At 66.9% G+C, this 57671-nt stretch carries 54 protein-coding genes and 4 tRNA genes (2 of these 58 only partly in view); 38 read left to right on the forward strand and 20 right to left on the reverse strand.

The features are described 5' to 3' along the window. The 3 genes from resB to IU448_RS27115 form a co-directional block, all read left to right on the forward strand. Nucleotides 1–584 carry the end of a cytochrome c biogenesis protein ResB gene (resB, locus tag IU448_RS27105; RefSeq protein WP_195058535.1) on the forward strand. It extends 1033 nt beyond the left edge of the window, so only the last 584 of its 1617 coding nucleotides appear in the window; the start codon falls outside the window, past its left edge; it ends in the stop codon at nt 582–584. Nucleotides 585–675: 91 nt separating this feature from the next. Then, entirely contained in the window at nt 676–1644 is a 969-nt protein-coding gene (gene ccsB / locus IU448_RS27110; RefSeq protein WP_195058536.1) for a c-type cytochrome biogenesis protein CcsB, read from the forward strand. A 218-nt stretch (nt 1645–1862) separates the two neighbouring features. Further along, nucleotides 1863–2087, forward strand: a complete 225-nt coding sequence (locus tag IU448_RS27115; RefSeq protein WP_195058537.1) for a hypothetical protein — start codon at nt 1863–1865, stop codon at nt 2085–2087. A 56-nt stretch (nt 2088–2143) separates the two neighbouring features. On the opposite strand, the gene IU448_RS27120 is transcribed toward IU448_RS27115, so the two are convergent. Together IU448_RS27120 and IU448_RS27125 are read right to left on the reverse strand one after the other, a co-directional pair. After that, the gene (locus IU448_RS27120) at nt 2144–2344 is read right to left on the reverse strand and encodes a hypothetical protein (RefSeq protein ID WP_195058538.1); all 201 of its coding nucleotides are present in this window, start codon (nt 2342–2344) and stop codon (nt 2144–2146) included. A gap of 154 nt (nt 2345–2498) precedes the next feature. Beyond that, on the reverse strand, nt 2499–2714 hold the full coding sequence (locus IU448_RS27125; RefSeq protein ID WP_062978004.1) for a BldC family transcriptional regulator: 216 nt from the start codon (nt 2712–2714) through the stop codon (nt 2499–2501). A gap of 161 nt (nt 2715–2875) precedes the next feature. Between IU448_RS27125 and IU448_RS27130 the strand changes: the two genes are divergently transcribed. The 3 genes from IU448_RS27130 (at nt 2876) to IU448_RS29250 (ending at nt 8717) form a co-directional block, all read left to right on the forward strand. Next, on the forward strand, nt 2876–3319 hold the full coding sequence (locus IU448_RS27130) for a DUF4229 domain-containing protein (protein WP_195058539.1): 444 nt from the start codon (nt 2876–2878) through the stop codon (nt 3317–3319). Then, complete coding sequence (locus tag IU448_RS27135) at nt 3316–4401, forward strand: PLP-dependent cysteine synthase family protein (protein WP_195058540.1); 1086 nt, start codon at nt 3316–3318, stop codon at nt 4399–4401. The genes IU448_RS27130 and IU448_RS27135 overlap by 4 nt, the downstream gene beginning before the upstream one ends. A 491-nt stretch (nt 4402–4892) precedes the next feature. Next, the gene (locus IU448_RS29250) at nt 4893–8717 is read left to right on the forward strand and encodes a BTAD domain-containing putative transcriptional regulator (RefSeq protein WP_228814386.1); all 3825 of its coding nucleotides are present in this window, start codon (nt 4893–4895) and stop codon (nt 8715–8717) included. Nucleotides 8718–8735: 18 nt separating this feature from the next. Here the strand turns inward: IU448_RS29250 and IU448_RS27145 are convergent, their stop codons facing one another. Then, nucleotides 8736–9560 (reverse strand): ABC transporter permease, encoded by an 825-nt coding sequence (locus IU448_RS27145; protein ID WP_195058541.1) that lies wholly within the window; start codon nt 9558–9560, stop codon nt 8736–8738. Further along, on the reverse strand, nt 9557–10540 hold the full coding sequence (locus tag IU448_RS27150) for an ATP-binding cassette domain-containing protein (RefSeq protein WP_195058542.1): 984 nt from the start codon (nt 10538–10540) through the stop codon (nt 9557–9559). Before IU448_RS27150 ends, IU448_RS27145 begins: the two co-directional genes overlap by 4 nt. A gap of 107 nt (nt 10541–10647) precedes the next feature. On the opposite strand from IU448_RS27150, the gene IU448_RS27155 reads away from it, so the two are divergent. The 3 genes from IU448_RS27155 (at nt 10648) to IU448_RS27165 (ending at nt 11887) form a co-directional block, all read left to right on the forward strand. Further along, on the forward strand, nt 10648–10869 hold the full coding sequence (locus tag IU448_RS27155) for a helix-turn-helix domain-containing protein (protein ID WP_195058543.1): 222 nt from the start codon (nt 10648–10650) through the stop codon (nt 10867–10869). Next, complete coding sequence (locus IU448_RS27160; protein WP_195058544.1) at nt 10870–11433, forward strand: Clp protease N-terminal domain-containing protein; 564 nt, start codon at nt 10870–10872, stop codon at nt 11431–11433. A gap of 73 nt (nt 11434–11506) precedes the next feature. Continuing rightward, nucleotides 11507–11887, forward strand: coding sequence for a phage holin family protein (locus tag IU448_RS27165; RefSeq protein WP_195058545.1), 381 nt, complete (start codon nt 11507–11509; stop codon nt 11885–11887). Between the two features lie 3 nt (nt 11888–11890). Here the strand turns inward: IU448_RS27165 and IU448_RS27170 are convergent, their stop codons facing one another. Then, nucleotides 11891–12763 (reverse strand): 1,4-dihydroxy-2-naphthoate polyprenyltransferase, encoded by an 873-nt coding sequence (locus tag IU448_RS27170; RefSeq protein WP_195058546.1) that lies wholly within the window; start codon nt 12761–12763, stop codon nt 11891–11893. A gap of 162 nt (nt 12764–12925) precedes the next feature. Between IU448_RS27170 and IU448_RS27175 the strand changes: the two genes are divergently transcribed. Continuing rightward, nucleotides 12926–13213: a hypothetical protein gene (locus IU448_RS27175; protein ID WP_228814388.1), complete on the forward strand. Its 288-nt coding sequence runs from the start codon at nt 12926–12928 to the stop codon at nt 13211–13213. 312 nt (nt 13214–13525) lie between these two features. Here IU448_RS27175 and menE read toward each other — a convergent pair whose 3' ends face one another. Continuing rightward, nucleotides 13526–14689 (reverse strand): o-succinylbenzoate--CoA ligase, encoded by a 1164-nt coding sequence (gene menE / locus IU448_RS27180; protein ID WP_324188730.1) that lies wholly within the window; start codon nt 14687–14689, stop codon nt 13526–13528. A 295-nt stretch (nt 14690–14984) separates the two neighbouring features. Further along, nucleotides 14985–15368, reverse strand: a complete 384-nt coding sequence (locus IU448_RS27185) for a VOC family protein (protein WP_195058547.1) — start codon at nt 15366–15368, stop codon at nt 14985–14987. An 87-nt stretch (nt 15369–15455) separates the two neighbouring features. Between IU448_RS27185 and IU448_RS27190 the strand changes: the two genes are divergently transcribed. Beyond that, nucleotides 15456–16016, forward strand: coding sequence for a hypothetical protein (locus IU448_RS27190; RefSeq protein ID WP_195058548.1), 561 nt, complete (start codon nt 15456–15458; stop codon nt 16014–16016). Nucleotides 16017–16083: 67 nt separating this feature from the next. Here IU448_RS27190 and IU448_RS27195 read toward each other — a convergent pair whose 3' ends face one another. Next, the gene (locus tag IU448_RS27195; RefSeq protein ID WP_195058549.1) at nt 16084–16977 is read right to left on the reverse strand and encodes a 1,4-dihydroxy-2-naphthoyl-CoA synthase; all 894 of its coding nucleotides are present in this window, start codon (nt 16975–16977) and stop codon (nt 16084–16086) included. Between the two features lie 97 nt (nt 16978–17074). Between IU448_RS27195 and IU448_RS27200 the strand changes: the two genes are divergently transcribed. From IU448_RS27200 to IU448_RS27220, 5 genes are all read left to right on the forward strand, one after another. Further along, nucleotides 17075–17731 carry a PaaI family thioesterase gene (locus IU448_RS27200; protein WP_195058550.1) on the forward strand — a complete coding sequence of 219 codons (657 nt, stop codon included), beginning with the start codon at nt 17075–17077 and terminating at the stop codon, nt 17729–17731. A gap of 190 nt (nt 17732–17921) precedes the next feature. After that, entirely contained in the window at nt 17922–18368 is a 447-nt protein-coding gene (locus tag IU448_RS27205; protein WP_195058551.1) for a DUF6918 family protein, read from the forward strand. A 177-nt stretch (nt 18369–18545) separates the two neighbouring features. After that, a complete protein-coding gene (menD, locus tag IU448_RS27210; protein WP_195058552.1) occupies nt 18546–20177 on the forward strand; it encodes a 2-succinyl-5-enolpyruvyl-6-hydroxy-3-cyclohexene-1-carboxylic-acid synthase in 1632 nt (543 codons plus the stop codon). A 230-nt stretch (nt 20178–20407) separates the two neighbouring features. Continuing rightward, entirely contained in the window at nt 20408–21016 is a 609-nt protein-coding gene (locus tag IU448_RS27215) for a TIGR03086 family metal-binding protein (RefSeq protein WP_195058553.1), read from the forward strand. Nucleotides 21017–21207: 191 nt separating this feature from the next. After that, on the forward strand, nt 21208–21888 hold the full coding sequence (locus IU448_RS27220; RefSeq protein WP_195058554.1) for a GAP family protein: 681 nt from the start codon (nt 21208–21210) through the stop codon (nt 21886–21888). A 25-nt stretch (nt 21889–21913) separates the two neighbouring features. On the opposite strand, the gene IU448_RS27225 is transcribed toward IU448_RS27220, so the two are convergent. Then, nucleotides 21914–22534 carry a TetR/AcrR family transcriptional regulator gene (locus IU448_RS27225; RefSeq protein WP_195058555.1) on the reverse strand — a complete coding sequence of 207 codons (621 nt, stop codon included), beginning with the start codon at nt 22532–22534 and terminating at the stop codon, nt 21914–21916. 82 nt (nt 22535–22616) lie between these two features. Here IU448_RS27225 and IU448_RS27230 point away from each other — a divergent pair, with 82 nt between their 5' ends. Next, nucleotides 22617–23669 carry an aldo/keto reductase gene (locus IU448_RS27230; protein ID WP_195058556.1) on the forward strand — a complete coding sequence of 351 codons (1053 nt, stop codon included), beginning with the start codon at nt 22617–22619 and terminating at the stop codon, nt 23667–23669. Here the strand turns inward: IU448_RS27230 and IU448_RS27235 are convergent. The 4 genes from IU448_RS27235 to IU448_RS27250 form a co-directional block, all read right to left on the reverse strand. Continuing rightward, a complete protein-coding gene (locus IU448_RS27235) occupies nt 23663–28099 on the reverse strand; it encodes a bifunctional nitrate reductase/sulfite reductase flavoprotein subunit alpha (protein ID WP_195058557.1) in 4437 nt (1478 codons plus the stop codon). The two genes, IU448_RS27230 and IU448_RS27235, sit on opposite strands and share 7 nt — an antisense overlap. A 111-nt stretch (nt 28100–28210) precedes the next feature. Then, nucleotides 28211–28918: a demethylmenaquinone methyltransferase gene (locus IU448_RS27240; protein ID WP_195058558.1), complete on the reverse strand. Its 708-nt coding sequence runs from the start codon at nt 28916–28918 to the stop codon at nt 28211–28213. Nucleotides 28919–29234: 316 nt separating this feature from the next. Beyond that, on the reverse strand, nt 29235–30377 hold the full coding sequence (locus IU448_RS27245) for a glycosyltransferase family 1 protein (RefSeq protein WP_324188731.1): 1143 nt from the start codon (nt 30375–30377) through the stop codon (nt 29235–29237). A gap of 5 nt (nt 30378–30382) precedes the next feature. Continuing rightward, entirely contained in the window at nt 30383–30889 is a 507-nt protein-coding gene (locus IU448_RS27250; RefSeq protein ID WP_280457105.1) for a DUF3592 domain-containing protein, read from the reverse strand. Between the two features lie 567 nt (nt 30890–31456). Between IU448_RS27250 and IU448_RS27255 the strand changes: the two genes are divergently transcribed. Beyond that, on the forward strand, nt 31457–31963 hold the full coding sequence (locus IU448_RS27255; RefSeq protein ID WP_195058559.1) for a DUF2505 domain-containing protein: 507 nt from the start codon (nt 31457–31459) through the stop codon (nt 31961–31963). Nucleotides 31964–32130: 167 nt separating this feature from the next. Here the strand turns inward: IU448_RS27255 and IU448_RS27260 are convergent, their stop codons facing one another. From IU448_RS27260 to IU448_RS27270, 3 genes are read right to left on the reverse strand one after another with little or no spacing between them, the layout of a single operon-like run. After that, a complete protein-coding gene (locus tag IU448_RS27260; protein ID WP_195058664.1) occupies nt 32131–32583 on the reverse strand; it encodes a VOC family protein in 453 nt (150 codons plus the stop codon). A gap of 18 nt (nt 32584–32601) precedes the next feature. Next, on the reverse strand, nt 32602–33054 hold the full coding sequence (locus IU448_RS27265; RefSeq protein ID WP_195058560.1) for a helix-turn-helix transcriptional regulator: 453 nt from the start codon (nt 33052–33054) through the stop codon (nt 32602–32604). Between the two features lie 3 nt (nt 33055–33057). Next, complete coding sequence (locus IU448_RS27270; RefSeq protein ID WP_195058561.1) at nt 33058–34329, reverse strand: geranylgeranyl reductase family protein; 1272 nt, start codon at nt 34327–34329, stop codon at nt 33058–33060. Between the two features lie 138 nt (nt 34330–34467). Here IU448_RS27270 and IU448_RS27275 point away from each other — a divergent pair, with 138 nt between their 5' ends. Continuing rightward, a complete protein-coding gene (locus IU448_RS27275) occupies nt 34468–35490 on the forward strand; it encodes a polyprenyl synthetase family protein (RefSeq protein WP_195058562.1) in 1023 nt (340 codons plus the stop codon). A 273-nt stretch (nt 35491–35763) separates the two neighbouring features. Then, nucleotides 35764–36636 carry a zinc metalloprotease HtpX gene (htpX, locus tag IU448_RS27280; RefSeq protein WP_195058563.1) on the forward strand — a complete coding sequence of 291 codons (873 nt, stop codon included), beginning with the start codon at nt 35764–35766 and terminating at the stop codon, nt 36634–36636. Nucleotides 36637–36642: 6 nt separating this feature from the next. Here the strand turns inward: htpX and IU448_RS27285 are convergent, their stop codons facing one another. Next, nucleotides 36643–37134, reverse strand: coding sequence for a YajQ family cyclic di-GMP-binding protein (locus IU448_RS27285; protein WP_195058564.1), 492 nt, complete (start codon nt 37132–37134; stop codon nt 36643–36645). Nucleotides 37135–37431: 297 nt separating this feature from the next. Between IU448_RS27285 and IU448_RS27290 the strand changes: the two genes are divergently transcribed. From IU448_RS27290 to IU448_RS27365, 16 genes are all read left to right on the forward strand, one after another. Then, nucleotides 37432–37517: transfer RNA gene (locus IU448_RS27290), tRNA-Tyr, on the forward strand. A gap of 185 nt (nt 37518–37702) precedes the next feature. Next, a tRNA-Thr gene (locus IU448_RS27295) sits at nt 37703–37775 on the forward strand. 69 nt (nt 37776–37844) lie between these two features. Next, nucleotides 37845–37917, forward strand: a tRNA-Met gene (locus tag IU448_RS27300). 44 nt (nt 37918–37961) lie between these two features. After that, complete coding sequence (rpmG, locus tag IU448_RS27305; RefSeq protein ID WP_011211653.1) at nt 37962–38132, forward strand: 50S ribosomal protein L33; 171 nt, start codon at nt 37962–37964, stop codon at nt 38130–38132. 429 nt (nt 38133–38561) lie between these two features. Continuing rightward, nucleotides 38562–39584 carry a fused (3R)-hydroxyacyl-ACP dehydratase subunits HadA/HadB gene (locus tag IU448_RS27310; protein WP_195058665.1) on the forward strand — a complete coding sequence of 341 codons (1023 nt, stop codon included), beginning with the start codon at nt 38562–38564 and terminating at the stop codon, nt 39582–39584. 279 nt (nt 39585–39863) lie between these two features. Then, nucleotides 39864–39936: transfer RNA gene (locus IU448_RS27315), tRNA-Trp, on the forward strand. A 26-nt stretch (nt 39937–39962) separates the two neighbouring features. After that, nucleotides 39963–40334, forward strand: a complete 372-nt coding sequence (gene secE / locus IU448_RS27320) for a preprotein translocase subunit SecE (protein ID WP_195058666.1) — start codon at nt 39963–39965, stop codon at nt 40332–40334. Between the two features lie 120 nt (nt 40335–40454). Continuing rightward, nucleotides 40455–41231 (forward strand): transcription termination/antitermination protein NusG, encoded by a 777-nt coding sequence (nusG, locus tag IU448_RS27325; RefSeq protein ID WP_195058565.1) that lies wholly within the window; start codon nt 40455–40457, stop codon nt 41229–41231. Between the two features lie 86 nt (nt 41232–41317). Next, nucleotides 41318–41752 carry a 50S ribosomal protein L11 gene (gene rplK, locus IU448_RS27330; RefSeq protein WP_195058566.1) on the forward strand — a complete coding sequence of 145 codons (435 nt, stop codon included), beginning with the start codon at nt 41318–41320 and terminating at the stop codon, nt 41750–41752. Nucleotides 41753–42007: 255 nt separating this feature from the next. Then, entirely contained in the window at nt 42008–42721 is a 714-nt protein-coding gene (gene rplA, locus IU448_RS27335; protein ID WP_195058567.1) for a 50S ribosomal protein L1, read from the forward strand. Nucleotides 42722–42864: 143 nt separating this feature from the next. Continuing rightward, entirely contained in the window at nt 42865–43422 is a 558-nt protein-coding gene (locus tag IU448_RS27340) for an NADPH-dependent FMN reductase (RefSeq protein WP_324188732.1), read from the forward strand. Nucleotides 43423–43767: 345 nt separating this feature from the next. Then, nucleotides 43768–44307, forward strand: a complete 540-nt coding sequence (rplJ, locus tag IU448_RS27345; protein WP_195058569.1) for a 50S ribosomal protein L10 — start codon at nt 43768–43770, stop codon at nt 44305–44307. A 92-nt stretch (nt 44308–44399) separates the two neighbouring features. Further along, complete coding sequence (gene rplL, locus IU448_RS27350) at nt 44400–44783, forward strand: 50S ribosomal protein L7/L12 (RefSeq protein ID WP_195058570.1); 384 nt, start codon at nt 44400–44402, stop codon at nt 44781–44783. A gap of 313 nt (nt 44784–45096) precedes the next feature. After that, nucleotides 45097–46185 (forward strand): ABC transporter ATP-binding protein, encoded by a 1089-nt coding sequence (locus IU448_RS27355; protein WP_195058571.1) that lies wholly within the window; start codon nt 45097–45099, stop codon nt 46183–46185. 533 nt (nt 46186–46718) lie between these two features. After that, entirely contained in the window at nt 46719–50243 is a 3525-nt protein-coding gene (locus tag IU448_RS27360) for a DNA-directed RNA polymerase subunit beta (RefSeq protein ID WP_195058572.1), read from the forward strand. Between the two features lie 105 nt (nt 50244–50348). Then, the gene (locus IU448_RS27365) at nt 50349–54302 is read left to right on the forward strand and encodes a DNA-directed RNA polymerase subunit beta' (protein WP_195058573.1); all 3954 of its coding nucleotides are present in this window, start codon (nt 50349–50351) and stop codon (nt 54300–54302) included. 167 nt (nt 54303–54469) lie between these two features. Here IU448_RS27365 and IU448_RS27370 read toward each other — a convergent pair whose 3' ends face one another. Beyond that, nucleotides 54470–55156, reverse strand: coding sequence for a TetR/AcrR family transcriptional regulator C-terminal domain-containing protein (locus IU448_RS27370; RefSeq protein WP_195058574.1), 687 nt, complete (start codon nt 55154–55156; stop codon nt 54470–54472). A 137-nt stretch (nt 55157–55293) separates the two neighbouring features. Between IU448_RS27370 and IU448_RS27375 the strand changes: the two genes are divergently transcribed. Further along, on the forward strand, nt 55294–55812 hold the full coding sequence (locus tag IU448_RS27375; protein WP_195058575.1) for a hypothetical protein: 519 nt from the start codon (nt 55294–55296) through the stop codon (nt 55810–55812). A 52-nt stretch (nt 55813–55864) separates the two neighbouring features. On the opposite strand, the gene IU448_RS27380 is transcribed toward IU448_RS27375, so the two are convergent. Next, nucleotides 55865–56734 (reverse strand): formate/nitrite transporter family protein, encoded by an 870-nt coding sequence (locus IU448_RS27380; RefSeq protein WP_195058576.1) that lies wholly within the window; start codon nt 56732–56734, stop codon nt 55865–55867. A gap of 258 nt (nt 56735–56992) precedes the next feature. Between IU448_RS27380 and cynS the strand changes: the two genes are divergently transcribed. Then, nucleotides 56993–57442: a cyanase gene (gene cynS / locus IU448_RS27385; RefSeq protein WP_195058577.1), complete on the forward strand. Its 450-nt coding sequence runs from the start codon at nt 56993–56995 to the stop codon at nt 57440–57442. Nucleotides 57443–57487: 45 nt separating this feature from the next. Here the strand turns inward: cynS and IU448_RS27390 are convergent, their stop codons facing one another. Then, nucleotides 57488–57671: the 3' portion of an aldo/keto reductase gene (locus IU448_RS27390; protein ID WP_228814395.1), read on the reverse strand. It continues 827 nt past the right edge of the window; only the last 184 of its 1011 coding nucleotides appear in the window; its start codon lies beyond the right edge, outside the window; its stop codon occupies nt 57488–57490.

Genomic DNA, 57671 nt, shown 5'->3' on the forward strand with positions numbered 1-57671 from the left:
GTATCGATCCGCCCGGCGGGATGTATGACACCGAGGCCGAACGGCGGCAGAATCAGATCGCGATCGAGGGGCTGTTCGCGCCGACGGCGAGTTTCCACGGCTCCTTGCTGACCTCGGTTTTTCCGGCGATGACGGATCCGGCGGTCGCGGTGGATATCTATCGCGGCGATACCGGTCTGGATACCGGGCGTCCCCAGTCCATTTTCGCGCTGGATCAGGAAATGGTGCGGCAGGGCAGGCTCACCAAGGAGGCGCGGGTGAATCTGCGGCCCGGTGAATCGACCACCCTGCCGGGCGGCACCGAGGTGCGGTTCGACGGCGCCGAGGAATTCGCGAATATCCAGGTCTCGCACGATCCCGCGCAGCAGTGGGTGCTGGTGAGCGCGGTGGTGATGATGGCCGGTCTGCTGGTCTCACTGCTGATCACCCGGAGGCGGGTCTGGCTGCGGGTGACCCCGGAGGGTACCGTAGACCAACGACGCGTCGTAGTAGAGATGGGTGGGCTCGCCCGCACCGACCAGGCCGGCTGGGGTGGCGAATTCGATCGCCTGCGACACCGCCTACTGGACGCGTCCGACAGTTGAACGCGGGCCCAGCGGAAATCGGCGCGCCCCGCCACGCAGGTCAGGCGTCGGTGCCCGCCCGGCACCGCCGTACGAACACGGGAGAACAACGATGTCGATCGACGACACTCTCGCACGTTACAGCGACCTCGCCTATGAAACGGCGACCGTTGTGTACGCGCTGGTGCTGTTGCTGCTGATCGTGCAGTACGCCTCCGCCCGGGCCCGCCAGGTGTCCGAACGGGAACTGGTTCCGGCCGGTGGCGTCGCGGCGGGTAGCGATACGCCGGGCAAGATCAGCGAGGAACCGCGCACGCCGCTTTCCGAGCGTCTCGGCAATATCGCCTTCTCGGTGCTGTTCGTGGCGGTCGGATTGCAGATCGCCTCCATCGTGCTGCGCGGTTTCGCGACCGGCCGTTTCCCGCTCGGCAATATGTACGAATTCGTCTCCATGGCGACCGCTGCCGCCGCGGTGGTGGGACTCGTGTTCATGCGCGACCCGCGGTACCGCGGTATGTGGGCGTTCCTGCTGGTGCCGCTGCTGATCCTGATGTTCCTGGCGGGCACCGTCCTGTATTCCGATGCCGCGCCCGTGGTACCGGCGCTGCGGTCGTTCTGGCTGCCGTTGCACGTCACGATCGTCAGTATCGGCAGCGGGGTGTTCCTGGTTTCCGGTATCGCCAGCCTGCTGTTCCTGTACCGGCTGCGGCAGCCCGAGGGCAAGGAATCGGGCACGGTGCTCGGTGCCGTGGCACGGCGGCTACCCGATGCGCGCACCCTGGACCGGCTGGCCTACCGGACCACCATCATCGGCTTCCCGCTTTTCGGCGCGGGCGTCATTCTGGGGGCGATCTGGGCCGAGGCGGCCTGGGGCCGGTTCTGGGGCTGGGACCCGAAAGAAACATGCTCGTTCATCGCCTGGGTGCTGTATGCCGCGTATCTGCATGCCCGGGCAACTTCGGGCTGGCGGGATACGAAAGCCGCGTGGATCAATGTGGCCGGATTCGTGGCAATGCTGTTCAACCTGTTCATCATCAACCTGGTCGTCTCGGGTCTGCACAGCTACTCCGGGCTCACCTGATCCGGCTCGGTTCTTCACAACGATTCGAGCCCGCTCGGATTCGACACGGAAATTCCGTGTCAATGATCGTTACGCCACCGCAATGCTGAGTTGCTATTGTTCCGTCGGTAACAGCTGAATTGCATACAGCCCGAAAATGCTCGTGAAATCGGGATGTGAACGGTCTTTTCCCCTCCACCACGCGGATAAAGCCGCGTCGAACAGTGAGGAGAGCGGCAGTGGATTCGGAGAATGTCAGTTCGGATACGGGCATCGACACGGATTGTTGTACATCCGAGACCGCGAACTCCGCGATCATCTGCGGTCTCGAGCCGGATTCCCTCGTGCGATTGGTACAGACCGCGGTCGGGTTACCGGCCGAGGCGCTGGACCGCCTGGCCGGGGTCGCCGATAAATTACGGGCGGTGGAAGGTTTACCGCAATTGGACAGCACGGCCGATTAGTCCCGTGTCCGCGGTTGTCCGGGCCGATTCCCGGTAGCCTGTTCCGGGGCCGGGAATCAATGCTCGGTGGAATCCGAATCGCCGTCCGAATGCTTCTGCGGGCGCGAGATACGCCAGAGGAATTCGGGATCGTCATCCGGACCGACCACACGTTTACGGGCAGGTCCCGGGGTCGATGCGGGGCCCGCGGGGCCGAACGCTTTCCAGCACAGCACCGCGATCGCCACGATGGCGATGAGTGCCAACACGTACATCACGTGGCTCACCTCCTCTATCGAGGTTAGCGCCGGAACTGCCGGCGGGTGAGTTCGCCGCCCACACGAAGCGTGGGAACACCGCTACAGGTCGCGCTCGGCCGCGCCGCTGCCGGCCGGCCGAGTCACCCTGTGCCGATTGCGGTGCGGAACCGGATCAGGCGCCCTGCACGGTTGCCTCGGTGGTGAGCGATTCGAGCAATCTCATCACCTCCGATTCGCGGAACCGGCGATGGCCACCCGGAGTACGCAGGGAACCGAGCCGTCCCGCGTGTGCCCAGCGAGTGACGGTTTTGGGGTCTACGTGGAACAGGGCGGCAACCTGGCCGGGGGTCAGCAGGTTCTCCTGGGCCCCGACGGCAATCGCGGTCATGGCAAACCTTTCTGTTTCGTCACGTTTTCTCATCGGATTCCGACATAGTGGCACCGCGACCCCCGGGTGTTCGAACCACCTACTGTTGGTAAAGGGGAGGTAATGGACAAATCGGATGTGCCCGTGCGGCGGGCGCACACCGTTCGCTTACGCTGGTCAGCGTGAGTGACGCGAACCCTTCCGAGGAATCGACCGCCCCGCAACCCGGTACATCGCCCGGCCGGCGGCTCGCCCGCAACCTGGCGCTCTACACGCTGGCCCGGCTGGTCCTGGTCGCGATACTCACCGCCGTGATCATGGCCGGCGCGTGGGCGATATCGGTGCAGGTGCCGTTGATCGTGTCGATCCTGTTCGCCATCGTGATCGCCATGCCGCTCTCGCTCACCCTGTTCAAGGGGCTGCGCGGGCGGGTGAATTCCGATATCGCCGCGGTCGACGAACGCCGCCGCCGGGACAAGGCACAGCTGCGGGCCCGGCTCCGGGGCGAATCGGACCCCGCCGGACCGAGCGGCACCGAATCGGGCTCCGCCGGCCCCGGCGATTCCGGTAAACCGCCGAAGGGTCCGGCCGGGGAGGAAACCGGCGGGACCGGCGGTACGGCGTGAAATCGTGCACTCGCGGTAATCCACGGAACTGGGCCGATAACGCCGTCCGGCTCATCGACGCCGATGCGCAGCGCAGCGCCGATACCCACCTGCTGCGCTACCCGCTGCCGCCGGAGTGGGATATCCGGCTGTACCTCAAGGACGAATCGACCCATATCACCGGCAGCCTCAAACACCGGCTGGCGCGGTCGCTGTTCCTGTACGGACTGTGCAACGGGTGGATCACTGAGGGCACCACCATCGTGGAGGCGTCCTCGGGCTCGACGGCGGTGAGCGAGGCATACTTCGCCAAACTGCTCGGCCTGGATTTCGTGGCGGTGGTACCGGCGGGTACCTCGCCGCAGAAGATCGCCCTGATCGAAGCGCAGGGCGGGCGATGCCACTATGTGGACCGCCCCCCGGATATGTACACCGAGGCGGCCCGGCTCGCGGCCGAATGCGGCGGCCATTACCTCGATCAGTTCACCAATGCCGAACGTGCCACCGACTGGCGGGGCAACAACAACATCGCCGAATCGATCTTCGACCAGCTGCGGCTGGAAACCGATCCCGTCCCCGAATGGATCGTCGTCGGCGCCGGTACCGGCGGTACCAGCGCGACCATCGGCCGCTACCTGCGCTACCGCCGCTACGCGACCCGCTTGGCCGTGGTGGACCCGGACAACTCCGCGTTCTACGGCGCCTACGAAACCGGAGTCCGCGGCTACACGACCGGTATGCCTTCCCGGATCGAGGGAATCGGACGGCCGCGGATGGAACCCTCGTTCGTTCCCGAGGTCGTGGACCGGATGATCCACGTTCCCGACCCCGCCTCGATCGCCGCGGCACGTTTCGCCAGTGCCGGACTGGGCCGGAAGGTCGGTGGGTCGACCGGTACCAACTTCTGGGGCGCCTGTGCGCTGATCGCGGAGATGCGGTCGGCCGGCCGCGGAGGCAGTGTGGTCACGCTGCTGTGCGACGGCGGCGAACGGTACGCGGGCACCTACTACGACGACGATTGGGTCGCCGCTCGGGGCTGGGATCTGGCAGGTCCCACCGCCGTGCTGGAGGAGTTCGTCGCGACCGGCCGCTGGTCGGGCTGATACCGGGCTCCGCTGCGGCTCGCCGTCGGGACCTCGGCGCTGCTCGGCGTTGGGCTCAGTGCTGCTCGGCGCGTTGGTCTCAGGCGTGCCTAGGCGCGGTGGGGCTCAGGTGTGGCTCGGCGTGGGGCTCAGGCGTGGCTCGGCACCGGTCGCTGGTCCGGCTGGATACCGGGCTCCGCAGCGGCTCGCCGGCAGAATTTCGGCGCTGCTCGCCGGGGTGCCGTTGCGCGGCGCTGATCGCCCATGGTCGGTCTCGCACGTACCGAATTGTGCGGTGAACGGAAGGCGGAGGACCGGGACGTTCGTAGCGGTGCGGTGGTCTCGGGTGTTGCTCGGCGTGGTGGGCTGAAGCGTTGCCCGGCGTGGCGGGCCGAGGTGTTGCCCGGCGTGGCGGGCCGAGGTGTTGCGCGGCGTGGTGGCCTCGGGCGTGCCTGGGCGTGGTGGGCTCGAGCGTGGCTCGGCGCGGTGGCCGCGCATACGATGACAGCGGTATGGTTCTCGATCCGGACCGCTCGGGCGGCCGATATTCAGCGACGCCGGCGTCGGCGGACGGTCCGCTCGTGGTCACTCTGCTGGGCCGGATCGCGCTGCGGCGCGACTCCGGACTGGTGGCGGTACCGGGTAAGCGGGCGCGTTCACTGCTGGTCGCACTGGCCCTGCGGCCCGGCCGGACACGGAGTGCGGCCGCCCTCATCGAAGCAGTCTGGGGTGACGAGCCGCCGCGGGCGCCGGCGAATGCGCTGCACACCCAGATCTCCCGGTTGCGGTCGGTGTTACCGGAGGGGGCGCTGGAGGCCGTATCGGGCGGCTACCGGCTCGCGCTCCGGCCGGAACAAGTGGATCTCACCGCGGTGGCAGAGCTGGCGAGACGGGCGCGGGCTCAGCTGGCGGCCGGTGCGGTGGAGGCGGCGCGGCTGAGCGTCGACCGGGCACGCGCGCTGTGGTCGGACGAGCCGGGCGTGGATCTCCCGGCCGGCCCGCCGGCCGACGAACTGTCCGCTGCGGCCGCGGCACAGGCCGAGGTACTGGACGAGGTCGAGCGGGAGGCCCGGGAGGCGGCGGGTGATCTCGAGGGTGCGATAGCGGTGGCCCGGCGGCAGCTGCGCCGCCGGCCCATCGCCGAGGCGGTCGCGCATACGCTCATGCGGCTGCTTGCCACGGCCGGTCGCGACAGCGAGGCCCACGCGGTGTTCGCGGAGCTGCGGGCGGCGCTCACCATGGAATTGGGCATAGATCCGGGTCTCGCGATCACCGAGTTGAATACCGCCATCTTGCGCGGCCGGTATACCCCGCGGGAGATCTTCTCCGAGTCCGAGTCCGAGTCCGAGTCCGAGTCCGAGTCCGAGTCCGAGTCCGAGTCCGAGTCCGAGTCCGAGTCCGGGGTCGGGTCGGAGTCTGGGGTCGGGCCGGAGTCCGGGGTCCGGTCCGGGGCAGGGGCGGGCGCAGGCGGTCGTGCGCCGTCGGTTGTCGGCGTACGGGCGGCGCCCAACGCACTGATCGGCCGGGCGGACGATCTGACCGAACTGTCCCGGTTGCTACGGGGTTCGCGGGTTGTCACGGTGCTCGGGCCGGGAGGTGCCGGGAAGACCCGGGTCGCTCACGAACTGGCGGTGAGCGAGGCGTACTCCCAGCCGGTAGTGCTGGTGGAGCTGGCCTCGGTCCGGCCCGGCGATGTGACGGCCGAGGCAGCGGTGGATATCGAATCGGCCACGGCCGCGGCGATGGGACTCGGTGAGGTCCGGCGCGAACCGGGACTTCCGGCACCGGGTTCCCGGCCCGATACCCGCCGGCGTTTACGCGACGCGCTCTCGGCCCGGCCGATGCTGTTGGTGCTGGACAATTGCGAGCATCTGGTCGAGGCCGCGGCCGCAGTCGTGGCAGATCTGGTGGGTAGCTGCCCGCAGCTCACCGTGCTCACCACCAGCCGGGCGCCGCTGGCGATCACCGCCGAAACGGTGTATCCCCTGGGGCCGCTGGCCAGCGATGCCGCCGGCTCACCGGCCACCGACTTGTTCCGCGCGCGGGCGCAGGCGGTACGACCGTCTGTACGCCTCGATATGGATGTCGTGGCGCGACTGTGCCGCACGTTGGACGGACTTCCACTGGCCATCGAACTCGCCGCCGCCCGGGTGCGGACGATGAGCGTCGAGGATATCGAGCGGCGGCTGGACCGGCGTTTCGCGTTGCTGCGCAGCGGCGACCGGACATCACCGGAACGCCATCGCACCCTGCATGCCGTGATCGCCTGGAGCTGGAACCTGCTGGAACCGGAAGAGCAGGTCACACTGCGCCGGATGTGCCGGTTTCCCGGGGGATTCACCCTCGCGGCGGCCGAAACGGTCGCCGGCGGCGCAGCGGCCGCCGAACGCGCGGTAACGGTCGGTGATTCCATACCTCTGGTTGCTGATTCCGTGGTGGTGGCGGGCGGCTCCGTATCGGTGACGGGTAGTGCCGGGGCAACGGTCGGCGGCCCCCGGGCGATGGTCGATGGTTCCGCGGCGGGGGTCGGCAGCAGCTCTGTACCGGTGATGGGTGGTTCCAGGGCGACGGCCGGCGGTTCCGCGGCGGGGGGCGGCAGCTCCGTGCCGATGATGGACGGTTCCGGGGCGGCAACTGGTGATTCCGGGGCGATGGCCGGTGGTTCGGTGCCGGTGCCGGCCGATGCCGGGGTGGTGGTCGGTGATATCGCGGCGGCGGTGGAGGGGCTGGTGGGGCAGTCGCTGCTGACGGTTGTCGAGGTCGAGGGTGCGGGGGTCCGCTATCGGATGCTGGAAACCGTCCGTGAGTTCGGTGAACAAGAGCTCCTTGCCGCGGATACCGGTCCGGGATCGGAAATCGACCTGGTGGAGACGCGGATGGCAGGCTGGGCGCGGGATTTCGCGGTGCGGATGGCCGAAAGCTATGGCCGCGGCGACGAGCTGGAGCCGGCTCTGACCGTCGCGGCGGAACTGGACAATCTGGTCGCTGTACTGCGCCGCGCAGAATCGGCCGGTGACTCGGCGACCATGTACGCGGTCTTCCCGGTCGCGGCCATGCGGTGGGTGATGCACGGGGCGAATCTCGAGCTGATGGGATGGATTCCCCGGATGCTGGCGATGGCGCCACCGGCAGGCGCCCGCGGGGTGTATGCGGAACTGGAAATGGCCGGCCACGCGGTGATCGCATTGCATCTAGCCTTCATGGACGGCAGTCTCCGGCATCTGGCACCGGTGCGGATCCGGGCTCGCAGACTACTGCGTGCCGATACCGGTCTGCGCGCGCCGCTCCGGTTTATCGGACAGCTGCTGACATGCCCGCCCGATTCGTTTCGGCTCGCTCGCCTGCTGGCGCGGGCGACCCGCTCACCGGACCGGCACACCAGATCGCTGGCGCTGATGGCCCGCACCAATATCTGGGAGAACATGGGCCGTATCCACGAGTCGAGCCGGGACGCCCGGGCCGCGGTACCGAACTCGGCGGAGAAGGAGGTGTGGAGCCGGGCGATGCTGGCCCAGCATCGGGGTTCGCTGGCCGGGCAGGTCGCGCGGTACCGCGAATCGGTCGCGTTCTACGAGGAGGCTGCCGAGTTGCTGCACCGGATCCGTGCCTACGAGGAAAGCCTGGAAGTGCATTCGTATCTCGCGGCATCGCTGGCGGGCAGCGGCGAACCGGCGCGGGCCCGGCGGGAACTCGCGACCGCGCTGGGCTTCTCGGGGTCCGGTGCGGCGGGCCCGGCGGTGATCGACGATCCGGGGATCCAGCGCAATCACCGGCTGTCCACCATTGCCGCCGTATTGGCCGGGATCGAACTCGTCGAAGGTGATATCGACAGCGGACTCGGGCATTTCCGGCGGGCGCTCGAACTGATCGGCTGGCCGATCCACGAGGCCACACCGGGCCCCGGCCTGCTGCTGACCGGGGCGGCGGCGCTGGCCGCGCATGTGCTGTACGAGCGCGATGATGTGGTCGTGCGGCTGGTGCCCGAACTCGTCGAGCTGGCGCAGCAGCGGTTCGGTTATGTGCTGGATCTACCGCAGCTGGGGGGAGTGGCCTGTGCCGTCGGCTCAGGTCTGCTGCTGCTGGGTGAGCAGCGGGCAGCCGGGGTGGAACTGTTGGCGCTGGCGCCGCGGGTGGTGGCCCGGCAGGACTACCCCGTACTGCGCTGGGACCGGCATCATGATCTATGGCGCGACCGGATCGAGGCCGGCCGGCTGGATAAGGCTGTCGCCGTCGCGGGTGGGTTGCGCCGCGCCGCGGCGGCCGAACGGATTGTGGAACTGGTCCGCGCGGTGGGCGCCCACCGGCCGGGCCCGCCCAGCCGGCCCGCGGCGGGCTGAACGGGTCCGGGGCGCCGCTCAGGCGCGGCGCATATACGACCGCACGGTCAGCGGTGCGAAAACCGCGACGATCGCCGCGGCGCCCACCAGCGACCAGACCATATGGATCCCGATATGCCCGGTGTTCATCAGCTCCCGGCAGGCCCACACCAGATGCGAGACCGGGTTGACGTCAATGAACGCCTGCAACCAGCCCGGCATGGTTTCCTTGGGGACGAAGGCGGGCGAGGCGAAGGTCAGCGGGAACATCACCAGCATCGAATAGCCCTGCACCGCTGAGGCTTTGTTCGCGATTACGCCGAAGAACGCCCAGATCCAGCTGGTGGCGAACGAGCAGACGACGACCAGCAGTACGGCCGCCGCCACACCCGCGACATTCGGCCGGTAGCCCATGATCAGGCCCATCACCACGGTCAGCACCGAGGCGATACCGTAGCGGACCATATCGGCGGTGAGTGCCCCGGACAGCGCCGAGATCCGCGCTATCGGCAGGGATTTGAACCGGTCGAAGACGCCTTTCTCCATATCCTCCTTCAGCTGTACTCCGGTGACCACCGAGGTCATCACCACGGTCTGCACGAGAATGCCCGGAATGATCACCGGCAGATAGCTCTGGACGTCACCGGAGATGGCGCCGCCGAAGATATAGGTGAACATCAGCGTGAAGATCACCGGCTGGATGACCACGTCGAAGAGTTGTTCGGGATTGTGCTTGATTTTGAGCAGGCCGCGATAGGCCATGGTCAAAGTGTTGTCCACGGTCCGGCGCAGGCCGATCCGTCCGGTCGGTCCGGGTACCGGCGGCACCGGTGTGGTGACGGGTTCGAGGAGGGTGGTGGTCATGCCGCTGTCCGTTCGGTATCGGTATCGGCCGGGTGGCCGGTGAGGGTGAGGAAGACCTCGTCGAGGCTGGGTTTGGTCACGCTGATCTCGTCCACCGCGATATCGCGTTCGCGTAACCGGACCAGTAGTTCGGTGGTGTCGTTGGGATCGGGCAGGGCGGCGGTGAGCCGGCCGGCCTCCGGTGTCGGCTGCGGTTCGCTGCCCAGTACTTCGGCGATGATCCGGCGGGCGGCGTCGAGTTGGGTGCTCACCGCGAGTGTGAGGTGCAGCGAGGATCCGCCGATCGAGGATTTGAGTTCGTCGGCGGTCCCGTCGGCGATCACCCGGCCGTGATCGATCACCGCGATGCGGTCGGCGAGCTGGTCGGCCTCGTCGAGATACTGGGTGGTGAGCAGCACCGTCGTACCGTCGCGAACGAGTTTGCGGATGGTTTCCCACATCTGGGCGCGGGTGCGCGGGTCGAGTCCGGTGGTGGGTTCGTCGAGGAAAAGCAGCGGCGGGGTCGCGATGAGGCCCGCGGCCAGGTCCAGCCGGCGGCGCATACCGCCGGAGAAATTCTTCAGCGCTTTTCCGGCGGCCTCGGTGAGTGCGAATTCTTCGAGGAGTTCGGTGGTCCGGCGGCGGGCCGCGGAGCGGCTCAGCCCGAGGAGCCGGGAGAAGATCATCAGGTTCTCGGTGGCGGTCAGGTCCTCGTCCACCGATGCGTATTGGCCGGTGACTCCGATGAGCGAGCGGACGACGGACGGTTCGCGCAGAACATCGTGACCGAAGACGTGCGCGCTGCCGTCGTCGGGCCGCAGCAGCGTGGCGAGCATGCGGATGGTGGTGGTCTTACCGGCGCCGTTCGGCCCCAGGACGCCGTAGACGGAGCCTTGCGGTACCGCCAGGCTCACTCCGTCGACGGCGCGCTGGGTGCCGAACACCTTGACCAGCCCTTTCGCCTCGATGGCGAGCGGCGCGGCCGATACGTGATTCGTCATGGGGGCCATGGTTGCTGTCCCGTCTTGCATGGGCCTTGCACGGCGATTGCGGCAGCCTTTCGTCAATTTTTGTTGACATCCGGTGGATCGTCAATCAAAATTGACATATGACGGAAGCAACCACATTGGCCGCGGCGGCGGGCAGCCCGGACCCCGCGGTGGGGTTACGGGCGGTGCTGGCGCTGCGCAGACTGCTGGACCGGCTCGAGGCCATCCAGGTCGGCAACGCCCGGGATCAGGGCTGGTCCTGGCAGGCCATCGCCGACGCGCTCGAGGTCAGCAAACAAGCGGTCCATCAGAAGTACAACCGGAAAGGCAGGAGTCGGTAGATGTTCGAGAGGTTCACCAAAAGCGCCCGGTCGGCGGTCGTCGCGGCCCAGGAGCACGCCCGGGAACTACGGTCGCCCGATATCCGCGTCGAGCATCTGCTGCTCGGTGTGCTGGAAGAAGCCGAACCGGAACTGCGCAGCATGCTGGAGCGCAACGGGATCGCCCACGATACCGCGCTGAACGAACTCACCGCCGCGGCTCGCGCCGAACCGCTCGGTGCCGAGGACGCCGCGGCGTTACGTTCCATCGGGATCGATCTCGATGCGGTACGCGAAAGCCTGGAAGCCACTTTCGGCGCCGACGCGCTCGATCGTGCCATCTCGCCGGAGGAATCCCGCCGCCTGCGCTTCGGGCATATCCCGTTCAGCCGCGAAGCCAAGAAGGCCCTGGAACTCGCGCTGCGGGAAGCCGTGGCCCGCAAGGACAAAACCATCGAGTCCGGGCATATCCTGCTCGCAGTCCTGCGCACCCCCACCCCCGCCACCACCGAACTACTCGGCGGTGCCGACGCCCTCACCGGGCTACGCGAGCAAGTCCATACCCACCTGGACCGCGCAGCCTGAACCGGCCGGCCCCTCGCCGCCGCAGGCGAGGCAAAGATACCTGAAACCGGCGCGGCTGTGATTAGCATGAGGAATGCAGCTTGTGCTCCGGTTGATCGGGACCGCATTCGCCATCTGGCTGGCCGCGTTGTGGGTCGGCAAAATCGAGGTCGTTTCCCCGCCGGATCAGGGCACCGGCGCGAAAATCGTTGTTCTGCTCGCGGTGGCGGTGGTGTTCACGGTGGTGAACGCCTTCGTGAAGCCGATCGTGAAACTGTTGTCACTGCCGTTGGTGATCGTGACCCTCGGCTTGTTCCTGCTGGTGATCAACGCGTTGATGCTGTGGCTCACGGCGTGGATCACCGAGGCCACCGACTACGGTTTGCGTATCGACGGTTTCTGGGCCGCGCTGCTGGGCGCGATCATCATCACCATCGTGAACTGGGCTATCGGCATCATCCTGCCCGACGACTGAGGCTCAGGCGCCGAGGCCCAGGGCCAGGGCGCTCAGAGCCGACCAGGCCAGCATGGCCAGACCCGAATCGCGGAGGGCAGGGATCAGCTCCAGTCCGTCCTTGCCCGTCCGTACCGGGGTGTTGGCGCGGATCGCGAGGGGAGCGGCCAGCAGTCCGGCGAGCGCCCATGGAGTGCGGGCGACGAGAATCAGGGTCATCAGCAAAGGCGCCGCCAGGAGCGCCAGATGTAACGTGCGGGTTCGGGTGTCGCCTAGTTTCACGGCGAGGGTGGTTTTCCCGGTTTCCGTATCGGTCGGGATATCGCGCAGGTTGTTCGCCACCAGCACCGCGCAGGAGAAGGAGCCCACCCCGACCGCGAGCGCGAGCCCGGCCCAATCGATTCGTTCTGCCTGGACGAACTGGGTGCCGAGAACAGCCACGAGTCCGAAGAACACGAAGACGGCGATCTCGCCGAAACCGCGGTAGCCGTACGGTTTGCTGCCACCGGTGTAGAACCAGGCGCCGGCCAGGCAGACTGCGCCGATCAGGACGAGCCACCAGGCCGAGAAGGCGGCCAGGACCAGGCCCAATACCGCGCCCAGGGCCAGGCTTGCCACAGCCGCGCCGCGGACCGCGGCGGGAGAAGCCGCACCGGAGCCCACCAGGCGTAGCGGGCCGACACGTTCGTCGTCGGTGCCGCGTATCCCGTCGGAGTAGTCGTTGGCGTAGTTCACCCCGATGATCAGCGCCATCGAAACGCCCAGCGCCAGCAGCGCTTTCCACCAGACCGCACCGTCGATGGCGGCCGCGGCGCCGGTTCCGGCGATAACGGGGGCGATCGCGTTCGGCAGAGTCCGGGGCCGGGCGCCCTCGATCCATTGTGCTGCGGTAGCCATCCTCGCAGCCTAATCCGCGCGACCGGGGCAAGCGCATCCGCAGACCGTCGCAACGGTACTTGCCCGATCGGGCGTTCGGGGGCATTCTCGAGATCGTTGGACTGATCTTCCTTTCGGCGGGTAGTCGCTCGCCGAGGCCACAACGGAGGAGAGGAGCCCACCATGGCGGAGCGCAAGCTTTCCCGGACGGCCGAACCAGGCACTTTCGGGGAGATGTCGGAGGCCGACCGTGCCGAACAGGACGCACCGGCCTATCCCGACGACGCCCCGGACACCGATATCGATCCGCGTTCGGTGCCGGACGACATCCCGGTTCCGGAGGATGCGGTGCCGTCTCCGGTCAGTACCCGGGATGTGTGGCACGCCGATCCCGTCGATATCGCCGAACAGTCCATCCCGGTACCCATGGGCGACGACTACGACGATGCCTACGCCGACGAGGAGCCCTGAACGGGCACCGGAGCGGCCGAGCTGTGCCGTCCCCGTCCGCCTGAGCCGCCGATACAGGCCGACGGCGGGCCGCGTTGCATGTAACCGGGCACAGCCGGCAGCGTCCGGATGGCGACGCCGACTTCCGGGGTCGGTGCACGTTCGCGACGCGTGGAACAAGATCCCCGGGCACCCCACACTCTCGACGGGCTCGTCAGGGGTCCGCCGGATGTTCGGCCGGGCGTCGAGATATCGGCCGATGCCGCACCGCAGCACCTGGAGCCGTGTGAGCCGGCGCGCTTCAGCTCGGTGAGCGGTGCGTAAGCGGTCCGTTCAGGACACCGAACCCGCGAGCAGGTATTTGCGGAGTCGGGCGCGGTCGGGTTTCCCGGGGCCCAGTAGCGGGATGTCGTCGACGAGCGTGAGTTCGCGGGGCGCCGCGGCGGCGTCCAGTTCGGCCAGCACGTGGTTGCGCAGGTCGTCCAGCGTGGGTGCGGCACCCGGTGCCGGTACCACCACGACGGCGACCCGTTGCCCGAGGCGTTCGTCGGGCAGGCCCAGGACCACACATTCGGAGACGGCGGGGTGGGTCGCCAGGACTGCCTCCACGACCTGAGGTATCACCAGCAGTCCGCCGGTGGAGATCGCTTCGTCCAGCCGGCCCTGTACGTGCAGGACCCCGTCGGTGAACACGCCCGCGTCGTCGGTGCGGAACCAGCCGGGTTCGGCGAAGGCGGGATGGTCGGGCATGTTGCGGTAACCGGCGGCCAGCATATCGCCGCCGAGCAGGATACGGCCGCCTTCGATACGGACGCGGGCACCGCGCAGCGGGACACCGTCGTATACGCACCCGCCGCAGGTTTCGCTCATTCCGTAGGTGCGCACGATATTGATACCGGCGTCGCGGGCCCGCTCGTAGAGCGGTAGCGGGGTGGCGGCTCCGCCGATCAGCACCGCGTCCAGTTCGGCCAGTGCGGCGGTCGCGGCGGGCGCGTCGAGCACCTTGACCAGCTGGGTCGGCACCAGCGAGGTGTAGCGGCGCTCCCCGCGCATACCCGCGATCGCCCCGGCGAGGGCTTCGGGCAGGAAACCGCCGGAGACGTCCACAACGGTGGTTTCCGTATCGGCGAGCAGCGAACGCAGCAGGACCTGCAGGCCGGCGATGTGATGGGTGGGCAGCGCCAGCAGCCAGCTGCCCGGGCCACCGAGCCGTTCGTGGGTGGCATCGCCGCTGGCGCGTAAGGCGGACGCGGTGAGCATGGCGCCCTTCGGTACGCCCGTGGTCCCGGAGGTGGTGACGACCAGCGCGATATCGTCGTCGATCGGTTCGCCGGGCGCGAGCGCGTCACTCAGCCGGTGCGCTTCGCGCCGATCGCTGGCGGGCACCGGCAGCCACGCGGCCGAACCGCTTCCGTCGAGCACCTGCCGCAGGTGCGGGAGTACATCGCTGACTCCGCCGCCGGTGGGTATGGGCAGGGTACGCAGGGTTTTCGTCACGGCCACGCCTTGCCGGCGGAAAACCGGGAAACCATGGTGCGCTCGCTGTACTCGCTCACGGCTGCGATGGTGTCACGTCGGCCGGTCCGTGGACAGCGGGGGACGGTGCTGCCGGTGCAGAGCGCCGGAGCCGGGTGATCGGATGAGGCTGGGCCAGGCATGGAACTGCGATTCACTCGTCGGACGGTACGAAAGCGGTCGCACCGGGCGTCGGTGATCGGGCGGCCATCCGATCGTATCGTCGCGCGCAGGGCCCTGGGTTGGCAACCCGGTAGAACCCGGAGCCCGGTCCCGGTCAGCGGTTGTCCCGCCGCAGCGGATGCTCCTCCGGTATCTCGACCAGCACGATCGGCACGCCGTCGGGATCTTTCAGCCACATCTCGATCAGCCCCCAGGGTTCGGTCACCGGGGCTCGGTCGATCGCGACCCCGCGCAACGTCAACTCGACCGCGACGGCACCGAGGTCACGTACCTGCAACCAGATCGCTCCCGCGAACCCCCGCGGATCGGTAGCCGCGCCGCCGTGCCCCGCGACCTCGATCAGCGACTGCCCGGCAAAGAACACCGTGCCGCCCGGGTACTCCCGGAAAACGGCCAGACCCAAGGAGTCCCGGTAGAAGGCGAGGGTGGTCGCATAGTCGCGCGGGCGCAGAATGATCCGGCTGCTGAGGATATCCACCCTGACCAAGTGTAGGGGCGCCACCGCGGGTGTCGCGGGACCCGCCCGCCGATGCCGCGCCGCCGCGTTTCGGCGACAATCGGCCCCGTGACGCTCTACCTGCCCGACCTCGCGGAGATCAGGGCCGTTGCCCTGCGCGCACCGTTGCGTAACTGGCATCCGAGCGCCAGGGACTGGCTTCTCGGCAAGCTCGACCAGCCGTTGGACGATTGGGACACGCGAGCATTCCTGACGGTTCCGGGCATCGTCTGGACGGTCTCGAGTGACACCTGCGCGACCGGGCGGCTCAGCGCCCCCGAGAACGTGACATACGACCACCGCTACCGCGAATTCGTGTTCCGTCAGCCTCGTGACGAGGAGGAACTCGCGGCGATCATGAGCGCCGACTCCGAAGAGGTGTTCGGCTGCTACCGGTTCGACGGCCTGAACCGCTGGACGTCACTGAGCGTCGCCGCCTGGGCCGAGGACAAGGAGGTCATCGTGGGATACCTCCGTCATATCCTCGCCACCGGGGGCAACTCGGAGATCCTCGACTGCCTCGGGCAGTACGAGGCGTATCTGTCCAGTGCGGAGTTCGATACCTACCTCCACGATTTCGGACAGCATCTGGCCACCCGCGAGCGCGGGGGCGGTGCAGCCGGGCCGTGATGGGCTTCTCACCGGCCGGCTGCCCCGCAAGCCCGATAGCAGTCACCGAACTCCGGAACGGGCCGATTCAGAAGTACCAGGGGTAGGGCGACCAGTCGGGGGCGCGTTTCTCCAGGAAGGAGTCGCGGCCTTCGACGGCTTCGTCGGTCATATAGGCCATCCGGGTGGCTTCACCGGCGAAGAGTTGCTGGCCGACCAGTCCGTCGTCGGCGAGGTTGAAGGCGTATTTGAGCATGCGCTGCGCCTGCGGCGATTTTCCGTTGATCGCCGCAGACCATTCGAGGGCCACGTCCTCGAGTTCGGCGTGGTCGACGACGGCGTTCACCGCGCCCATGGCGTGCATTTCCTCGGCGGTGTAGGCGCGGCCGAGGAAGAAGATCTCGCGGGCGAACTTCTGGCCCACCAGTTTGGCCAGGTAGGCGCTGCCGTAGCCGCCGTCGAAACTGCCGACGTCGGCGTCGGTCTGCTTGAACCGTGCGTGTTCGCGGCTGGCCAGGGTGAGGTCGCAGACCACGTGCAGGCTGTGTCCGCCGCCGGCGGCCCAGCCGTTGACCAGGGCGATCACCACCTTGGGCATGAACCTGATGAGCCGCTGCACCTCGAGGATGTGCAACCGGCCGGCGCGGGCTTTGTCCACCGTCTCCGCCGTGTCTCCGCTGGCGTACTGGTAGCCGCTGCGGCCGCGGATCCGCTGGTCGCCGCCGGAGCAGAAGGCCCAGCCGCCGTCCTTGGGGCTCGGTCCGTTACCGGTGAGCAGGATAGCGCCGACGTCGGAGGTGGTACGGGCGTGGTCGAGTACCGCATAGAGTTCGTCGACCGTATGCGGCCGGAAGGCGTTGCGCACTTCGGGACGGTCGAACGCGATCCGGACGGTGCCCTGTTCGGTATGCCGGTGGTAGGTGATATCGGTCAGGCCCTCGAACCCGGCCACGTCGCGCCACAGCGTCGGATTGAACGTCATGGGGGTGATTACACCAGGCCCGGTGGTGCCGCGTTGACTTCACCACAGTTCGGCCGAATTGTTTGGACGCCGTAAAACCCCGGGTTACGGTGCTTGTATGACCGAGCAGACCCGACCGAGGATCGACGAAAGCGCTGTCGACGAGGATCGGTACGAGCGGCACGGGGGTTTTCCGAAGATCACCCCGGCCCAGGTCGGCCCGGAGTTCGGTGAATTCGTGGCGGGGATGCGCACCCTGCAGGACCTGACGGTTTCGGTGGACGCCCCGGACGAGGTCTATCGCGAAGCCCGCGATCGGGTGAACGCCCTGATCGAACTGCTCGAACCGTATCGGGCGCCGGAACAGCAAGGCCCCGCCGGCCGGGCCGTGGAGTTGCCCGGGCGCGGCAGCCTGCTCCTGCTGCCCTGGAAGACGGTCTCCGCCGGCCCGGACGGCATCGTGATGAAAGGCGTGTTCCGCCGCTATCACCTCGGCGGGAACTCGGCCGCGCACGGCGGCGTCCTCCCGTTGCTGTTCGACGACCTCTTCGGGATGACGGTGCACTATGCCGGGCGTCCGATCAGCCGCACGGCCTTCCTTCATGTGAACTACCGGAAAGTGACTCCGCTGGATACCCCGCTGACAGTGCGTGGCCGGGTCGAGCGGATCGAGGGCCGGAAAACCTTCATCAGCGCCGAACTGGTCGATGAGGAGGGCACCGTCCTGGCCGACAGCGAGGGTCTGATGGTGCAACTGCTGCCCTGGCAGCCCTGACCCGTCCGGCCGGCCCGGAGCCGATCGGCCGAGGTGGTCCCGGATCGCCTACCGCCGCACCTGTTTCGGTCGATTGTCCAGTACTGCTCCTGTGCTCCGTAGACAGTTACGGGCGGAAATGCATTCGTGTGGGCGATGCGTATAGTTGCGTTGCCCGTCCATACGAGTACTGATCCGGAGGATCCTTAAATTGGTTGCAGCACTGTCTGAATCCCTGCTCGACGAGGCTACGCGCCCGGCCTTTCTCGCCGACGCCGTCCAGGTCCTGGACGCCGAGGTCTCCGATAAGGGCGGTGCCTCGGGTCTGGCCGTGAAGGGTGGGTACGCGGCGGTCAAGAAGATCAGCCCGTCCATCGTTCCCGACGCCCTCGAATCGCTGGCGCCCAAGCTGCTCGAGCAGCTCGAGCCGTACTGGAACGAGTACAAGGCCGGCGCGGCGGGAAGCTTCGGCGAACTGCTCGCCGCCAAGGGCGACGAGGTGGCCGAGGCCCTGCTGACCGTCACCGATGCGCGTGCCGCGGCCTCCAGCCGGCCCGCTCTGCAGAAGGTGTACAACTCGATGCGTTCCTCGGCCAAGAAGAACGTCATCGAGGCGCTGCCCCGCGTCGGCGACCTGGTGCAGAAGCACGCCGGATAACGATCCGCGCGTAGCGTTTCGGCCGCGTGTACACGCGGCCCGTGGGGGCCTCGACGACGAGGTCCCCAACGGGGGAGTTCCAGGGGGTTCGGGGAGCCGGTCGCCGTCCGGGACCGGCCTCGCCGATGTGAGCAGGGTGACGCAGACGCGGCGATCGGGGTCTGACAGTCTGGAGTCGTGAATCCGTCAACTGCGCAAGCCCGGGTGATCGTCGACGAACTCACCCGCGGCGGGGTGCGGGAAGTGGTGCTGTGCCCCGGTTCGCGTAACGCGCCGCTGGCCTTCGCGCTACAGGCGGCCGATGCGACCGGCCGGCTGCGGTTGCATATGCGCGTCGACGAACGGACAGCCGGATTCCTGGCGGTCGGTCTCGCCATCGCCTCGGGCGCCCCGGTACCGGTGGTGATGACCTCGGGCACCGCGGTCGCCAATCTCGGACCGGCGGTCCTGGAAGCCAACTACGCACGGGTCCCGCTGATCGTGCTCAGCGCCAATCGGCCTTACGAAATGCTCGGTACGGGCGCGAATCAGACGGTCGAGCAACTCGGCTTGTTCGGCAGCCAGGTCCGGGCGACCATAAGCCTCGGGCTCGCCGAAACCGAGTCCGGCCCCGAGTATCCACGGCAGAACAGCGTGTGGCGGTCGGCGGTGTGCCGGGTACTGGCCGCCGCGCGGGGGACGCGTTCGGGCAACGCGGGTCCGGTGCATTTCGATATCCCGCTGCGGGAACCGCTGGTCCCGGAGCCGGGCGCCGCGGAGTTCACCCCCGCCGGCCGCGGCGTGGACCAGCCGTGGACGGCCACGCAGTACGCCACCCTCGACGTTCCTCTCGAGATCGACCTCACCCCGGATACCGTCGTCATCTCCGGTCACGGCGCCGGACTGCGCGAGGAGCTCGCCACCCTGCCCACGGTGGCCGAACCCACCGCACCTGTGCACGGCCCGGCCCTGCATCCATTGGCGCTGCCGTTGCTGAAACCGCGGCAGGCGATCATCACCGGCCGCCCGACCCTGCACCGGCAGGTGTCCAAGGTGCTCGCCGACCCCGAGGTGACGGTGTACGCGCTGACCACCGGCCCACGCTGGCCCGATGTCTCGGGCAATGTGGTCGGAACCGGTACGCGCGCCGTGACCAGCGGTGCGCCGACCGCGCAGTGGCTGGACCGCTGCCGGGAACTGGATCGGCGGGCCCGTGCCGTGGTGCGTGACGAACTCGCCCGCCATCCCAAACCCACCGGACTGCATGTGGCCGCGGTGGTCATGGACGCGCTCCGCGACGGCGATCAGCTGCTGCTGGGCGCATCGAATCCGGTACGTGACGCCGCGCTCGTCGCGGCGCCGAAACCGGGTGTGCGCGTGCTGTCGAACCGGGGTGTCGCGGGTATCGACGGAACGGTGTCCGCCGCTGTCGGCGCCGCGCTGCATCATCGCGGCCGGACGATCGCCCTGATCGGTGACCTCACCTTCCTGCACGACGCGTCCGGCCTGCTGATCGGTCGCGGTGAACCCCGACCCGACGATCTCACCATCGTGGTCGCCAACGACGACGGCGGCGGTATCTTCGAACTCCTCGAACAGGGTGACCCCCAGTACGCCGGTGTTTTCGAACGTGTTTTCGGCACCCCGCACGGAATGGACCTCTCCGCACTGTGCGCGGCCTACCGGATCCCGCACCGGCAGGTCGGGCCGGGCGAGCTGGCCGCCGAACTCGCGGGCAGCGGTTCCGGCTTCCGGGTGCTCGAGGTGCTCACCGATCGCTCCGGGCTGCGCGAGCTGCATACCGCGGTCCGCGCCGGAATCGATTCCTAGGCGGCCGGCCGGCTGAGTCCGGATGAGATCGGACCGCCCACCGGCCCGGCGCAGCGGTGCCGCCGGGGACGGCCGCAGGGTCGCCCGGGTGCTGGTTCCCTCACGACATTCTCGCCGCAGGGTCCAGGGAGAGTCGAAATGCTTGTCGACGGACTGTGAGTCCGGCCGGCGATGAGTTTGTGTCTGCGGTCTCGTCACAACAAGCAGCAGCCCTGGATCGAGGAGACCGTATGCACCCCGAGTTCGACCTGTCGCCCGCGGCGGACGCGCTGGCCGATATCGTCACCGCGATCGACGACACCCGGCTCGACGCGCCCACGCCCGCCGATATCCCCGTCCGCGCGCTGATCGAGCACGTGCACGGTTTGGCGGAAGCGTTCCGCGCCGCGGCCACCAACGAATCGCTCGGTGCGTCCGCCGCACCCGAATTCGGCTCCGGTGCCACACTGCCCGCCGAGTGGCGGACTGCCGTCCCGGCGCGGTTGCGTGCGCTGGCGCGGGCCTGGCAGGAGCCCGCAGCGTGGGAAGGAGATACCGAAGCGGGTGGAGTGACGATGCCGGCGCCCGTGGCCGCCCGGGTCGCGTTGGACGAGATCGTCATCCACGCCTGGGATCTGGCGCGCGCCACCGGCCAGGAACTGAAAGTCGACGATGCCGATCTGGCCGTGTTGCTGGAATTCCTGAAAGATACGCCCGTGGAGGGCACCCCCGGCCTCTTCGGCCCGACCGTGCCGATCGGCTCCGCGGCACCGGTATTGCATCGAGTACTGGGATTCACCGGGCGCGACCCATTCTGGCTTCCCCGGCACGGCGATTCGGCGAAACGCGCCGCAAGGTAAGCCGGGCCGGGCGCGCGACCGCCCGAATTCGGCCGTAATTCGCAGATACCCACAGACCGGCGGCGTCGGCGGCGAGGAACGCGTCTGTATTCCGGTCACTGCGTCCGGCGGGCGGGTCCCGCGGTGCGGTCGTGACCGGGCTGCCGGTGGCGCGCGGATACCGGGGTCCGACGGCGTAGGCTGGCGGCGCCATGGTCGCTCTACTGCTCGCCCTCGCCGGGTTCGCGTTCATTGATTCGCTAGATCTGCTGCTGGTAGGGGTTACCGCGGCGATCGTCGTGGACAGCAGACTCGCCCGGAAATCGCCGGTACCCGGCGGGGCGAGTTTCATTGCCGGGGTTTTCGCGGTCACCACCACATTCGGGCTGCTTGCGGTGCTGGGTATCGATTTCCTCACCGATCTGGTGGATTTCGAGCTCACCCCGACGATGCGCACCTGGGGTGCACTGGGTTTCGCGCTCGTATTGCTCGTGATCGCCGCCGTGCCCGCCGGTGCGCAGGCCGAACCGCCGGCGTGGACGGTGACCATCCGGCGTCGCCCCTGGCTGCTCGGTATGGCGGGGATGGTGATCGGCCTGGCGCAGGCGCCGACCGCGATTCCGTACCTGGCCGGGTTGGCGTTGATATCGGCCCGGGATCCGCTGCCGTCGGTGTGGCCGCTGATCGTCATCGCCTATTGCGCGCTGGCATTGCTGCCACCACTGGTGGTTCTCGCGCTGGCCACCCGGCGCACGACGGCTGCCCAGCGGGTCTACCGGACCGTCCTGCGCACGGTGACAACATATGGTCCGCTGTCGGTGCGAATCGTCTTCGTACTGCTGGGGCTGGGCCTCATCGTTGCCGTGGCCCTCGACTACGAGCACCTCTGGTGAATCGGGCCGGGCGGTACGCCGGCTGTCATGTTCCGGTGTGGACGAAAACTCCGGCTGCGGCAGCGGCCGTCGCGCCCTCGGCCGTGGTGCGGACGGCGTGCTCGTCGATGGCATCGCCGCTGGCCAGCAGGCGGTAGTACAGCGGGCCCGAAACGGCGGTGAGTACCGCGCGCGGATCCGTGCCGGGCGGCACCTCGCCCCGGCCGACGGCGTCGCCGATACAGGGCGACCATTCCGCGAGCCGCACATCGTAGAACTGGTGGAGAGCGGCGGCCGCGGCCTCATCGCAGGCTGCCGCGGCGATCACCGCGCGGAAGAGGCGGCCTTGCCGGGGATCGGTGAGAGTTTTCGCCACCAGGCGGGCGTTGGCTTCGAGATCGCCGCGCAAGGTGCCCGTATCGGCGCGCGGCAGCGACTGTTCGGCCATATCGACGAGCAGGTCGGCGATCAATCCGGTCGGCGTGCGCCAGCGGCGGTAGACCGTGGTCTTCCCGACTTCGGCCAGGGCGGCGACTTCGGCGAGGTCGAGTCTCGCGAAACCTTTTTCGGCGAGCAGATCGCCGGCCACTCGGAGCACCGCCGCGCGCACGCGGGCGGTGCGACCGCCGGGGCGAGCTGATCCGGGACCGGCTTCTCCTGATGTCATAACGGGACTCCAGTTTCATTTGTGGGCAGAGTGGTGTACCTTCAGGATTGTTAATGAAACTGTAGACCCTTTAGGAGTCGAAATGGAATACCGCCGCCTGGGAGCCTCCGGCCTGACCGTCCCCGCACTGAGCTTCGGCGCCGGCACCTTCGGTGGTCGCGGAGAGCTGTTCGGAGCCTGGGGGGATACCGACGTCGAACAGGCCCGCCGCCTGGTGGATATCAGCCTGGACGCCGGGGTCACGATGTTCGATACCGCCGATGTGTACTCCGACGGCGCTTCCGAGGAAGTGCTCGGCGCCGCCATCCACGGCCGGCGCGATCGCCTGCTGCTTTCCACCAAGGCGAGCCTGCCCACCGGACCCGGCCCCCTCGACGCGGGATCGGGCCGCAGCCGGTTGATCGGCGCTGTAGAAACCTCGCTGCGCCGGCTCGGAACCGACCATATCGACCTGTTCCAGTTGCACGCATTCGACGCCCGCACCCCGGTCGAGGAGGTTTTGCACGCCCTCGACGACCTGGTCCACGCGGGCAAGATCCGCTATCTGGGCGCCTCCAATTTCGCTGGTTGGCAACTGATGAAATCGCTGGCCGCCGCGGACCGCCACGGTCTCACCCGCTACATCGCCCACCAGGTGTACTACTCGCTGGCGGGACGGGACTACGAGTGGGAGCTCATGCCGCTGGGCGTCGCCGAAGGGGTGGGCGCGGTGGTCTGGAGCCCGCTCGGCTGGGGCCGGCTGACCGGCAAGATCCGCCGTGGCCGGCCGCTGCCGGAGGGCAGTCGGCTGCACCGCACCGCGGAAGCCGGGCCGCCGGTGGACCAGGAACATCTCTACAACGTCGTCGACGCCTTGGACGAGATCGCCGCCGAAACCGGCCGGACCGTCCCGCAAATAGCGCTGAACTGGCTGCTCACCCGCCCGACCGTCGGCACCGTGATCGTCGGTGCGCGTAACGAGGAGCAGTTACGGCAGAATCTCGGCGCGGTCGGCTGGAAACTCACCGCCGATCAGATCGCGCGGCTGGACGCCGCCAGCGCCCTCACCCCGCCCTACCCCTACTACCCGTATTATCGCCTGGCCGATTTCACCCGGCTGAACCCGCCCGCCGTACCGGTGGCAGCGGTTCAGTAGACGTCGCGGACGTAGCGCTTCTCGGTCATCAGCTGTTTCCTGAAGGCCAGAGCGCCGTCCTCGTCCAGATTTCCGTGGATGCGGGCGATGCGCAGCAGGGCCTCGTCGACATCCCCGGCCATCCGCGCGGCGTCACCGCACACATAGAAATGGGCGCCGTCGCGCAACCACGACCACAGCTCCGCGCCGTGTTCGATCATCCGGTGCTGGACGTAGATCCTTTCCCGCTGGTCGCGGGAGAAGGCCAGATCGAGTCGCGAGAGGTGGCCGGAGCGAAACATATCCTCGAGTTCGGTGCGGTAGTAGAAATTCTGCGTCGCGTGCTGGTCGCCGAAGAACAGCCAGTTCTTCCCCGTGGCGCCGAGGGCGCGGCGTTCGTGCAGGAAACCCCGGAACGGCGCGATACCGGTGCCCGGGCCCACCATGATCATCGGCACGCTCGGATCCAGCGGAGGCCGGAAATGCGGGGCACGCTGCAGGAAGATCGGCACGGCCGCGGCGGCGCGATCGGCCAGGAACGTCGAGCACACGCCGCCGCGCCGCGCCGCCGAGCCCGTGACCCGCGGATCGCCGTACCGGACGATCCCGACGGTCAGTTCCACCTGCCGGGGACTGACCAGCGGGCTGGAGGAGATCGAATACTGCCGCGGTTGCAGCTTTTTCAGAATGTCGAGCCACTCCACGAGGTCGGCCCGGAACGGGAAATCGCGCAGCACGTCCACCAGTTGGCGGTCCCACAGATAGCCGGCCAGCTCGTTGCGGTTGTCGCGGCGCAGCAGCTTGGCCAGCCGGTCGCTGGGATTGCGGCCGGCCACGAACTCCAGCAGATCCCGGGAGACCGCGGCGATGTCGTAGTGCGTGCACAGGGCCTGTTCCAACGGCATCTCAGCACCACCCGCGGTGACCGGACGCCGGGCGTCCAGACCGGTCGCATCGAGGAATTCGGCGACCAGCGACGGGCAGTTCACCGGCCACACCCCGAGCGCATCGCCCACCTCGTAACGCGCGTCCGACCCGCTGAGATCGAACGCGATCCGCCGCACCTCCTTGCCGGCGCCGGAGGTCGTCAGCAACTCGTTGCGGGCCAGCCGCGCCGGCACGGGTGATGCACGAGTGAAGGGTGCAGGCGCAGGACGCCGCAAAGGCGCGCTGCGGTCCGGAACGGCCGCCGCGGCACCGCCCTGCGTAGCGGCCGACGACCGACGGTGGAGCGCGCCGCCGATCGTGCCGGCAACTGGGCTGCCGGCGGGCCTGGCCTGATCGCCGGCTCGGGAACGCTCGGCCGCATCCCGCCGGGGCTTGTCGCCGGGACTCGCGCCCGCACCGGCGGTGTCTGCGGCCCGCTCACCGCCGTATCCGCCGAGTGCCGTGATCACCTCGTCCAACCAGGACGAACCGGGTTCGGCGAAATCGGGTTCGCAGTCCACGCGCGGTAGCAGCCGGGTCGCGCCGCGCTCGGCGAACGCCGTATCGAGCCGCCGGCCGTGGCCGCAGAAATCCTCGTAGGAGGAATCACCCATGGCGAACACCGCGAAACGGGTGCCGGTGAGCCGGATCGCGCTGTCCGCGAGCCGGGTCCAGAAATCGGCGCCGTTGTCCGGCGGGCCGCCGTCGCCGAACGTACTGCTGATCACCAGGACATCGCCTGCCAGCGCGGCGAGATCGCAGGAATCCATATCGATCAGCTGCGGCCGGTACCCGGATTCGGTGAGCCGCTGGGCCGCGGTGGCCGCGAACTCCTCGGCGTTTCCGGTCTGTGATGCCCACAGCACCGTTACGGCCGGATCCGTTGTGCTGCCCGGCATTTCCATCGAATCCGGGCGGCCGGCTCGCGAGTACATACCGGCGAGCAGCCCGTCCACCCACAGCCGGCTCTGCTCCGACAACGGCGCGGTTTCCGGAAGGACGGGCTGCCCCGACACCGGCAGGGACTGTAGTGCCGCCAGATATCCACCGAGGTAGATCCGCTCGGCTTCGCCGAGGGCGGGCGAGGCCGCCGTGTCCAGGCCGAGAATCGCCGCGAGCGGGTGGATTCCGGGGCTTGCCGCACGCTCTTGCCGGCTCCCCGCCGTCACCGGAGATCCGGCGGGAACCACCGGTGCGACCCGGCGCAGCGCGACGGCGCACGCCTTGAACTCCGGTTGCAGCGAATCGACGTCCACCGCATCGTTGGTGACCGCGTTGACGGTCAGGTACTCGCCGTGTTCGTCGTTCCAGTGGAACGGGGCGAAACATCCCCCGGGCAGGACCCGGTCGCTGATCCGCACGGGTAGTACGGCGCGACCCCGCCGGGAGGTGATCTCCACCAGTTCTCCCGGGGCGAGCCCCAGTTCACGGGCATCGTCGGGATGGACCTCGGCGAACGGCTCCGGATTCAGTTTGCTGAGCTTGCCGATCCGGCCGGTTTTGGTCATCGAATGCCACTGGTGTTGCAGGCGACCGGTATTGAGCAGGAACGGGTAGTCGTCATCCGGCATCTCCGCCGGCGGCATATGCGGGCGCGGCCAGAAGACGGCACGGCGCGTGGGGGTGGCAAACGCCAGGCGGGGGCGGTGCCCGCTGGCGTCGACGAAGGGTTCCCGGCCGCTCCCTTCGTTGAGGTAGCGGATGGGGTTGCGGCGCTGCGCCGGGTCCGGGCACGGCCATTGCATCGGACCCTCGCGCAGCCGCTCGTGGCTCATACCGCGCAGGTCGTAGCCGGTGTCCGGATTGGCGAAGCGGCGGATTTCGTCGAAGACCTCGGCCGCGCACGCGTACTCGAACCCGGGAAAGCCCATGGCCGTCGCCACCTGAGCGATGAGCTGCCAGTCCGGCCGTGCCGCACCGGCCGGTTCGACCGACTGCCGCTGCAATGTCACGGTGCGTTCGGAATTGACCACGGCGGCATCCGACTCGGCCCACAGCGTGGCGGGTAACAGCAGGTCGGCATAGGTATTGGTGGCGGTGTCGGTGTAGGCGTCCTGGGTGATCACCAATTCGGCGGCTTCCAGCCCCGCGATCACTGTTTTGCGATTCGCCACCGTGGCAACCGGGTTGGTGCAGATGATCCAGGCTGCTTTGATCGTGCCGGCCGCGAGCCGGCGGAACATTTCCACGGTGCCCGGCCCGGCCTCGGCGCGGATGGTTCCCGGCGGCAGGTCCCAGGCAGTTTCCACGAAGGTCCGGTCGGTGGGGGACAACACGCTGCGCTGTCCGGGCAGCCCCGGACCCATATACCCCATTTCCCGGCCGCCCATGGCATTCGGCTGGCCGGTCAGCGAGAAAGGCCCGCTACCCGGCCGGCAGATGGCGCCGGTGGCCAGATGCAGATTGCACAATGCGTTGGTGTTCCAGGTGCCGTGGGTGGATTGATTCAGGCCCATCGTCCACAGGCTCATCCATTCGCCCGCCGCGCCGATCCACCGGGCCGCGGTGCGGATATCCGCCGCGGCCAGGCCCGTGATCGCGGCGACCCGGTCCGGGGTGTAGGCGGCGAGGAAATCCGGCATCGCGGCCCAGCCCTCGGTGTGCTCGGCGATGAACTGCTCGTCGATATCACCGGCCTCGACCAGCAGTTGCAGCAGCCCGTTGAGCAGTGCGAGATCGGTTCCGGGCCGGATCTGCAGGAACAGATCCGCGCGGGCGGCGGTATCGGTTCGCCGCGGATCCACCACGATCAGTTTTGCGCCGGACTTCAGCCGTTCGGCCATGCGCAGAAAGAGGATGGGGTGGCAATCGGCCATATTCGCCCCGATGACGAAGAACAGGTCGGTGCGGTCGAAATCATCGTAGGAACCGGGCGGCCCGTCCGCGCCCAGCGACTGCTTATAGCCGGTTCCGGCGCTGGCCATGCACAGCCGGGAGTTGGCCTCCATGTGCGCGGTCCGCAGAAACCCTTTGGCGAGCTTGGTGGCCAGATACTGCGCCTCCAGCGACATCTGCCCGGAAACGTACAGGGCGATCGCGTCGGGCCCGTGCTCGTCCAGGATCGCCCGTAACCGCGCCGCGGCCTCGGTCACGGCCTCGTCCACCCCGACCGGCTCCGGCTCGGCCCCGCGCCCGGGACGGCGATACGCGGTGGCCATCCGGCCCGGCGCCTGCATCAGTTCGAGGTGGGTGGCGCCCTTCGTACACAGCCGCCCGGTATTCGCCGGATGTAGTTTGTCGCCGCTGACCTGCGCGATCACCGGAGATCCGGTGGTGCCCGGCGTGGTGGTGACCTCGATTCCACAGCCCACTCCGCGGTACGAGCACGCCGTTCTGGTCTTGCCCGGCCGCGGGTTGCTGTATCCACCGGCCGTAGCCGAGGCTCCGGCGTGATCGCGCGGCGCCGCCGCCTCCGAGCCCGATTCGCGTGGGCCGTATCCCGCGGGCGCAACCGAGGCCCCGGCGTGGCCGGATCGCCCGGCCGTATCCGGGCCGGACTGACTCGTGTCGTATCCCTCGGACATGTCCCCGATGGTGCCCGCGGGCGGTTTCCCCCGGTTTGCCCGATGTTATCGCCGCATCACATTCCACTTCACCGGCGAAAATCACAGCTGTGAGGAAAATGAACCGGTGCGTCAGCTACCGAGTTTGTATCCCCGGTGCAGCGCGACCACCCCGCCCGTGAGGTTGCGCCATTTCGCCCCGGCCCAGCCCGCCTCCGCGACCCGGCGGCCCAGTTGCCGCTGATTCGGCCAGGCGCGGATGGATTCGGCCAGGTAGACATAGGCGTCCGGATTACTGCTGACCGCCCGCGCGACCCGCGGCAGTGCCTTCATCAGGTATTCCATGTAGACCGTCTTGAACACCGGGATCACCGGGGTGGAGAACTCACAGATCACCAGCCGGCCCCCCGGTTTGGTGACGCGGAGCATCTCCCGCATCGCGAGATCGATATCGGCGACATTGCGCAGGCCGAACGAGATCGTCACCGCGTCGAAGGAATTGTCGGCGAACGGTAGCGCCATGGCATCACCGGCGACCATCGGTACCTTGCGGAACCGTCCCGCGGCGAGCATGCCCTGGGAGAAGTCGGTGGCCACGCACCAGGCTCCCGATTTGCCCAGTTCCACGGTGGAGACACCGGTCCCGGCCGCCAGATCGAGTATCCGCTCGCCGGGCCGCGGGGCGATGGCCCGCCGGGTCATCCACCGCCAATATCGGTCCTGCCCGGCCGAGATGACGGTATTTGTCAGGTCGTATCGTCGCGCCACCCCGTCGAACATCGAAGCGACCTCGTGCGGTTGCTTGTCCAACGAGGCCCGAACCGATTGCGTTTTCGCCACAGCCCGACCCTACTCGGCGCCCCCGTCGTATCCACGAGCCGACAGGGCCACATCTGGTGGGCGCCGGTAGCTCGAGAGGCGGGCCCGTCGGCCACAGTTGTGCATGTCGGTCGCGGTGGGTTGTTCGGTCGTGCCGTGGGCCGGTCGGTCACGGGCCGGGGGACGGGGCGGGCCCGGCGGCACCCGGACACCGAAGAATCCGCCGGCAATGGGGAGTCCGTCACCGGTCTGGCGCCCACGATCTGGGCCGGTTGCGTTGCCGTCGTGGAGTTCTGCCCGCACCACCGGGGCCGCACCTGTGGCGTGCGCGCACCGATCAGGCCGAACGCGACAGCTGGTACTCGATGCCGGTCACCTCGGTGTAGTGGCCCATGAGCTCGGTGCACAGGGCCGGCCAGGTGCGGTGCAGCACCGATTTCCGGGCGGCCGCACCGAACCGGGCGCGTAGCTGCGGATCGCGCAGTGCCGCCACGGCGCCCGGCAGCAGTTCGGTGAACTCCGCGACCGGCAACAGGTAGCCGTTGCGGCAGCCGGCGATGAGATCGCGAGGGCCGCCGGCGTCGGGGCCGATCACCGGTACCCCACAGGCCAGGGCCTCCTGGACGCCCTGGCAGAAGGTTTCGTGTTCGCCGGGATGCACCATCACGTCCAGACTGGCGTAGGCCTGCGCGAGTTCGTCGCCGCCGAGTTCGCCGGTGAAGACCGCGTCCGGCAGCAGTGCAGCCAGCTTCGGCCGTTCCGGTCCGTCGCCGACGATCACCAATCGAATGCTCGGATCACCGGCCAGCACCGCGAGCCGCTCCACATGTTTTTCCGGCGCCAACCGGCCGACGAAGCCCACTACGAGCCGACCTTGTCCGCCGAGCCACTCGTCGCGCAATCGCGGGTTGCGGGCGGCCGGGTCGAACCGCGCCGCGTCGACTCCGCGCGCCCACCGGTGCACGCGCGGAATACCGTGCCGGGCCAGACTCTCTGCCGCGGCGCTCGACGGCGCCAGGGTGCGGGTCGCGCCCTCGTGGATCCGCCTGGTCCACCCCCACGCCGCGCGTTCGGCCAGACCGAGCCCGTAACTCTTGGCGAAGCCCGCCACATCGGTCTGGTACACCGCGATCGCGGGCAGGTCCAGCCGCAGCGCGGCGGCCAGACCGCCGGCGCCCAGCAGGAACGGGGACGCCAGATGCACCACATCGGCATCGAAATCGTCCAGTACCCGCACCATTCCCGGTTGCGGCAGTCCCACGGGCAGCGAACTGATCTTCGGCACCATCACCGCGGGTACCCGGTGCACCGGAAACCGGCCGTGCCGCCGCGGCGCGGGAGGACGTCCGCGCAGCGTATCCGGCGCGATGACGAGTGCCTCGTGTCCGTGCCGGTCCAGATGCTCCAGCACCCGCAGGACCGAGTTCACGACGCCGTTCATATTCGGGAGGAAGGACTCGGCAACGATGGCTACGCGCACACGGGTCAGTCTGCGGGGTCGCGGGCCCCCGGGACGCGTCGCCGATATGACACCGGGTCGAAGATCCGGCGAACACTCATCGAACCGGTTTCCGCACGCAACAGCAGCCACAAGGTGGGCAGCGTCAGTGCCCAGACAGTGGCGAGGACCGACAGCGCCGGTGGTATCGCGACCCGCACATCGCGGCCGGCCACGCGTACCAGATCCGGGTCGGCGCGGTTGTATTCGACATTGATCCGTTCACCCGCGGTCAGGTTGGTCGGGTACAGCACGCCGACCTTGGGGTTGTGGGTCACGCCGTCCGGCGTGACGTACATCACCGCCGAACGCAAACGGCCGGCCGACAGCACCTCACCCGTTGTTTCGCCCTTGTCGGATTCGATCAGGTAGTCGTTGCGCCAGGCCGCGAGGACCAACAGCACCACCAGCACGCTCACCGAAACGGCGGCGATCAGCACGCCGAGGCGGATCCGCCGCAGCCGCTCGGCCCGCGCCGGAGAATCGGGCGGCACGGACTGCGCGGGCACTCTATCCGCCGGCAGGGATTCTGCCGGCACATTCTCCGCCGACACGGATTCTGCGGGCGAACTCCCCGCCGGGGCGGATTCAGCGAGTTCCGGCTCGGCCGGTTCGCCCAGCTCGTGCACGGGATCGGGCGGCTCGGCCACATCAGCCTGGTCGGGCACGCTACCTCCTTTCGGATTCGATCCCTGCCGGTGGTCCGTGACCGGTGCCGGCGGATATCCAGATCGCGACGAAAGCCATGGGCCCCGCTCGCCGCAGCAGCACCGGGGCCACGGCACCGCAACAGCCTAACGGGCGTCCCCGCGCGTGGTGTCCGGGTCCGGGTGGCGCCGGCGCCGGTCGGCCCGGGCGTCGAGTTGCCGATAGGCGCGTACGGTGTCGTCGCGCACGAGGGCGGCGTCACAGGGTTGCCGAGTCACCTCGATGGCCGGCGGGACCTCGGGGTGCGGGTCGCCCCGTGTTGCCGGGCGCTCGAAGGCGCGGTGCCGCCGGCTGAGCGCCGGGCGGAAATGAGCGGAAGGTGAGTGCGGCAGGTTCGGCTACTGTGGGCGCTCATGGCCCGCAAATTCGGCTTCACACTGACCTATCCGATCCCGGTCGCCGAACTCCACGCCGCGCTCACCGGGGAAGAACTGTGGCGCGACCGCTTCGCCGGTGCGGAGACAGCCACTCTCGATCTGACCCATCCGGGCGGACCGGGCACCATCCGGCTCGCGATGAGCGAGAAGATCCGCCCGGAGAAGATCCCCGGCATCGTTCGCAAGGTCCTCAAAAGCGATCTGGTCGTGACTCGCGTGGACAACTGGCAGCCGCTCACCGGTGATACCGCCGAGGGCACCTTCGAGGGCACCTCGTCGGCCATCTCCTCGGAGATGACCGGAACCTACCGGCTCCGGCCCGCGGGCGACGGCTCCGAACTGGAGGTCTCCGGTTCGGTGAAGGTCAAGGTCCCCCTGGTCGGCGGCGCCATCGAACCCCTGGCCGAACAGTTGCAGCGGCGAGTGGTGGAAAGCGAACGCAAATTCGTCCTGAAATGGTTCGCCGAGCGCGCTAACGCCTGATCCCCGCCACCCACCCCTGCCTGCCGCCCGTGAACATCGCGGGCGGCAAGCAGGAACCGAAACCCTGTGTGCGGCGGTGCGCCGAGATCACCGGGCCTCGGCGAGCAGGCTCGCGTCCGGATTTCCGGAATCGCCGACGCCCTCGCTCCCGGACCGGCGTCCGCACCTCAGCGCCCTTCGCCGGGCGCCTCCATCGCGGCGGACGGGTCGAACTCTTTGGGCTCGACCATGACGAGCCAGTTCCCGGAGTTGTCCCGGAAAACGGCCTCCACACCGTAGGGCCGCTCCGACGGCGGCTGCACGAAATCCACGCCTTTGGCCGTCAACTCCTTGTACGCCTGCTGGCAGTCCTTCGTCGTGAGCCCCAGTGAACCGTGGGTGCCGTTGGCCAGCGACCGCCGGATCGCCTCGGCGAGGTTGTCGTCCAGCGGCGGGCCGGGCACCATCAGGGTCACCTCGAGTTCCGGATGGTCCGGTTGGGCCACGGTCACCCAGCGGAAACCGTTGTCGCCCATCTGCACATCGGCGGTCTCCACGAAGCCGAGGGTGTCGATGTACCAGTTCTTCGCCTCGGTCTGATCGGTCACGTACACCGTGACCAGCGAAATATTGGTGATGATCGGGGTCATGAGATGAGCCTAGGCAGGTCGTGAAGGCTGTGGCTTCTCCGAAATTGCGGTGTCCGGCCGACGGTCGGACAGCCCGTGCATGAACACATAACAGCCGGCGATCCGCGGCGCGCCGTCGGCGAATTTCGCCTGGTACTCCGACGGTGAAACCCCCACCAGATCGGTGAACTTGCGCGAGAACGAGCCCAGGCTGGTGTATCCGACGAGCAGGCATACCTCGGTTACCGTCGTATTGGTGGCGCGCAAGAGATCCTGCGCTCGTTCGATCCGCCGTTCGGCCAGATACAGCGCGGGCGTGCGACCGTAGGTCGCGGCGAAACAACGCAGGAAGTGGAACTTCGAGACGCCCGCGGCCGCGGCCATCCCGTCCAGGTCCAGCGGCCGTGCGTACTCGCGGTCGATGAAGTCACGCGCCCGCCGCAGATGTGGGAGCAGATCCTCGGGAACCGGCCGCGACGCCATCGTCTACCCGAACGGTACGAGTTCGTCGAAACGCATCGACGCGCGTCCGGCGGTCCGCCACGCCCGCGCCGTCAGATCCAGATCCTCGTCGGTGACCAGATTGCCCATCACCCGGACCGCGGTGCGCTGCAGAACTTTCGAACGCATCACCGGCGGTCCGCCCATCGGCACCATCCGCGGGTGGGTCGCCAGTCCGGCGATCCGGCGCGCCACCGAGTACGTGCGCCCGTACTTACGGCGCAGCACATCCGGCCACAGCCGGGTGAGGTCGGGCTCGTCCAGTAGCCCGGCGAGCATATGCCCGCCTTCCAGCCCGTAGTCGATACCTTCGCCGTTCAACGGGTTCACACAACCGGCGGCATCACCCACCAGCGCCCAGTTGCGGCCCGCGATATTCGACACCGCCCCACCCATCGGCAGCAGGGCCGAGGACACCGCCCGCAGGGAGCCGGTCAGCTCCCATTCGTCGCGGCGCAGCGCGGTGTAGTGCTCCAGCAGTGGTTTCAACGCGATATGCGAGGGCCGCCGCTCGGTCGCCAAGGAACCGACCCCGATATTCACCTCGCCGTTGGCGAGCGGGAAAACCCAGCCGTAGCCGGGTACCAGCTCTTCCTCGGCGTTACGCAGTTCCAGATGCGAGGTGATCCACTGGTCGGCACTGCGCCCGGAGGCGATATAGGCGCGCGCGGCCACCCCGTACGCGTATTTGCGGTGCCAGGTGCGGCCGAGTTGTTTACCGACCGGGGATCGGACACCATCGGCCACGACCAAGGTCGCACAGCGGATCTCCGCCGTCCGCTCACCGGAGCGCACCACGACCCCCGTGACCCGGTCGCCGTCGCGCACCACGTCGACGACCTTGGTGCCGTCGAACATCCGGGCACCGGATTTCACGGCGGTATCACGCAGTTTGTCGTCCAGTTCGGTACGCGGAATCGCGCTGCCATAGGTCGGGAAGGAACCGGCCGGCCACGGCAGTAGAGCCTCGCGTCCGAATCCGGTCATCCGCAGACCGTGGTTGACGGTATGTGCGCGGACCCATTCACCGAGACCCAGATGTTCGAGTTCGGCGGTGGCCCGCGGGGTCAGCCCGTCCCCGCAGGTCTTGTCGCGCGGGAACTCCGCGGAATCGAGCAGTAGTACATCGCGACCCGCCCGGGCGGCCCAGGCCGCCGCCGCGGAACCCGCCGGACCGGCACCCACCACCAGCACCTGCACGTGTGCGGGCAGCGGCCCCCGGTCGCTATCGGCTGGTGTGGCTTCGGGTGCACCCATGCGGACAATAGTTACAGGCCGCGGTCTGCGCTGTCGATGGCGGTACGGTGCCAGCATGAGTGACGGTGTTCATGGGCGCTGCGGCATGGACACGCTAGGTTCATCACCGTGGGGTCGGACGCGTCCTTGGGAGAAGGTATGAGCACATCTGCTGTGAGCGAAGCCGGCACGGTGGTGGCGGGGGTGGACCTCGGAGACGCCGCCCTCGCCGCGACAGTGCGCGAAGGACTCGACCGGGTGGAGGAGTTACTGGTCGAGGAATTGTCGGCCGGCGCGTCTTTCCTGCAGGAGGCCGCGCTGCATCTGGCCAGGGCCGGAGGTAAGCGGTTCCGCCCGCTGTTCACCATTCTGACCGGCCAGCTCGGCCCCCGTCCCGATGATCCGGAGCTGATCACCGCCGGAACCGTCGTCGAACTGGTGCATCTGGCCACGCTGTACCACGACGACGTGATGGATGAGGCCACCATGCGGCGCGGCGCGCCGAGCGTGAACTCCCGCTGGGGCAACAGCGTGGCGATCCTGGCCGGCGACTACCTGTTCGCCCATGCTTCCCGGCTCACCTCCACCCTCGGGCCCGACGCGGTCCGCATCATCGCGGAAACCTTCGCCGAACTGGTCACCGGCCAGATGCGGGAAACCATGGGGGCCCGCGAGGCCGCCGATCCGGTCGCGCACTACCTGAAGGTGGTCTGGGAGAAGACGGGTTCGCTGATCGCCGCCTCCGGCCGTTTCGGCGGTACGTTCTCCGGTGCCGATCTCGACCATGTGGAACGGCTCGCCCGGCTCGGCGACGCGGTGGGCACCGCTTTCCAGATCTCCGACGACATCATCGATATCTCGTCGGTATCCGCGCAGTCGGGCAAAACCCCCGGCACCGACCTGCGGGAAGGCGTGCACACGCTCCCGGTCCTGTATGCCCTCCGGGACAACGGCCCCGACGGCGACCGCCTGCGCACCCTGCTGGACCACCCCCTCGAAACGGACTCCGAGGTCGCCGAAGCCCTCGAATTGCTCGGTCGTTCCCCGGGGATGACGCAGGCCAAGGAGAAGCTGCGGGAGTACAGCGATATCGCGCACGCGGAATTGAAAGCACTGCCCGCGGGCCCCGCGAACGATGCCCTGGTCAAACTGGTCCAGTACACGATCGAACGGGTCGGTTGACCGCTGCGCGTCCGGCGGTGCAGTCGCCGGTTCATACTCCGGCCGGTGAGCCGCGCGCGGCCACGAAGGCGCTGTGTTCTCGGCGTGCCGGTGCACGAGGGGCCTCGGCGTGCACGTGCACGAGGACCTGCTCGGGATCCTTCCGGCAGCACCGCCTCGGCCGGGTGGCAGGCCGAGGAGGCAGGAACTCCGGGAGCGGCTCGGTCGTTGACGCCGTGTAGCGGTTCTGGCCGAAATTCGCGCGTCTGAGCGCGTCACCTATACAGGAGTGCTATGCACGGGCACGGGTTTGCGAATGGGTTCAAAACGTTCGGGCTCATGGTCGGTCTTTCCGCGCTCATCGTGCTGGCGGGCGCGGCGTTCCGGAACACCACTATTCTGGTGATCGCGGTAGTGCTCGCTGTGGCGATGAACGGTTATGCGTATTTCAACAGCGATAAGCTCGCGCTGAAAGCGATGCGGGCGCAGCCGGTGAGCGAGATCGAGGCGCCGGTGATCTATCGCATCGTGCGTGAACTCGCGACCACCGCACGGCAACCGGTGCCCCGGCTGTACATAAGTCCCACGAATGCGCCGAATGCGTTCGCGACCGGGCGTAATCCGCGGCATGCGGCGGTGTGCTGCACCAGCGGTATCCTGCAGATTCTGGACGAGCGGGAATTGCGGGCGGTGCTCGGTCACGAACTGTCGCACGTCTACAACCGGGACATTCTGATCTCGTCGGTCGCCGGGGCGATGGCGGCGGTGATTTCCGGTCTGGCGAATTTCGCGTATTTCGCTGCCGCGTTCGGCGGTAATCGGGGCGGTTCCGGTCCGAATCTCATCGGGGTGCTGCTGGTATCGCTGCTGGGGCCCATTGCGGCGGGTCTGATCAAGCTGGCGGTTTCGCGTTCCCGCGAATACCAGGCCGACGAATCGGGGGCAGAGTTGACCGGTGATCCGCTGGCGCTGGCCTCGGCGCTGAGGAAATTGGAGCGCGGGGTGCAGGCGGCGCCGCTGCCGCCCGAACCCCGGCTCACCGCTCAATCGCATCTGATGATCGCCAACCCGTTCCGGGCCGGTGACCGGATGGCCCGGATGTTCTCCACGCATCCACCGATGTCCGATCGGATCGCGCGGCTGGAACAGATGGCCGGGCGGCGCTGAGCGGTTCTAGCGGTAGTTCACGAACTGCAGCGCGATTCCGAAATCTTCCCCTTTGAGCAGCGAGATCACGGCCTGCAAATCATCGCGCTTCTTGCTGGTCACGCGTAGTTCGTCACCCTGGATCTGCGCCTTGACGCCCTTGGGGCCCTCGTCGCGGATTTTCTTGGAAATCTTCTTCGCATGTTCGGTATCGATGCCCTGTACCAGCGAGCCGGTGATCTTATAGGTTTTGCCCGAGGCGACCGGCTCGCCGGCATCGAAGGCTTTGAGGGAGATATCCCGGCGGATCAGCTTCTCCTTGAAAACCTCGAGTGCGGCTTTGACCCGCTCCTCGGATTCGGCGGTGAGTACCACTTTGTCCTCGCCCGACCATTCGATGCCGGCACCCGTTCCCCGGAAGTCGTAGCGCGTGTTCAGTTCCTTCTCGGCCTGGTGCAGCGCGTTGTCGACCTCCTGCCGTTCGACCTTGCTGACGATATCGAATGATGAATCGGCCACACTGCGCTCCTGTTCACTGTTGGATCACCCTGAGTCCTTACGCAAGCTACCTGCTTCTCGAAATGGCACCGCATGAGCGGTCGGGCCCGGAGGCGGCGGCACGTCGTCACCGCGAACGGCACCCGTTCGTCCGCCCTCGGTATCGCACCCCGGTACTGCCTCGGCCCGGCCGGGCGGACGGCTGGATTTCGGTTGAACGGGTGATCTGGCCAGCCGGTTTGCATTCCGGGTGCGGGTTCGTTGTATCCTGCTCAGCGCACTCGAAAAGTGATCGCGAGATCGCCGAGTGCGGTTCCAGGCAGGTTGCCCGAGCGGCCAATGGGAGCAGACTGTAAATCTGTCGGTGAAAGCCTACGTAGGTTCGAATCCTACACCTGCCACCACGAACCCCCGCCGGTGAAATCCGGTGGGGGTTCTGTCGTCTCCAGGGCGTCGCGTATCGTTCGAGACATTCGAAAAATGCCCTCTGACCACCCGGTTTGGTGCTGCCGGTGGAGAGTGTGTACTCTCGTTCAAGTCTTCGAGGCAACGGGCAGGAGATCATCCGGTTCCGCTGCGGAGAAGTCGCGCCCCCTTAGCTCAGTCGGCAGAGCGTTTCCATGGTAAGGAAAAGGTCAACGGTTCGATTCCGTTAGGGGGCTCGCCGGATTGCCGGTGGTGTCCGACTCGGCACTCCAAGCCGCGACGTCGCCGTCGCAGATGGCGCATAAGGCGGTGTAGCTCAGGCGGTAGAGCAAACGACTCATAATCGTTGTGTCGCCGGTTCGAGTCCGGCCATCGCTACCCATACTGATTGACCCTCTGGTTGACCGGAAAGAAGGCATATCGTGGCCGCGAAGTCCACCGATGTCCGGCCAAAGATCACCTTGGCCTGCGAGCAGTGCAAGCATCGCAACTACATCACCAAGAAGAACCGGCGTAACGACCCGGATCGGCTGGAGCTGAAGAAGTTCTGCCCGAACTGCGGTACGCATCGCGCGCATCGCGAATCCCGCTGACCCTCCAAGCACGTGGCGTCGCCGCTTCGGCGGCGACGCACCATCTGCCGGGGCAGACCGGGTGACACCGACGGCTATGCCGTGCGCGCGGATCGCAAGGATGTATCCGCCGCGCCACGACGCGCATATTCGGTCAGCTACCGTTGAAGTTCTCTCATCGGCGGTTTCGCCGCCCGTTCGCGGTCGGCAATGGGCCGCGATATCGGCCGGGCGGCTGTACGGTCTCCCTCTCGACTTGGCCCGGCTATCACCTACTGGACTCACGTCCAGTCGCCGACCGGCATGGGCGGGTCAGGCCCGGAGGCGGTAGCGATGCGTCACCACGCAGGGCCCCCGCGCATGCTAAATCGACGCAGACTCCGTGCTGCGGGGTCGGATAGGTACAGTCCTCCCGTGACAACGAACACCGGAACAGACGAAGTGACCGCGATGGAAGCGGAGTTCGATCCCGCCGCCCATGCGGCCGCTATGGTCGGTCACCACTACCGCGTCGACGACTACTACGAGGTCGGCCGCGAGAAGGTCCGTGAGTACGCCCGCGCTGTACAGGACAGCCACCCGGTGCACTGGGACGAAGATATCGCGCTGGAGTACGGCTACGACGGTCTGGTCGCGCCGCTGACCTTCATCTCCCTGGTCGGCATCCTGGCTCAGCGCAAACTCTTCGAGACAGTCGTCACCGGTTACGACCTGAGCCAGATCATGCAAACCGATCAGATCCTGGAATTCCACCGCCCGATCCTGGTGGGCGACCGGTTGACCTGCGATGTCTACCTGCATTCTTTCCGTCAGGCCTTCGGCGGCGACATCATCGTCACCAAGAACATCGTCACCGATCAGCACGACGAGGTGGTGCTCACCACCTACACCACCCTGGTCGGGCGCAGCGGCGGGGATATCGACCCCAACCTCAACGAGGCCGTACGCAAGGTCCTGATGCACGGCATGGAAGCGTCCATGCCCGATCACACGCCACGTTCGCATCCCGCGCCACCGGCGCCGGCGGCGCAGAGCGCCGTGCCCACCCGGTTCGCGCGCTCGTTCGACGATGTCTCCGTCGGCGAGGAACTGCCCGTCCGGACGGTGCGGCTGACGCGCGGTGATCTCGTGAACTACGCCGGTGTCTCCGGCGATGCCAACCCCATCCACTGGAGCGACGAGGTCGTGAAGCTGGTGGATCTGGAGACCTGTGTCGGTCACGGCATGCTCTCCATGGGCCTGGGTGGCGGATTCGTCACATCCTGGCTGGGTGATCCCGGCGCGGTGAAGGAGTACAACGTCCGGTTCACCAGCCCGGTCTTCGTGAGTGCGACCGAACCGGCCGAGGTCGAATTCAGCGGCAAGATCAAATCCGTTGATCCGGAAACCCGCACCGCGGTGATCGCCATCGTTGCCAAATCCGGTGGCCGCAAGATTTTCGGCCGGGCCACAGCAACCGTCCAGTTGTCCTGACCTGGTCGAGCGCCCCGGATTGGCTTCTGCTGGTGGCCGTGCCGTACACTCGGGTTTCTGGGGTCACCAGCCGATGCGCGCTGCTCTGCAAGGCTGGTTCCAGGCGGGGTTCTCGAGTATCGGCCGCACCGGCTGAGTAGGCTCGGGGCGTACCGGTCGAACCGGTCCCGTCGACGGGGCCGGCATCTGCCGGAGCGGCGCGCGTGTTGTGTGACACCAGCGCCGATAATTGAATACCGCAGTGTGGCCGGATGGCACGCAAGTGTCGTGTTCGGCCGAAGGGGCGTAGCTCAAATGGCAGAGCAGCGGTCTCCAAAACCGCAGGTTGCAGGTTCAAGTCCTGTCGCCCCTGCCCTCGATGCCCGGCGATGAGAGAGGATCGACGTGACCGACGAGCGGGATGACACCGCCGCCGCGCAGCGGCCGAGCGGAAAGCGCTCCGCTCGGCGGGGTCGGTCCGCCACCTCGGGCGCGTCCGATACCGGTTCGATCGCCACCATCGATCGGCCCGTGCGTAAGGACGAGAAGAAGTCCGGCCGAGCCGATCGGGACCGGTCGCGAAATCCGTTCAAGCGTTTGTTCAAGTTCCTGCGTGAGGTGATCGCGGAACTGCGGAAGGTTATCTGGCCCAACCGGAAGCAGATGATCACCTATACGACCGTTGTTCTGGTGTTCGTGGTCTTCATGGTCGCGTTCATCAGCGGGTTGGATCTGGCGTTCATCAAGGGTGTCGACTGGTTGTTCGGCTAGCCAGGCGATATCGGCGCCGGTGCCCCGATCCGCGCCCGCGGGCCGGATGCCAGACCAGACCGCCGCGCCCGAACCCGGCACGCAGAGGATGCACGTGACGACACAGGAAGCGAGTGCCCAGTGAGCACCCCGGAGAACGACACCACCGACGAGTTCCCGGTCGACGATCAGACGGCCGAGCAGGCCGCTGTACACGTCGAGGAGCCGGCGTCCGACGCCGCGCCCGGGGCCGCCGACGAGGCCGCACCTGCCCCCGCCGACGAGGCCGAGCCGGATCCGGTCGAACAGATGAAAGCCGTACTGCGGCGTGCGCCCGGCGACTGGTATGTCATCCACTCCTATGCCGGCTACGAGAACAAGGTGAAGACCAATCTCGAGACCCGTGTGCAGAACCTGGACCTCGAGGACTACATCTTCCAGGTCGAGGTGCCTACCGAAGAGGTCACCGAGATCAAGAACGGCCAGCGCAAGAGCGTCAACCGTAAGGTGCTGCCGGGCTACATCCTGGTCCGGATGGATCTGAACGACGAGTCCTGGGGCGCGGTGCGTAACACCCCCGGTGTCACCGGATTCGTCGGTGCGACTTCGCGCCCGTCGCCGCTGACCATCAACGAAGTGGTGAAATTCCTGGTCCCGGCCTCCCAGCAGAAGAAGGCGCCCGCGCCCGCTGCTGCCGCGGCCACTCCCGAAACCGCCGGCGAGACCACGGCCAAACCGGCCATCGAGGTCGATTTCGAGGTCGGCGAATCGGTCACGGTGATGGACGGCCCGTTCGCGACGCTGCCCGCCACCATTTCCGAGGTCAATGCCGAACAGCAGAAGCTCAAGGTGCTGGTCTCGATCTTCGGTCGTGAGACGCCGGTCGAGCTGGAATTCACCAAGGTCGCCAAGATCTAGCGGCGGCGCCTGTGCCTCCCGGGGCGGTTGTGCCCCGGGCCGGACCTTGCAGAGCGCAAGGAACACCACACAACTAGGAAAGAAAGATGCCCCCCAAGAAGAAGAAGCTCGCCGGGATCATCAAGCTTCAGATCCAGGCCGGCCAGGCGAATCCGGCCCCGCCGGTAGGCCCGGCGCTCGGTCAGCACGGCGTCAACATCATGGAGTTCTGCAAGGCCTACAACGCCGCGACCGAATCGCAGCGCGGCAATGTGGTGCCGGTCGAGATCTCGGTGTACGAGGATCGGTCCTTCGACTTCAAGCTGAAGACCCCGCCTGCCGCCAAGCTGCTGCTCAAGGCCGCCGGTGTGCAGAAGGGTTCGGCCGAGCCGCATCGCAACAAGGTCGCCACAGTGACCATGGACCAGGTGCGCGAGATCGCCAAGACCAAGCAGGAAGATCTGAACGCCAACGATATCGATCAGGCGGCCAAGATCATCGCCGGTACCGCCCGCTCGATGGGAATCACCGTCGAAGGCTGAGCGTCAGCGCCGGAGGCGGTAGCGCAGCGTAACCGCGTAGGCGTAGCGAAGTCTTCCCTCAGGCGCCGAGGCTGAGCGTCAGCGCCGGAGGCGGTAGCGCAGCGTAGCCACGTAGGTGTAGCGAAGTCTTCCGCGAGGTGCCGAGGCTGAGCGTCAGCGGCACTGAGGCCGGGATCGTTGTCGATCCAGTATTCGGTGGGAGGGCCGGCCAGGCCCGGTAACCACGGCTGAACCACAAATAAGGACAGAGAGAACATGGCAAAACGAAGCAAGGCGTATCTCGCCGCGGCCGAGAAGGTCGATCGCAGCAAGCTGTACTCCCCGCTGGCCGCCGCGCGGCTGGCCAAGGAGACCTCCACCACCAAGACCGATGCGACCGTCGAGGTCGCCGTGCGGCTCGGTGTGGACCCCCGTAAGGCCGATCAGATGGTGCGCGGCACGGTGAACCTGCCGCACGGCACCGGTAAAACCGCCCGCGTCATCGTGTTCGCGGCCGGTGAGAAGGCCGCCGAGGCAGAGGCCGCCGGTGCCGACGCCGTCGGCGCCGAGGATCTGATCGAGCGGATCCAGGGCGGCTGGCTGGACTTCGACGCCGCGATCGCCACCCCGGATCAGATGGCCAAGGTCGGCCGGATCGCGCGTGTGCTGGGCCCGCGTGGTCTGATGCCGAACCCGAAGACCGGTACGGTCACCACCGATGTGACCAAGGCGGTCGCCGACATCAAGGGTGGCAAGATCAACTTCCGCGTCGACAAGCAGGCCAACCTGCACTTCGTCATCGGCAAGGCGTCCTTCGACGACAACAAGCTGGTGGAGAACTACGGTGCCGCGCTGGACGAGATCCTGCGTGCCAAGCCGTCGACGGCCAAGGGGCGTTACGTCAAGAAGGTGACGGTTTCGACGAACACCGGACCGGGCATCCCGGTGGACCCGAACCGCACCCGCAACCTCCTGGAAGAGGACGCGTAAGCGCTTCCGGAATATGGATCCGCGAAACGGCGGGAGCGTCATCCGACGCTCCCGCCGTTTCGTGCATCCCGGGGCCCGGAGGCGACCTCTGCTGCCGGACCGGACTATTTTTGTGCGGCCGGTGGTTGCCGCACTATGTGACAGTGGTTTTGCTGATCTCCGGGAGTACTCGCGGCGGGTCGACCAATACGGCTGCGCTACGCACAGTGCAGGCCGTGGCGCCGGAGGGAATCGAGGCGCGCTGGTACGGCGGACTGGCCGAATTACCCGCATTCATACCTGAGGCACCCGAACCCGCCCCACCCGAGGTGCTGCGGCTGCGGGAGCATTTGGCGGCAGCGGATGCGGTGCTGTTCTGCACCCCGGAATACGCGGGGACGCTACCGGGCAGCTTGAAGAACCTCTTGGACTGGACTGTGGGTACGGGCGACCTCAACGCGAAGCCGGCGGCCTGGCTCACCGTCGCCCCGCCCGGTCGTGGTGACGGAGCAGCAGCGACGCTGGCGAGCGTGCTCGGTTACGTCGGTGCCGAAGTGGACGAGGCGATCTGCACTCGCCTGCCCTTGTCCCGAACCGATATCGGGGGAGACGGTCTCGTCGTCTCGCCGGAATTCCGGGCCGGTGCGACCGAAGTGCTGCTCCGCTTGACTGCGCGCCGGCGGGACTCCGGCACCGACAGGCCGGACGCCGCTATCCACTAGGCCGAAAGGGAGCCGGCACGTCCGGGTCGAGCCGGGTACCGCAACCGTTTTGCCAGATGGGGCAATGTGCGGCTATGCTCAACCAGGCTGTCGACCAGTTCGACACCACCAATCTGTTCTACCGAAGACCGTTGGTCGCCGATTTCGTATGGAATCGGTCGAAGGTCCGGCGAGAGTGCCGGCGGCCCACGCAGGGAGAGTCGAGGCTGGAAGTGAGCACAGATTCGTTTCTGTGCCGGATTATCTTTCGCGCCCCGGAACGCTCTGCGTCCGGGGCGCTTGTTCTTTCGCCGGCCCCTGATTCGGTAGGGCAATCCCGAACCGACATCAGAGAGGAGGCGAAGTATGGCGAAACCCGAGAAGGTTACCGCGGTCGCGGAGATCACTGAGCAGTTCAAGGGCTCGACGGCAGCAGTTATCACGGAATACCGTGGCCTGTCCGTCGGTGCCCTCACCGAACTGCGCCGTGCGCTCGGTGCCGACACCACGTACTCCGTCGCCAAGAACACCCTGGTGAAGCGCGCCGCGGCCGAGGCCGGCGTGGAGGGCCTGGACGACCTGTTCGTCGGGCCCACCGCGATCGCGTTCATCTCCGGTGAGCCCGTCGAGGCGGCCAAGGCGCTCAAGACCTTCGCCAAGGATCACAAGGCGCTGGTCATCAAGGGCGGTTACATGGACGGCGCGCCGCTGTCTGTGTCCGAGGTCGAGCGGATCGCCGATCTGGAGTCCCGCGAGGTTCTGCTGGCCAAGCTGGCCGGTGCCATGAAGGGCAACCTGGCCAAGGCCGCCGGTCTGTTCAACGCTCCCGCTTCGCAGGTGGCCCGCCTGGCCGCCGCGCTGCAGGAGAAGAAGCAGGCCACCGGCGGCGAAGCCGTCGCAGAGTAATCAGCCGGCGACTCCGCTGAGATCCGCATTTCCCGCGGAACGGTCGATCCCGGCTCGCCCGCACAGACATTCACTATCGAAAGGAAACAACAATGGCCAACGTTGACGAGCTGCTCGAAACCTTCGGCAACATGACCCTGCTCGAGCTGTCGGACTTCGTGAAGAAGTTCGAGGAGAAGTTCGAGGTCACCGCCGCCGCTCCGGTCGCCGTCGCGGGCGCTGTCGCGCCGGGCGCTGCCCCGGCCGAGGCCGCCGAGGAGCAGGACGAGTTCGACGTCATCCTCGAGGGTGCCGGCGATAAGAAGATCCAGGTCATCAAGGTGGTCCGCGAGATCGTCTCCGGCCTGGGCCTGAAGGAGGCCAAGGACCTCGTCGAGGGCGCCCCGAAGCCGATCCTGGAGAAGGTGGCCAAGGAAGCCGCCGACGCCGCCAAGGAGAAGCTGGAAGGCGCCGGCGCCAAGGTTTCGGTCAAGTAATTCCGAGCCTGTGTCCACCTAGCGTGGGCCAGGGTCTGGCGTGGTGTCACTTCGCTGTCGCCTCCAGGCCCGGCTTCGCTCGGGTTGTGGCATCAGAAATGGGCGGTTCCAGCGGGAGCCGCCCATTTTTTTGTTCGCTGGTTAACCGCGATTCTGCGGTGTGGGGGCCTCCAGCGGTGGTTACTCTTCAGTCAGGTCGGGTGTGTTACCGGGGTCCTATGCGATACAGTGGCCGGATCCACTGTGACGTGACGCACCGCTACCGGGTCAGCGGTGCAAAGTGGGTAGCTCGCTGAGAAATGTGGAGGTTGGCGTGGGCGTCGAGGTCAGGACCGAGGGTGCAACCAAGTCGTTCGGTTCACAGCGGATTTGGCAGGACGTTTCACTTACCCTGCCTGCCGGTGAGGTCAGCGCGCTGCTGGGCCCGTCGGGTACCGGTAAGTCCGTATTCCTGAAATCGCTGATCGGCCTGTTACGGCCGGAGCGCGGATCCATTTTCATCGGTGATACCGATATCACCACCTGTTCGAACAAGGAGCTCTACGAGATCCGCAAACTGTTCGGCGTGCTGTTCCAGGACGGCGCGTTGTTCGGTTCGATGAATCTCTACGACAACGTCGCCTTCCCGCTGCGCGAGCACACCAGAAAGCCCGAATCCGAGATCCGCAAAATCGTGATGGAGAAGCTGGAACTGACCGGTCTTCTCGGTGCGGAGGGCAAACTGCCCGGCGAGATCTCCGGCGGTATGCGCAAACGCGCCGGTCTGGCGCGCGCGCTGGTGCTCGATCCGCAGATCATCCTGGTCGACGAGCCGGACTCGGGCCTGGATCCGGTGCGTACCTCCTATCTCAGCCAGCTGCTGATCGATATCAACGCCCAGATCGACGCGACTATCTTGATCGTGACGCACAACATCAACCTGGCCCGGACCGTGCCCGACAACATCGGCATGCTCTTCCGTCGGCAGCTGGTGATGTTCGGGCCCCGTGAAGTGCTGCTCACCAGCGAAGAGCCGGTGGTCAAGCAGTTCCTCAACGGTCGCATGATCGGCCCCATCGGTATGTCCGAGGAGAAGGACGAAGCCCAGATGGCGCGCGAACAGGCGCTGGTCGACGCGGGCCACCATCACGGCGGCGCCGAAGAGGTCGAGGGCATCATCCCGCAGATGAAGGCACAGCCGGGTATGCCGGTACGGCAGGCCGTACAACGGCGGAAGAACCGGGTGCGCGAGATCATGCACACCTTGCCCCATGCCGCGCAGGCCGCCATCCGCGAATCGCTCGAAGAGAACGACGAGACGATGGTCATGTCCTACAACTCCGGGCAGCAGCTCGGATCGGGTGATCAAGGCAACGATTTCCCGGGTTCGGACTTCGACACGATGCAGTACCCCAAGGTGTAACGAGCTCGCTGGCGAGAAGCAGCGCGTCGGGTTTCCCACCCGGCGCGCTGTTCGTTTGTGGCCGTCCGCGGGGGCCGCCGGCCCGGGTCCGGCGCCGTTGCCACTGATCTTGTACTGCGCCCGGCAATCCGGCAGACCACCAGGTCGGCACGTGCACTTGACGAGTTTCGCCGGACCAGTCACGCTATTGGAGGCAGCATCAGTTGCCTCCGTAGTGCACGACCACCCACGCCGAATCGGTTCCTCGGCGGCCCCGGCCGTGGCCCGGAACGCAGCCAGCGAAACCGGCCCGGCGCGTCAGCCGCGCAGCGGTTCGCGAGGGTGGTACTTTGACACCTCCATGTAGGTGGGTGTAGGTTTGGACGTTGCGCTGGCTGCCTCCTGTCCATACCTTGATCGCACTACGAAAGTCCCACCCTTCCGGTGTTGCTTCCGTTGTTTGCTGTTCGAGTCTCGTTCGGGTCGTGACCAGCGAGAATCCCAAAATGTAGCAGACAAGCGACGGTCGCGGACCACCACGCGACGCGCGTGAGGTGCTGGAAGGACGCATCTTGGCAGTCTCCACCCAGACAAGCGCCAATACGAAGCTGGGAGTTTCCGGAGGTATCCCCGGGGCTCCGTTGCGGGTGTCTTTCGCGAAGCTCCGGGAGCCGCTGGAGGTGCCCGGACTTCTCGATCTACAAACGGAATCTTTCGCCTGGCTGGTCGGCACGCCGGAATGGCGTGAGCGGGCCGCCGCTCGCGGCGACGGCGGGCTGGTCGGCGGGCTCGAAGAAGTTCTCGAGGAGCTCTCGCCGATCGAGGATTTCTCCGGCTCGATGTCCCTGTCCTTCTCCGACCCGCGCTTCGAAGAGGTCAAGGCCTCCATCGACGAGTGCAAAGACAAGGACATGACCTACGCGGCGCCGTTGTTCGTCACCGCGGAGTTCATCAACAACAACACCGGTGAGATCAAGAGCCAGACGGTCTTCATGGGCGATTTCCCGATGATGACCGATAAGGGCACCTTCATCATCAACGGCACCGAACGCGTCGTGGTGTCCCAGCTGGTCCGTTCGCCGGGCGTCTACTTCGACCAGTCGGTCGACAAGAGCACCGAGAAGGATCTGCACAGCGTCCGGGTCATCCCGAGTCGCGGCGCCTGGCTGGAGTTCGACGTCGACAAGCGCGATACCGTCGGTGTGCGTATCGACCGCAAGCGCCGGCAGCCGGTCACCGTTCTGCTCAAGGCCCTCGGCTGGACCAACGAGGAGATCGCCGAGCGTTTCGGCTTCTCCGAGATCATGATGTCCACCCTGGAGAAGGACAACACCGCCGGCCAGGACGAGGCACTGCTCGATATCTACCGGAAGTTGCGTCCGGGCGAGCCGCCGACCAAGGAATCCGCGCAGACCCTGCTGGAGAACCTGTTCTTCAAGGAGAAGCGTTACGACCTGGCTCGCGTCGGCCGGTACAAGGTCAACAAGAAGCTGGGCATCAATGTCGGCGAACCGGTCACCGGTTCGGTGCTGACCCGCGACGATATCGTCGCGATCATCGAGTACCTGGTTCGTCTGCACCAGGGCGATCGGGTGATGACCGTTCCCGGCGGCGTCGAGGTTCCGGTGGAGGTCGACGATATCGACCACTTCGGCAACCGTCGTATCCGTACCGTCGGCGAGCTGATCCAGAACCAGATCCGCGTGGGTCTGTCCCGGATGGAACGGGTCGTGCGTGAGCGCATGACCACCCAGGACGTCGAGGCCATCACGCCGCAGACCCTGATCAACATCCGTCCCGTCGTGGCGGCGATCAAGGAATTCTTCGGCACCTCGCAGCTGTCGCAGTTCATGGACCAGAACAATCCGCTGTCGGGTCTGACCCATAAGCGCCGCCTCAACGCGCTGGGCCCGGGTGGTCTGTCCCGCGAGCGCGCCGGCCTCGAGGTTCGCGACGTGCACCCGTCGCACTACGGCCGGATGTGCCCGATCGAGACCCCGGAAGGCCCGAACATCGGGCTGATCGGCTCGCTGGCGGTATATGCCCGGGTCAACCCGTTCGGTTTCATCGAGACGCCGTACCGGAAGGTCGTCGACGGTGTGGTCACCGACGAGGTCGTGTACCTGACCGCCGACGAAGAAGACCGGCACACGCGCGCCCAGGCCAATTCGGCGGTCGGCGCGGACGGTCGGTTCGTCGACGATCGCATCCTGGCCCGTAAGGGCAACGAGGAGATGGAGTTCGTCTCCCCGGCCGAGGTCGACTACATGGACGTCTCGCCGCGCCAGATGGTGTCGGTGGCGACCGCCATGATTCCGTTCCTCGAGCACGACGACGCCAACCGTGCCCTCATGGGCGCGAACATGCAGCGTCAGGCCGTACCGCTGATCCGTTCCGAGGCGCCTGTGGTCGGCACCGGGATGGAGTTGCGTGCCGCGGTCGACGCCGGCGATGTGGTGGTGAACGAGAAGCCCGGTGTGGTGGAGGAGGTCTCCGCCGACTACATCACCGTCATGCACGACGACGGCACCCGCCGCAGCTACCGGATGCGTAAGTTCGCCCGCTCCAACCAGGGCACCTGCGCCAACCAGCGGCCGATCGTGGACGAGGGCCAGCGGGTCGAGTTCGGCCAGGTCCTGGCCGACGGGCCGTGCACCGAGAACGGTGAGATGGCGCTGGGCAAGAACCTGCTCGTCGCGATCATGCCGTGGGAAGGCCACAACTACGAGGACGCGATCATCCTGTCGCAGCGCCTCGTGGAGGACGACGTCCTCACCTCGATCCATATCGAAGAGCACGAGATCGACGCCCGCGACACCAAGCTGGGCGCCGAGGAGATCACCCGGGATATCCCGAACGTCTCCGACGAGGTGCTCGCCGATCTGGACGAGCGGGGCATCGTGCGGATCGGTGCCGAGGTCCGCGACGGCGACATCCTGGTCGGCAAGGTCACGCCGAAGGGTGAAACCGAGCTGACCCCCGAGGAGCGGCTGCTGCGCGCGATCTTCGGGGAGAAGGCGCGCGAGGTGCGCGATACCTCGCTGAAGGTGCCGCACGGTGAATCCGGCAAGGTCATCGGTATCCGGGTGTTCTCCCGCGAGGACGACGACGATCTGCCTCCGGGCGTCAACGAGTTGGTCCGGGTGTACGTCGCGCAGAAGCGCAAGATCCAGGACGGCGACAAGCTGGCCGGCCGCCACGGCAACAAGGGTGTTATCGGCAAGATCCTGCCGATCGAGGATATGCCGTTCCTGCCGGACGGCACCCCGGTCGACATCATCCTGAACACCCACGGTGTGCCGCGTCGTATGAATATCGGCCAGATCCTGGAAACCCACCTCGGCTGGATCGGCAAGGCGGGCTGGAAGGTCGATATCGCCACAGACGGCACCCGCCCGGATTGGGCGCAGGCGCTGCCCGAGCAGATGCTGGGTGCCCCGGCCGACTCCAATATCGCCACCCCGGTCTTCGATGGTGCGCGGGAAGAGGAGCTCACCGGTCTGCTCGCCTCGACCCTGCCCAACCGTGACGGCGAGCGCATGGTCGACGACGACGGTAAGGCGATGCTGTTCGACGGCCGGTCCGGCGAACCGTTCCCGTACCCGGTGGCCGTCGGCTACATGTACATCCTGAAGCTGCACCACCTGGTCGACGACAAGATCCACGCCCGTTCGACCGGCCCGTACTCGATGATCACGCAGCAGCCGCTGGGTGGTAAGGCGCAGTTCGGTGGTCAGCGTTTCGGTGAAATGGAATGCTGGGCCATGCAGGCCTACGGTGCCGCCTACACCCTGCAGGAACTGCTGACCATCAAGTCCGACGACGTGGTGGGCCGGGTGAAGGTCTACGAGGCGATCGTCAAGGGCGAGAACATTCCGGAGCCGGGCATTCCGGAATCGTTCAAGGTTCTGCTCAAGGAACTCCAGTCGCTGTGCCTCAATGTCGAGGTGCTGTCCTCCGACGGCGCCGCGATCGAGATGCGTGACGGCGACGACGAGGACCTGGAGCGGGCGGCGGCCAACCTGGGCATCAACCTGTCCCGCAACGAAGCGGCCACCGTCGACGATCTGGCGAACTAGGGCGCCTGCCGGGTGCCGTAGTCACGACTCGGCACCCGGCCGGCGCGTTCGAACCAATAGAGAACTTTTGCTCGTATTCGACCCGCACAGGGGAAAGGAAGTTACGTGCTAGACGTCAACTTCTTCGATGAACTCCGGATCGGCCTGGCCACCGCCGAGGACATCCGTAACTGGTCCTACGGCGAGGTTAAGAAACCGGAGACCATCAACTACCGCACGCTCAAGCCGGAGAAGGACGGCTTGTTCTGCGAGAAGATCTTCGGTCCCACCCGGGACTGGGAGTGCTACTGCGGTAAGTACAAGCGCGTCCGCTTCAAGGGCATCATCTGTGAACGCTGCGGCGTCGAGGTGACCCGCGCCAAGGTGCGCCGTGAGCGGATGGGCCATATCGAGCTGGCCGCCCCGGTCACCCACATCTGGTACTTCAAGGGTGTGCCGAGCCGGCTCGGCTACCTACTCGATCTGGCGCCGAAGGATCTGGAAAAGATCATCTACTTCGCCGCCTACGTCATCACCGCCGTCGACGACGAGATGCGGCACAACGAGCTGTCGACACTCGAAGCCGAGATGGAGGTCGAGAAGAAGACCGTCACCGATCAGCGTGACGCCGATCTCGAGGCCCGGGCCCAGAAGCTCGAGGCCGACCTCGCCGAGCTCGAGGCCGAGGGCGCCAAGTCCGACGTTCGCCGCAAGGTGAAGGACGGCGGCGAACGCGAGATGAAGCAGCTCCGCGACCGTGCCCAGCGTGAGCTGGACCGGCTCGAGGAGATCTGGAACACCTTCACCAAGCTGGCTCCCAAGCAGCTGATCGTGGACGAGGTGCTCTACCGCGAACTGCAGGACCGCTACGGCGAGTACTTCACCGGCGCGATGGGTGCGGAATCCATCCAGAAGCTGATGGAGAACTTCGATATCGAGGCCGAGGCCGAGAACCTGCGGGAGACCATCCGCAGCGGTAAGGGGCAGAAGAAGCTGCGCGCGCTCAAGCGGCTCAAGGTCGTGGCTGCCTTCCAGACCAACGGCAACTCGCCCATGGGTATGGTGCTCGACGCCGTTCCGGTGATCCCGCCGGAACTGCGGCCGATGGTTCAGCTCGACGGTGGCCGCTTCGCCACCTCCGACTTGAACGACCTGTACCGCCGCGTGATCAACCGCAACAACCGTCTGAAGCGACTGATCGATCTCGGTGCGCCCGAGATCATCGTCAACAACGAGAAGCGGATGCTGCAGGAATCCGTGGACGCACTGTTCGACAACGGCCGCCGCGGCCGGCCGGTCACCGGCCCGGGTAACCGCCCGCTGAAGTCTTTGAGCGATCTGCTCAAGGGTAAGCAGGGCCGGTTCCGCCAGAACCTGCTCGGCAAGCGTGTCGACTACTCCGGCCGTTCGGTCATCGTCGTCGGCCCGCAGCTGAAACTGCACCAGTGCGGTCTGCCGAAGCTGATGGCGCTGGAGCTGTTCAAGCCGTTCGTGATGAAGCGCCTGGTCGACCTGAACCACGCGCAGAACATCAAATCCGCCAAGCGGATGGTGGAGCGGCAGCGACCGCAGGTGTGGGATGTGCTCGAAGAGGTCATCGCCGAGCATCCGGTGCTGTTGAACCGTGCGCCGACCCTGCACCGCCTCGGTATCCAGGCCTTCGAACCGCAGCTGGTGGAAGGTAAGGCCATTCAGCTGCACCCGCTCGTCTGTGAGGCGTTCAACGCCGACTTCGACGGTGACCAGATGGCCGTGCACCTGCCGCTGTCGGCGGAGGCGCAGGCCGAGGCCCGCATCCTGATGCTGTCCTCGAACAACATCCTGTCGCCGGCGTCCGGCCGGCCGCTGGCCATGCCCCGCCTGGACATGGTGACCGGTCTGTACTACCTGACGCGCTTCGACGAGGGCGCCAAGGGCGAGTACCGGCCCGCCACCGCCGACGGTCCGGAGACGGGTGTGTTCTCCTCGCCGGCCGAAGCGCAGATGGCGGTCGACCGCGGTGAGCTGACCGTGCGATCCAACATCAAGGTGCGGCTGACCGATCAGCGTCCGCCCAAGGAGATCGAAGCGGAGCTGTTCCCGGACGGCTGGCGCCGCGGCGACGCATGGACCATCCAGACCACGCTGGGCCGGGTGCTGTTCAACGAACTGCTGCCCGGGGACTACGCGTTCATCAACGAGCCGATGCCCAAGAAGCGGCAGGCGACGATCATCAACGATCTCGCCGAGCGGTACCCGATGATCGTGGTCGCGCAGACCGTGGACAAGCTCAAGGACGCCGGCTTCTACTGGGCCACGCGTTCGGGTGTCACCGTCTCCATGTCGGACGTGCTCGTTCCGCCGGAGAAGGCCGAGATCATGGAACGCTACGAGGCGCAGTCCGATCAGATCGAGAAGAAGTACCAGCGTGGTGCGCTCGATCACCAGGAGCGCAACAACGCGCTGGTCAAGATCTGGCAGGAAGCGACCGAAGAGGTCGGTAAGGCGCTGCGGGCGCACTACCCGGCCGATAACCCGATCATCACGATCGTCGATTCGGGCGCCACGGGTAACTTCACCCAGACCCGTACCCTCGCGGGAATGAAGGGCCTGGTGACGAACCCGAAGGGTGAGTTCATCCCGCGGCCGATCAAATCCTCGTTCCGTGAGGGCCTGACCGTTCTCGAGTACTTCATCAACACCCACGGTGCTCGTAAGGGTCTGGCCGATACCGCGTTGCGTACCGCCGACTCGGGTTACCTGACCCGTCGTCTGGTGGACGTTTCGCAGGACGTGATCGTGCGCGAAACCGACTGCTCCACCGAGCGCGGGATCGTGGTGCATATCGCGGAGAAGCAGCCGGACGGCACCATGATCCGCGACGCGCATGTGGAGACCTCCGCCTACGCCCGGACGCTCGCGTCCGATGCGGTGGATTCCGCCGGCAACGTGGTGGTGGCCAAGGGCGCCGATCTCGGCGATCCGGCCATCGAGGCGCTGCTGGAGGCCGGTATCACCGAGGTCCGGGTCCGCTCCGTGCTGACCTGTGGCACCGGCACCGGTGTCTGCGCGGTCTGCTACGGCCGTTCGATGGCGACCGGCAAGCTGGTCGATATCGGCGAGGCCGTCGGTATCGTCGCCGCCCAGTCCATCGGTGAGCCCGGTACGCAGCTGACCATGCGTACCTTCCACCAGGGTGGTGTCGCGGGTGATGACATCACCGGCGGTCTGCCGCGTGTGCAGGAGCTGTTCGAGGCCCGCGTGCCCAAGGGCAAGGCCCCGATCGCCGAGGTCTCGGGCCGCGTGCGGCTGGAGGACGACGATCGCTTCTACAAGATCACCATCATCCCCGATGACGGTGGCGACGAAGTGGTCTACGACAAGCTGTCCAAGCGTCAGCGGCTGCGTGTCTTCAAGCACGACGACGGTTCCGAGCGGCTGCTGGCCGACGGTGACCACGTCGAGGTCGGCCAGCAGTTGCTGGAAGGCGCGGCGGATCCGCACGAGGTGCTGCGCGTGATGGGCCCCCGGCAGGTGCAGATCCATCTGGTCCACGAGGTCCAGGAGGTCTACCGCTCGCAGGGTGTGTCGATCCACGACAAGCACATCGAGGTCATCGTCCGCCAGATGCTGCGCCGGGTGACGATCATCGATTCGGGTGCCACCGAGTTCCTGCCCGGTTCGCTCACCGAGCGCGCCGAGTTCGAGGCGTCCAACCGCCGGGTCGTCGCCGAGGGCGGCGAGCCCGCGGCCGGCCGTCCGGTGCTGATGGGTATCACCAAGGCGTCGCTGGCCACCGATTCGTGGCTGTCGGCGGCGTCCTTCCAGGAGACCACCCGAGTCCTGACGGACGCGGCGATCAACTGCCGCTCCGACCGGCTCATCGGCCTCAAGGAGAACGTGATCATCGGTAAGCTGATCCCGGCCGGTACCGGTATCAACCGGTACCGCAACATCCAGGTTCAGCCGACCGAGGAGGCCCGTGCCGCGGCGTACGCGGTGCCGTCCTACGACGACACCTACTACAGCCCGGAGGGCTTCGGCGCCACCACCGGTGCCGCGGTTCCGCTGGACGACTACGGGTTCAGCGACTACCGGTAGTCGGTTCGTTCGGTAACAGCACATCGGCCCCGCACCGTTTCGGTGCGGGGCCGATGGCGTTCGTGCCGGCAGTTGGCGGTAGCGGTGTTGCCGCGTCGGTTGTTCCGAGCGCTCAACCCGGACTTCGCCGGCCGGCCCGGGCAGCGAATGCCGGGGCCGGTCGGCGACTATGCGGTTTCCTCGGCAGTCGTGTGACCCCGAAGGCCATCGAGGAGCGCGTTCAGGCCGAATTCGAAACTGTTGCTGGGGCTTTCGTTGTAGCCTGTGCCGGCGGCGGATTCGATGCGGGCGCGTAGGCGGGGGAATCGGCGGGCGACCTCGGTGGCGGAGTCGAGGGCTTCGGTGAGTTTTGTGTCCGGATCGCCGCCTTTGGCGGAGAAGCGGCGGCGCAGGGATATATTCGCTGCCGCGCCCACGGCATTCCCGAGGACGAACATGAAGACTGCGGCCACGGCGCGGTCTGCTTCTGCGGGGGCGAATCCCGCGTGGTCGTAGACGGCGAGGGCGTGGTCGTCGTGGCGGGACTTGTTCTCGCCGTACAGCAGATGCGACGCCTGTGCCTGTACCAGCCAGGGATGCCGGTTCATCATCTTGTACATATCGACGGCCATGGTTTCCGCTGCCGTGCGCCAGTCCATCGTGTATGGGTCGGGCAGGGTGATTTCGGCCCAGACCTCGTCTGCCGCGAGGCGGACTAGGTTGTCCTTGTTCTGGACGTGCCAGTACATCGCGGTGGGAGCGGCATCGAGGCGTTTACCCAGGCTCCGCATATTGAGTCCGTCGAGGCCCTCCTCGTCGAGGAGTTGGATGGCGGTGCCGACGATCTGGTCGCGGGTGAGGGTGTCGCGGGGCATGGAACGACTCTAGATCGCTGACGACTCTTCTTGCACAAAGTACAACGACGGTGCTTGCACTTAGTGCAAGTAAAGCGCTACAGTACTTTTACTTAGTGAAAGTCGGTGCCGACGGTGCCGAGCGAAGGGAACCGGTCATGAACCTCCTCGTCGCCACACTGGCAGCTGCCATCGCCGCAGCGTTCGTCAGCATGCCGCTGGTCCGGCACCGATACGGCAGGACTGCCATGGTCGAGGCGCAGAACGAACTGGCGCGGCAGGGGGTGCGCACCACGGCGTTGCGTGAGAACGGGATGCGCTTCGACGCCAGTGGGCATGAATCGGCCGCGCCGATCGGCATCGCCGCCCTGCTGCTCACCGTCGCCGGGCTGAACCTCGCCGGTGTGGCGTGGACCGCGCCGCTGAACACGGTGGTATTCGCCCTGGTGCTGCTCGGCAATGCGGTTATCGTCTACAGCAATCTCACCGCGGTGGAGTCGGTGCGTGCGGCTTTCCGTCGTAAGAACGATCCGGAGTTGATGCGCGTAGATGTTGCGGCACTGTTGCGCGCGGCCGAAGCGGGTTTCCCGGCGTGGACCTGGACGTTGCAGAGGATTCGTAATGCGGTGGTGTTCGCCGCCGCCGCGGCAGCGATCGTGGCGACGTTCGTCGCTTGACCGGTCGAGACAGGCCGGCCCGCTCCACACTCGGGGCGGGCCGAAGGCTGTGTCAGCCCTGTCCGCTGCTCTCGGCCGGCGCCGCATCGGTTTGCGCGGCCGGTGCGCTCGCCGGACGGGGCCGAGGATCGGCAGTGCGCGCGTGGGTGGCGTACAGCGTGAGGCCGACAAAGGCCAGCCCGCCCACCAGATTGCCGATAACCGTGGGGATTTCGTTCCAGATCAGGTAATCACCGATGGAGAAATCGCCGCCCAGCAAGAGGCCGGAAGGGAACAGAAACATATTGACGATCGAATGTTCGAACCCCATATAGAAGAACAACATGATCGGCATCCACATGGCGATCACCTTGCCGGACACCGAGGTCGACATCATCGCCGCGACGACGCCGGTGGAAACCATCCAGTTGCACAGCACGCCCCGGATGAACAGGGTGAGCATTCCGGCCGCGCCGTGGTCGGCGTAGCCGACGGTGCGTGATTCGCCGATTTCACCGAGCCGCTGGCCGACCTCGTTCGGGTCCATCGAGAAACCCATGGTCACGATGATCGCCATCATGACGGCGACGGTGAACGCTCCGGCGAAATTGCCGACGAATACGAGCACCCAATTGCGCAGTACCGTACGCCAGTTCACCCCCGGGCGTCTATCCAGCCAGGCCAGCGGCACCAGGGTGAATACGCCGGTCAACAGGTCGAAACCCAGCAGGTAGAGCAGGCAGAAGCCGACCGGGAAAAGGACTGCGCCGAGTAGGGCATTGCCTGTCTGCACCGTGATGGTGACCGCGAACGCGGCGGCGAGTGCAAGTATCGCGCCCGCCATGAATGCCCGGATCACCGTATCGCGCGTGGACATGAATGCTTTCGACTCGCCGGCGTCGATCATTGCGCCGACGAACTCCGCCGGTTTGAGGTATGACATGACACGTCCTTCGCCTGTAGTGCTCGTGGGCGAAGTGTGCGATGCCCGGATGTCCGGGTCGTATCGAATCGAGTGCACGCGTGTAACCGGGTCCTCACCAGCTCGTCCGGCACCGCTTTCCGTCGTGTATCCGGCTCTCCGAGGATTTCGACATCGAATGTATCGGCGATGTGAACAGTGTGATACGGGTGCGGTCGTATATACCCGGTGATGGCAGGCTTTCGATATTTCCGGTGTTTCCGATAACAGGAGGTTTCGATGGATCCGATCATGAGCAAGAATGCCGCCGCGGAATTCGTTGTCGCGGCCCGTATCCGGCGCGGGCTGACATGGGCCGCCATCGCCGATGCGCTCGGAGCTCCGCTGGTCTGGACCACGGCCGCACTGCTGGGGCAGCATCCGATGACAGCGGAGCAGGCACGTCAGGTGTGCGATCTGCTCGGACTGGACGATGCGGTGGCGGAGGGGCTGAGCCGGCAACCCGCCCGTGGCGCCGACCCCGCCCTGATGAACGATCCCACCATCTACCGATTCGTGGAAGCGATCTCCGTGTACGGTCCTGCGCTCAAGGAGTTGATCCACGAGGAATTCGGAGACGGGATCATGAGCGCGATCAACTTCAAGGTCGATTTCGCCCGCCGGCCGGACCCCGACGGTGACCGGGTTGTCATCACCTTCGACGGGAAGTTCCTCGACTATCGCTGGTGATGTTTCCGAGGCTGCGTGACGGCGAGCCCGGCGACCGGAGACGGCTCACCGCTCGCTGTCCAGCGTGGCCATCAACGGCTCCGGATAGCGGCTGCCGTTCACCGCGGCGGCCGGTACCGCGGCGGCGATTGCGGTTTGCTCTGCTGGAGTGAGCGAAATCGCCGCCGCGGCGATCGATTCGGCCCAGCGCCGGGCGCTGCGCGTCCCGACGAGCGGGACGATATCGTTA

Origin of the sequence: Nocardia flavorosea (assembly GCF_015477805.1) — a bacterium.
Classification (GTDB): Bacteria; Actinomycetota; Actinomycetes; order Mycobacteriales; family Mycobacteriaceae; genus Nocardia; species Nocardia flavorosea_A.

Bases quoted from the DNA above. Each gene is read 5' to 3' on its own strand.
- rplJ (WP_195058569.1), top strand. From the start codon at position 43,768: ATGGCGAAACCCGAGAAGGTTACCGCGGTCGCGGAGATCACTGAGCAG.
- cynS (WP_195058577.1), top strand. From the start codon at position 56,993: ATGGATCCGATCATGAGCAAGAATGCCGCCGCGGAATTCGTTGTCGCG.
- IU448_RS27160 (WP_195058544.1), top strand. From the start codon at position 10,870: ATGTTCGAGAGGTTCACCAAAAGCGCCCGGTCGGCGGTCGTCGCGGCC.
- IU448_RS27220 (WP_195058554.1), top strand. From the start codon at position 21,208: ATGGTCGCTCTACTGCTCGCCCTCGCCGGGTTCGCGTTCATTGATTCG.
- IU448_RS27150 (WP_195058542.1), bottom strand. From the start codon at position 10,540: ATGACGAATCACGTATCGGCCGCGCCGCTCGCCATCGAGGCGAAAGGG.
- IU448_RS27215 (WP_195058553.1), top strand. From the start codon at position 20,408: ATGCACCCCGAGTTCGACCTGTCGCCCGCGGCGGACGCGCTGGCCGAT.
- IU448_RS27175 (WP_228814388.1), top strand. From the start codon at position 12,926: ATGGCGGAGCGCAAGCTTTCCCGGACGGCCGAACCAGGCACTTTCGGG.
- rplK (WP_195058566.1), top strand. From the start codon at position 41,318: ATGCCCCCCAAGAAGAAGAAGCTCGCCGGGATCATCAAGCTTCAGATC.
- ccsB (WP_195058536.1), top strand. From the start codon at position 676: ATGTCGATCGACGACACTCTCGCACGTTACAGCGACCTCGCCTATGAA.
- IU448_RS27310 (WP_195058665.1), top strand. From the start codon at position 38,562: ATGGAAGCGGAGTTCGATCCCGCCGCCCATGCGGCCGCTATGGTCGGT.
- IU448_RS27235 (WP_195058557.1), bottom strand. From the start codon at position 28,099: ATGTCCGAGGGATACGACACGAGTCAGTCCGGCCCGGATACGGCCGGG.
- IU448_RS27370 (WP_195058574.1), bottom strand. From the start codon at position 55,156: ATGCCCCGCGACACCCTCACCCGCGACCAGATCGTCGGCACCGCCATC.
- IU448_RS27145 (WP_195058541.1), bottom strand. From the start codon at position 9,560: ATGACCACCACCCTCCTCGAACCCGTCACCACACCGGTGCCGCCGGTA.
- IU448_RS27155 (WP_195058543.1), top strand. From the start codon at position 10,648: ATGACGGAAGCAACCACATTGGCCGCGGCGGCGGGCAGCCCGGACCCC.
- IU448_RS27265 (WP_195058560.1), bottom strand. From the start codon at position 33,054: ATGGCGTCGCGGCCGGTTCCCGAGGATCTGCTCCCACATCTGCGGCGG.
- IU448_RS27165 (WP_195058545.1), top strand. From the start codon at position 11,507: ATGCAGCTTGTGCTCCGGTTGATCGGGACCGCATTCGCCATCTGGCTG.
- rplA (WP_195058567.1), top strand. From the start codon at position 42,008: ATGGCAAAACGAAGCAAGGCGTATCTCGCCGCGGCCGAGAAGGTCGAT.
- IU448_RS27255 (WP_195058559.1), top strand. From the start codon at position 31,457: ATGGCCCGCAAATTCGGCTTCACACTGACCTATCCGATCCCGGTCGCC.
- IU448_RS27195 (WP_195058549.1), bottom strand. From the start codon at position 16,977: ATGACGTTCAATCCGACGCTGTGGCGCGACGTGGCCGGGTTCGAGGGC.
- IU448_RS27170 (WP_195058546.1), bottom strand. From the start codon at position 12,763: ATGGCTACCGCAGCACAATGGATCGAGGGCGCCCGGCCCCGGACTCTG.
- htpX (WP_195058563.1), top strand. From the start codon at position 35,764: ATGCACGGGCACGGGTTTGCGAATGGGTTCAAAACGTTCGGGCTCATG.
- IU448_RS27270 (WP_195058561.1), bottom strand. From the start codon at position 34,329: ATGGGTGCACCCGAAGCCACACCAGCCGATAGCGACCGGGGGCCGCTG.
- rplL (WP_195058570.1), top strand. From the start codon at position 44,400: ATGGCCAACGTTGACGAGCTGCTCGAAACCTTCGGCAACATGACCCTG.
- IU448_RS27125 (WP_062978004.1), bottom strand. From the start codon at position 2,714: ATGACCGCGATTGCCGTCGGGGCCCAGGAGAACCTGCTGACCCCCGGC.
- IU448_RS27275 (WP_195058562.1), top strand. From the start codon at position 34,468: ATGAGCACATCTGCTGTGAGCGAAGCCGGCACGGTGGTGGCGGGGGTG.
- IU448_RS27230 (WP_195058556.1), top strand. From the start codon at position 22,617: ATGGAATACCGCCGCCTGGGAGCCTCCGGCCTGACCGTCCCCGCACTG.
- IU448_RS27380 (WP_195058576.1), bottom strand. From the start codon at position 56,734: ATGTCATACCTCAAACCGGCGGAGTTCGTCGGCGCAATGATCGACGCC.
- IU448_RS27225 (WP_195058555.1), bottom strand. From the start codon at position 22,534: ATGACATCAGGAGAAGCCGGTCCCGGATCAGCTCGCCCCGGCGGTCGC.
- IU448_RS27375 (WP_195058575.1), top strand. From the start codon at position 55,294: ATGAACCTCCTCGTCGCCACACTGGCAGCTGCCATCGCCGCAGCGTTC.
- IU448_RS27200 (WP_195058550.1), top strand. From the start codon at position 17,075: ATGACCGAGCAGACCCGACCGAGGATCGACGAAAGCGCTGTCGACGAG.
- IU448_RS29250 (WP_228814386.1), top strand. From the start codon at position 4,893: ATGGTTCTCGATCCGGACCGCTCGGGCGGCCGATATTCAGCGACGCCG.